This is a genomic window from Bradyrhizobium sp. 930_D9_N1_4, assembly GCF_052076015.1.
GTDB lineage: Bacteria > Pseudomonadota > Alphaproteobacteria > Rhizobiales > Xanthobacteraceae > Bradyrhizobium.
The window spans coordinates 6,694,098-6,749,377 of sequence record NZ_CP197236.1; the positions used below are offsets into that span (position 1 = coordinate 6,694,098).

54 protein-coding genes and 1 pseudogene (1 of these 55 only partly in view) are annotated in these 55,280 nt (G+C 64.1%); 35 read left to right on the forward strand and 20 right to left on the reverse strand.

Going from position 1 to position 55,280, the window contains the following annotated elements; genetic code table 11:
• Positions 1-30: 30 nt before the first annotated feature.
• Complete coding sequence (locus tag AB7532_RS31830) at positions 31-1,191, forward strand: BBP7 family outer membrane beta-barrel protein (RefSeq protein WP_441238615.1); 1,161 nt, start codon at positions 31-33, stop codon at positions 1,189-1,191.
• A gap of 170 nt (positions 1,192-1,361) precedes the next feature.
• Here AB7532_RS31830 and AB7532_RS31835 read toward each other — a convergent pair whose 3' ends face one another.
• The 8 genes and pseudogenes from AB7532_RS31835 to AB7532_RS31870 all read right to left on the reverse strand — a co-directional run bounded on the left by AB7532_RS31835 (position 1,362) and on the right by AB7532_RS31870 (position 12,404).
• Complete coding sequence (locus tag AB7532_RS31835; RefSeq protein WP_441238616.1) at positions 1,362-1,955, reverse strand: GNAT family N-acetyltransferase; 594 nt, start codon at positions 1,953-1,955, stop codon at positions 1,362-1,364.
• Positions 1,956-2,167: 212 nt separating this feature from the next.
• Positions 2,168-3,673: a glycerol kinase GlpK gene (glpK, locus tag AB7532_RS31840; RefSeq protein WP_441238617.1), complete on the reverse strand. Its 1,506-nt coding sequence runs from the start codon at positions 3,671-3,673 to the stop codon at positions 2,168-2,170.
• 267 nt (positions 3,674-3,940) lie between these two features.
• Positions 3,941-4,714 (reverse strand): SDR family NAD(P)-dependent oxidoreductase, encoded by a 774-nt coding sequence (locus tag AB7532_RS31845; RefSeq protein ID WP_441238618.1) that lies wholly within the window; start codon positions 4,712-4,714, stop codon positions 3,941-3,943.
• Positions 4,715-4,862: 148 nt separating this feature from the next.
• Positions 4,863-6,005 carry a pimeloyl-CoA dehydrogenase small subunit gene (gene pimD / locus AB7532_RS31850; RefSeq protein ID WP_441238619.1) on the reverse strand — a complete coding sequence of 381 codons (1,143 nt, stop codon included), beginning with the start codon at positions 6,003-6,005 and terminating at the stop codon, positions 4,863-4,865.
• A 130-nt stretch (positions 6,006-6,135) separates the two neighbouring features.
• Positions 6,136-7,326: a pimeloyl-CoA dehydrogenase large subunit gene (gene pimC / locus AB7532_RS31855; RefSeq protein ID WP_441238620.1), complete on the reverse strand. Its 1,191-nt coding sequence runs from the start codon at positions 7,324-7,326 to the stop codon at positions 6,136-6,138.
• 16 nt (positions 7,327-7,342) lie between these two features.
• Positions 7,343-8,529 (reverse strand): annotated as a pseudogene (locus AB7532_RS31860) (acetyl-CoA C-acyltransferase).
• On the reverse strand, positions 8,526-10,208 hold the full coding sequence (pimA, locus tag AB7532_RS31865; RefSeq protein ID WP_441238621.1) for a dicarboxylate--CoA ligase PimA: 1,683 nt from the start codon (positions 10,206-10,208) through the stop codon (positions 8,526-8,528). The pseudogene AB7532_RS31860 and the gene pimA overlap by 4 nt, the downstream one beginning before the upstream one ends.
• 99 nt (positions 10,209-10,307) lie before the next feature.
• Positions 10,308-12,404 (reverse strand): 3-hydroxyacyl-CoA dehydrogenase NAD-binding domain-containing protein, encoded by a 2,097-nt coding sequence (locus AB7532_RS31870; protein WP_441238622.1) that lies wholly within the window; start codon positions 12,402-12,404, stop codon positions 10,308-10,310.
• A gap of 130 nt (positions 12,405-12,534) precedes the next feature.
• Between AB7532_RS31870 and AB7532_RS31875 the strand changes: the two genes are divergently transcribed.
• The 9 genes from AB7532_RS31875 (at position 12,535) to AB7532_RS31915 (ending at position 22,602) form a co-directional block, all read left to right on the forward strand.
• Positions 12,535-13,401 carry an IclR family transcriptional regulator gene (locus AB7532_RS31875; RefSeq protein ID WP_441239395.1) on the forward strand — a complete coding sequence of 289 codons (867 nt, stop codon included), beginning with the start codon at positions 12,535-12,537 and terminating at the stop codon, positions 13,399-13,401.
• Positions 13,402-13,467: 66 nt separating this feature from the next.
• Complete coding sequence (locus tag AB7532_RS31880) at positions 13,468-14,265, forward strand: ABC transporter ATP-binding protein (RefSeq protein ID WP_441238623.1); 798 nt, start codon at positions 13,468-13,470, stop codon at positions 14,263-14,265.
• Positions 14,262-14,975, forward strand: coding sequence for an ABC transporter ATP-binding protein (locus AB7532_RS31885; RefSeq protein ID WP_441238624.1), 714 nt, complete (start codon positions 14,262-14,264; stop codon positions 14,973-14,975). Before AB7532_RS31880 ends, AB7532_RS31885 begins: the two co-directional genes overlap by 4 nt.
• A 12-nt stretch (positions 14,976-14,987) precedes the next feature.
• Positions 14,988-15,866 (forward strand): branched-chain amino acid ABC transporter permease, encoded by an 879-nt coding sequence (locus AB7532_RS31890; protein ID WP_441238625.1) that lies wholly within the window; start codon positions 14,988-14,990, stop codon positions 15,864-15,866.
• A gap of 2 nt (positions 15,867-15,868) precedes the next feature.
• Positions 15,869-16,888: a branched-chain amino acid ABC transporter permease gene (locus tag AB7532_RS31895; RefSeq protein WP_441238626.1), complete on the forward strand. Its 1,020-nt coding sequence runs from the start codon at positions 15,869-15,871 to the stop codon at positions 16,886-16,888.
• A 39-nt stretch (positions 16,889-16,927) separates the two neighbouring features.
• Positions 16,928-18,157 carry an ABC transporter substrate-binding protein gene (locus tag AB7532_RS31900; RefSeq protein WP_441238627.1) on the forward strand — a complete coding sequence of 410 codons (1,230 nt, stop codon included), beginning with the start codon at positions 16,928-16,930 and terminating at the stop codon, positions 18,155-18,157.
• 130 nt (positions 18,158-18,287) lie between these two features.
• The gene (locus AB7532_RS31905) at positions 18,288-19,514 is read left to right on the forward strand and encodes an ABC transporter substrate-binding protein (RefSeq protein ID WP_441238628.1); all 1,227 of its coding nucleotides are present in this window, start codon (positions 18,288-18,290) and stop codon (positions 19,512-19,514) included.
• Positions 19,515-19,894: 380 nt separating this feature from the next.
• Positions 19,895-21,124 carry an ABC transporter substrate-binding protein gene (locus tag AB7532_RS31910; protein WP_441238629.1) on the forward strand — a complete coding sequence of 410 codons (1,230 nt, stop codon included), beginning with the start codon at positions 19,895-19,897 and terminating at the stop codon, positions 21,122-21,124.
• A 194-nt stretch (positions 21,125-21,318) separates the two neighbouring features.
• On the forward strand, positions 21,319-22,602 hold the full coding sequence (locus AB7532_RS31915; RefSeq protein WP_441238630.1) for a glycerate kinase type-2 family protein: 1,284 nt from the start codon (positions 21,319-21,321) through the stop codon (positions 22,600-22,602).
• A 172-nt stretch (positions 22,603-22,774) separates the two neighbouring features.
• On the opposite strand, the gene AB7532_RS31920 is transcribed toward AB7532_RS31915, so the two are convergent.
• Complete coding sequence (locus AB7532_RS31920) at positions 22,775-23,296, reverse strand: MarR family winged helix-turn-helix transcriptional regulator (RefSeq protein ID WP_441238631.1); 522 nt, start codon at positions 23,294-23,296, stop codon at positions 22,775-22,777.
• 176 nt (positions 23,297-23,472) lie between these two features.
• Between AB7532_RS31920 and AB7532_RS31925 the strand changes: the two genes are divergently transcribed.
• From AB7532_RS31925 to AB7532_RS31935, 3 genes are read left to right on the forward strand one after another with little or no spacing between them, the layout of a single operon-like run.
• Positions 23,473-24,513 (forward strand): branched-chain amino acid ABC transporter permease, encoded by a 1,041-nt coding sequence (locus AB7532_RS31925; RefSeq protein WP_441238632.1) that lies wholly within the window; start codon positions 23,473-23,475, stop codon positions 24,511-24,513.
• 7 nt (positions 24,514-24,520) lie between these two features.
• Positions 24,521-26,290, forward strand: coding sequence for a branched-chain amino acid ABC transporter ATP-binding protein/permease (locus AB7532_RS31930; protein WP_441238633.1), 1,770 nt, complete (start codon positions 24,521-24,523; stop codon positions 26,288-26,290).
• Positions 26,287-27,018 carry an ABC transporter ATP-binding protein gene (locus AB7532_RS31935; protein ID WP_441238634.1) on the forward strand — a complete coding sequence of 244 codons (732 nt, stop codon included), beginning with the start codon at positions 26,287-26,289 and terminating at the stop codon, positions 27,016-27,018. Before AB7532_RS31930 ends, AB7532_RS31935 begins: the two co-directional genes overlap by 4 nt.
• Positions 27,019-27,170: 152 nt before the next feature.
• On the opposite strand, the gene AB7532_RS31940 is transcribed toward AB7532_RS31935, so the two are convergent.
• Positions 27,171-27,797, reverse strand: a complete 627-nt coding sequence (locus AB7532_RS31940; protein ID WP_441238635.1) for a pyridoxamine 5'-phosphate oxidase family protein — start codon at positions 27,795-27,797, stop codon at positions 27,171-27,173.
• 122 nt (positions 27,798-27,919) lie between these two features.
• Between AB7532_RS31940 and AB7532_RS31945 the strand changes: the two genes are divergently transcribed.
• Positions 27,920-28,804, forward strand: a complete 885-nt coding sequence (locus AB7532_RS31945) for a LysR family transcriptional regulator (protein ID WP_441238636.1) — start codon at positions 27,920-27,922, stop codon at positions 28,802-28,804.
• 151 nt (positions 28,805-28,955) lie between these two features.
• Here AB7532_RS31945 and AB7532_RS31950 read toward each other — a convergent pair whose 3' ends face one another.
• Positions 28,956-29,375, reverse strand: a complete 420-nt coding sequence (locus tag AB7532_RS31950) for a PaaI family thioesterase (protein WP_441238637.1) — start codon at positions 29,373-29,375, stop codon at positions 28,956-28,958.
• A gap of 234 nt (positions 29,376-29,609) precedes the next feature.
• The gene (gene pobA, locus AB7532_RS31955; protein ID WP_441238638.1) at positions 29,610-30,779 is read right to left on the reverse strand and encodes a 4-hydroxybenzoate 3-monooxygenase; all 1,170 of its coding nucleotides are present in this window, start codon (positions 30,777-30,779) and stop codon (positions 29,610-29,612) included.
• 268 nt (positions 30,780-31,047) lie between these two features.
• Between pobA and AB7532_RS31960 the strand changes: the two genes are divergently transcribed.
• The 11 genes from AB7532_RS31960 (at position 31,048) to AB7532_RS32010 (ending at position 40,679) form a co-directional block, all read left to right on the forward strand.
• Positions 31,048-32,064 carry a TRAP transporter substrate-binding protein gene (locus AB7532_RS31960; RefSeq protein ID WP_441238639.1) on the forward strand — a complete coding sequence of 339 codons (1,017 nt, stop codon included), beginning with the start codon at positions 31,048-31,050 and terminating at the stop codon, positions 32,062-32,064.
• A gap of 291 nt (positions 32,065-32,355) precedes the next feature.
• The gene (locus AB7532_RS31965) at positions 32,356-32,880 is read left to right on the forward strand and encodes a TRAP transporter small permease (RefSeq protein WP_441238640.1); all 525 of its coding nucleotides are present in this window, start codon (positions 32,356-32,358) and stop codon (positions 32,878-32,880) included.
• Between the two features lie 2 nt (positions 32,881-32,882).
• Complete coding sequence (locus tag AB7532_RS31970) at positions 32,883-34,202, forward strand: TRAP transporter large permease (RefSeq protein WP_441238641.1); 1,320 nt, start codon at positions 32,883-32,885, stop codon at positions 34,200-34,202.
• Positions 34,203-34,213: 11 nt separating this feature from the next.
• Complete coding sequence (locus AB7532_RS31975) at positions 34,214-34,675, forward strand: DUF3237 domain-containing protein (protein ID WP_441238642.1); 462 nt, start codon at positions 34,214-34,216, stop codon at positions 34,673-34,675.
• A gap of 69 nt (positions 34,676-34,744) precedes the next feature.
• The gene (locus AB7532_RS31980; RefSeq protein WP_441238643.1) at positions 34,745-35,041 is read left to right on the forward strand and encodes a type II toxin-antitoxin system RelE/ParE family toxin; all 297 of its coding nucleotides are present in this window, start codon (positions 34,745-34,747) and stop codon (positions 35,039-35,041) included.
• Between the two features lie 3 nt (positions 35,042-35,044).
• Positions 35,045-35,344, forward strand: coding sequence for an addiction module antidote protein (locus AB7532_RS31985; protein ID WP_441238644.1), 300 nt, complete (start codon positions 35,045-35,047; stop codon positions 35,342-35,344).
• Positions 35,345-35,526: 182 nt separating this feature from the next.
• The gene (locus tag AB7532_RS31990; protein ID WP_441238645.1) at positions 35,527-36,336 is read left to right on the forward strand and encodes a crotonase/enoyl-CoA hydratase family protein; all 810 of its coding nucleotides are present in this window, start codon (positions 35,527-35,529) and stop codon (positions 36,334-36,336) included.
• Positions 36,333-38,216, forward strand: a complete 1,884-nt coding sequence (locus tag AB7532_RS31995; protein ID WP_441238646.1) for a feruloyl-CoA synthase — start codon at positions 36,333-36,335, stop codon at positions 38,214-38,216. The genes AB7532_RS31990 and AB7532_RS31995 overlap by 4 nt, the downstream gene beginning before the upstream one ends.
• Positions 38,217-38,241: 25 nt before the next feature.
• On the forward strand, positions 38,242-39,003 hold the full coding sequence (locus tag AB7532_RS32000) for an SDR family NAD(P)-dependent oxidoreductase (protein ID WP_441238647.1): 762 nt from the start codon (positions 38,242-38,244) through the stop codon (positions 39,001-39,003).
• A 13-nt stretch (positions 39,004-39,016) separates the two neighbouring features.
• Complete coding sequence (locus AB7532_RS32005) at positions 39,017-39,448, forward strand: acyl-CoA thioesterase (RefSeq protein ID WP_441238648.1); 432 nt, start codon at positions 39,017-39,019, stop codon at positions 39,446-39,448.
• Between the two features lie 79 nt (positions 39,449-39,527).
• The gene (locus tag AB7532_RS32010) at positions 39,528-40,679 is read left to right on the forward strand and encodes an ABC transporter substrate-binding protein (RefSeq protein ID WP_441238649.1); all 1,152 of its coding nucleotides are present in this window, start codon (positions 39,528-39,530) and stop codon (positions 40,677-40,679) included.
• Between the two features lie 274 nt (positions 40,680-40,953).
• On the opposite strand, the gene AB7532_RS32015 is transcribed toward AB7532_RS32010, so the two are convergent.
• A complete protein-coding gene (locus AB7532_RS32015; RefSeq protein WP_441238650.1) occupies positions 40,954-41,682 on the reverse strand; it encodes a glutathione S-transferase family protein in 729 nt (242 codons plus the stop codon).
• 33 nt (positions 41,683-41,715) lie between these two features.
• Positions 41,716-41,976, reverse strand: coding sequence for a hypothetical protein (locus tag AB7532_RS32020; protein ID WP_441238651.1), 261 nt, complete (start codon positions 41,974-41,976; stop codon positions 41,716-41,718).
• A 112-nt stretch (positions 41,977-42,088) separates the two neighbouring features.
• On the opposite strand from AB7532_RS32020, the gene AB7532_RS32025 reads away from it, so the two are divergent.
• Both AB7532_RS32025 and AB7532_RS32030 read left to right on the forward strand, forming a co-directional pair.
• Positions 42,089-42,787: a helix-turn-helix transcriptional regulator gene (locus AB7532_RS32025; protein WP_441238652.1), complete on the forward strand. Its 699-nt coding sequence runs from the start codon at positions 42,089-42,091 to the stop codon at positions 42,785-42,787.
• Positions 42,788-42,803: 16 nt separating this feature from the next.
• The gene (locus AB7532_RS32030; RefSeq protein ID WP_441238653.1) at positions 42,804-43,127 is read left to right on the forward strand and encodes a YkgJ family cysteine cluster protein; all 324 of its coding nucleotides are present in this window, start codon (positions 42,804-42,806) and stop codon (positions 43,125-43,127) included.
• A 55-nt stretch (positions 43,128-43,182) separates the two neighbouring features.
• Here AB7532_RS32030 and AB7532_RS32035 read toward each other — a convergent pair whose 3' ends face one another.
• Both AB7532_RS32035 and AB7532_RS32040 read right to left on the reverse strand, forming a co-directional pair.
• Positions 43,183-43,581 (reverse strand): hypothetical protein, encoded by a 399-nt coding sequence (locus AB7532_RS32035; protein ID WP_441238654.1) that lies wholly within the window; start codon positions 43,579-43,581, stop codon positions 43,183-43,185.
• A 289-nt stretch (positions 43,582-43,870) separates the two neighbouring features.
• Positions 43,871-44,218 (reverse strand): DUF3307 domain-containing protein, encoded by a 348-nt coding sequence (locus tag AB7532_RS32040; protein ID WP_441239396.1) that lies wholly within the window; start codon positions 44,216-44,218, stop codon positions 43,871-43,873.
• A gap of 429 nt (positions 44,219-44,647) precedes the next feature.
• On the opposite strand from AB7532_RS32040, the gene AB7532_RS32045 reads away from it, so the two are divergent.
• The 4 genes from AB7532_RS32045 to AB7532_RS32060 all read left to right on the forward strand — a co-directional run bounded on the left by AB7532_RS32045 (position 44,648) and on the right by AB7532_RS32060 (position 48,436).
• Positions 44,648-46,096 carry a TAXI family TRAP transporter solute-binding subunit gene (locus tag AB7532_RS32045; RefSeq protein WP_441238655.1) on the forward strand — a complete coding sequence of 483 codons (1,449 nt, stop codon included), beginning with the start codon at positions 44,648-44,650 and terminating at the stop codon, positions 46,094-46,096.
• 118 nt (positions 46,097-46,214) lie between these two features.
• Complete coding sequence (locus tag AB7532_RS32050; RefSeq protein ID WP_441238656.1) at positions 46,215-46,433, forward strand: hypothetical protein; 219 nt, start codon at positions 46,215-46,217, stop codon at positions 46,431-46,433.
• A 95-nt stretch (positions 46,434-46,528) separates the two neighbouring features.
• Positions 46,529-47,638: a cyclic nucleotide-gated ion channel gene (locus AB7532_RS32055; protein ID WP_441238657.1), complete on the forward strand. Its 1,110-nt coding sequence runs from the start codon at positions 46,529-46,531 to the stop codon at positions 47,636-47,638.
• A 12-nt stretch (positions 47,639-47,650) separates the two neighbouring features.
• The gene (locus AB7532_RS32060) at positions 47,651-48,436 is read left to right on the forward strand and encodes an enoyl-CoA hydratase/isomerase family protein (RefSeq protein ID WP_441238658.1); all 786 of its coding nucleotides are present in this window, start codon (positions 47,651-47,653) and stop codon (positions 48,434-48,436) included.
• 184 nt (positions 48,437-48,620) lie between these two features.
• Here AB7532_RS32060 and AB7532_RS32065 read toward each other — a convergent pair whose 3' ends face one another.
• Positions 48,621-49,265, reverse strand: coding sequence for a glutathione S-transferase family protein (locus tag AB7532_RS32065; RefSeq protein WP_441238659.1), 645 nt, complete (start codon positions 49,263-49,265; stop codon positions 48,621-48,623).
• An 84-nt stretch (positions 49,266-49,349) separates the two neighbouring features.
• Here AB7532_RS32065 and AB7532_RS32070 point away from each other — a divergent pair, with 84 nt between their 5' ends.
• Together AB7532_RS32070 and AB7532_RS32075 are read left to right on the forward strand one after the other, a co-directional pair.
• Entirely contained in the window at positions 49,350-50,354 is a 1,005-nt protein-coding gene (locus AB7532_RS32070) for a helix-turn-helix transcriptional regulator (protein WP_441238660.1), read from the forward strand.
• A 137-nt stretch (positions 50,355-50,491) separates the two neighbouring features.
• Entirely contained in the window at positions 50,492-50,734 is a 243-nt protein-coding gene (locus tag AB7532_RS32075; protein WP_441238661.1) for a hypothetical protein, read from the forward strand.
• A 56-nt stretch (positions 50,735-50,790) separates the two neighbouring features.
• Here AB7532_RS32075 and AB7532_RS32080 read toward each other — a convergent pair whose 3' ends face one another.
• The 3 genes from AB7532_RS32080 to AB7532_RS32090 all read right to left on the reverse strand — a co-directional run bounded on the left by AB7532_RS32080 (position 50,791) and on the right by AB7532_RS32090 (position 53,722).
• Positions 50,791-51,738 carry a fatty acid desaturase gene (locus AB7532_RS32080; RefSeq protein WP_441239397.1) on the reverse strand — a complete coding sequence of 316 codons (948 nt, stop codon included), beginning with the start codon at positions 51,736-51,738 and terminating at the stop codon, positions 50,791-50,793.
• Positions 51,739-51,753: 15 nt separating this feature from the next.
• Complete coding sequence (locus tag AB7532_RS32085) at positions 51,754-52,770, reverse strand: alpha/beta fold hydrolase (RefSeq protein ID WP_441238662.1); 1,017 nt, start codon at positions 52,768-52,770, stop codon at positions 51,754-51,756.
• Between the two features lie 148 nt (positions 52,771-52,918).
• Positions 52,919-53,722: an MBL fold metallo-hydrolase gene (locus AB7532_RS32090; RefSeq protein WP_441238663.1), complete on the reverse strand. Its 804-nt coding sequence runs from the start codon at positions 53,720-53,722 to the stop codon at positions 52,919-52,921.
• Between the two features lie 194 nt (positions 53,723-53,916).
• On the opposite strand from AB7532_RS32090, the gene AB7532_RS32095 reads away from it, so the two are divergent.
• The gene (locus AB7532_RS32095) at positions 53,917-55,113 is read left to right on the forward strand and encodes an MFS transporter (protein ID WP_441238664.1); all 1,197 of its coding nucleotides are present in this window, start codon (positions 53,917-53,919) and stop codon (positions 55,111-55,113) included.
• Positions 55,077-55,280 carry the beginning of an AraC family transcriptional regulator gene (locus tag AB7532_RS32100; protein ID WP_441238665.1) on the forward strand. Its footprint extends 969 nt past the window's final position, so the window shows 204 of its 1,173 coding nt (coding positions 1-204); it begins with the start codon at positions 55,077-55,079; its stop codon lies beyond the right edge, outside the window. Before AB7532_RS32095 ends, AB7532_RS32100 begins: the two co-directional genes overlap by 37 nt.

The window sequence follows — 55,280 nt, forward strand, 5'->3', positions numbered from 1 at the left end:
GGTTCATTCTGCGGGACTTGGGGGCGCGGTATGGGTCGATGGAAGCTTGGGAAGGCATCGATCGGCGTGGCACTTGCGGCCATCGTGCTGGCGGGCGGCAACGCATTGGCCGCCGACCTCCCGTTGAAAGCACCGCCGAAGCCGGTCGACTTCAACCCATTCTGGGCCGAAGCGGAGTATCTCGCCTGGAGCGTGACCGGCGACAAGCTGCCGGCGCTGGTGACGACGAGCCCGGTCGGCACGCCGCTGGGCGTGGCCGGCGTGCTCGGGCAACCCACGACGACCGTGCTGTTCGGCAATTCCAGCGTCAACAATGACTGGCGCTCGGGCGGACGCATCACGGTCGGCTACTGGTTTGATTCACAGCGCAGAAGCGGCATCGAGGCCTCGTTCTTCGGGTTGGAGAACGCCTCGACCGGCTTTGCTGCCGACTCTAATGCCCATCCGATCCTGGCGCGGCCCTTCAACAACGCGCTGACGGGATTTCCCGACGCACTGATTGCAGGTTTTCCCGGCCTCGCCACCGGCAGCGTCAACGCGAGCGAGACATCGCGCCTGCTCGGCGCGGGCGCGCTCTATCGCTGGGATCTCGGCGCGTGGAGTGGACAGCGCGTCAGCGCGCTGGTCGGCTATCGCTATCTGCGGTCGTCCGACACGCTGACGATTTCGGATACCGCGACCATTCCTGCCTTTGGCACCTTCAGTCCCACCGACAATTTCAAGACGGCGAGCAACTTCCACGGCCTCGATCTGGGTCTCACCGGCGACTGGCGCAATGGCCCATGGTCGCTGGAATGGCGCGGCAAGGTGGCGCTCGGCGCCAATCTCAACAGCGCCGACATTTCGGGCTCGACGGTTTCGACCGTGGCTGGAGTCACCACGACGGCCCCGGGCGGCTTCCTCGCGCTGTCCAGCAATATCGGTCATTACGACCAGACCCGCTTCGCCGTGGTACCGGAGCTGTCGCTGAAGGCGGGTTATCAGGTTGCGCCCGGCTGGCGCCTGACCGTCGGCTATGACGTGCTGTACTGGACCGGCGTGCAGCGCGCCGGCGGGCTGATCGACACCACCGTCAATCCGAACCTCACGCCGCCGCCGGCCGGCGGCGGGCCGAACCGGCCCGCGCCGGTGTTCAACACGACGAACTTGGTGGCGCAGGGGTTCAGTTTTGGGGTGCGGTATAATTATTGAGTGTGAGGCGAACGCGATCGTCACACTCCGTCATTGCGAGCCACCCGGTCCTGCCTCCGGCGGGCCGGATGACAGGCTCCGCGAAGCAATCCAGAATCTTTCCGCGGAGACAGCCTGGATTGCTTCGTCGCAAGGGCTCCTCGCAATGACGGTGGAGAGGCAGCCGCGCGCTACTCGATAACGGGCACATGCCGCGCCGCATCGCGCGGCGCCGTGCCGTCAAGGCGCGGATCATCCGCCACCTCGATCTGGCGGCGGAAGGGGCGGAATCCCGAGCGCTGGTAGAACGCGACGGCCGAGGGATGATCGAAGGTGCAGGTGTGCAGCCAGACGCGGCGGAGATCGCGTGACCACGCAATCTCCAATGCGCGGTTCATCAGGAAGCGGGCGGCGCCTCGTCCGATCAAGCCAGCGGTGACGCCGAAATAGACCAGCTCGCACTGGCCGGGCTCGCGGAAGTCCAGCTCCAGCAGCCCTTCATCGCGGCCGTCCGAGGCCAGCGCGTAAATTTCGATTTGCGGCCCGTGGATGATTGCGGCGAGCTCGGCGTCGGTCATGCGCGCCCGCGAGAACCACAGCCATTCCTCGCCGACGCGGCGGAAGAGATCGCGGTACCAATGAAGCTCGGGCGTATCGACCTTGCGCAGGGACCAATTGCCGGGAGGATCGTCACGGCGCGCGGGAGGTGCGGTCATCTCCAAATGCGTGACGACGGCCGCGATCTTGCCGGCGGGGACGTCGGAATATCCGTCGGGGAGGATCATTCTTGCTTGCTCGATTTCATCGGGAGAAACGCCAGAACTTTCGCTACACACTCCATTGTCGTCCCGGACAAGCGAAGCGCCGATCCGGGACCCATACCCACAGGGAGTGGTTTGGCGAAGACTCTGAATTCGGTAGTCCTACCGCGACCTCCAGATAAACTCCGCGGTATGGGTCCCTGCTTTCGCAGGGACGACGATGTGGATAGAGGGTACTACCCCTCCCCCTCGTCGCTCGCCAGCACGCCCTTCACGGCGCGTGACCAGCCGGCGAGCTTCCGCTCCCGCGTGGCCTGGCTCATGTTCGGCTTGAAGCGGTGTTCGAGGCGCCAATTGTCGGCGAATTTGGTCGGCTCGGGATAGACGCCGGCCTGGAGACCGGCGAGGTAGGCGGCGCCGAGCGCGGTGGTCTCCTGGATCACGGGGCGGTCGACCGGGGCATCGAGCAGATCGGCGAGGCGCTGCATGGTCCAGTCGGAGGCGGTCATGCCGCCGTCGACGCGGAGCACGACACTGGCGGTTTCCGAGCTTGGCCAGTCCGCACGCATCGCGGCCCAGAGGTCGAACGTCTGGTAGCAGACGCTTTCGAGTGCGGCGTGGGCGAGCTCGGCGGGGCCGGTGTTGCGGGTGAGGCCGAACAGCGCGCCGCGCACGCGCGGATTCCAGTAGGGCGCGCCCATGCCGACAAAGGCCGGCACGAGATAGACGCTCTGCATGGAGTCCGACTGATCGGCAAGAAGCCCGGTCTCGGCAGCATGCTTGATGATGCCGAGGCCGTCGCGCAGCCACTGCACCGCGGAGCCCGCGACGAAGATCGAGCCTTCCAGCGCGTAGGTGCGCTTGCCATTGAGCTGGTAGGCGACGGTGGTGAGCAGCTTGTTCTTCGAGACCACGGGCGTGGTGCCGGTGTTGAGCAGCGCAAAGCAGCCGGTGCCGTAGGTGGACTTCATCATGCCCGGGCGGAAGCAGGCTTGTCCAATGGTCGCGGCCTGCTGGTCGCCGGCGATGCCGGAGATGGCGATGGCGCCACCAAAGAGATCAGGCACGCTCTCGCCGAAGCGCGCCGAAGAATCCTTCACCTCGGGCAGCATCGAGCGCGGCACGCCGATGATCTCCAGCAGTTCGTCGTCCCACTCGCCGGTATGGATGTTGAACAGCAGCGTGCGCGAAGCATTGGTGGCGTCGGTGGCATGCACCTTGCCGCCTGTGAGCCGCCAGAGCAGATAGCAGTCGATGGTGCCGAACATCAATTCGCCGCGCGCGGCGCGCGCGCGCGCGCCGGGGACGTGATCGAGAATCCAGGCGACCTTGGTGCCGGAGAAATAGGGATCGATGATCAGGCCGGTCTTCTGCGAGATCATCGGCTCGCGGCCGTCGGCCTTCAATTTCGCACAGATGTCGGCGGTGCGGCGGTCCTGCCAGACGATGGCGCGGTGCACCGCCTGCCCCGTGGCGCGGTCCCACACCACAGTGGTCTCGCGCTGGTTGGTGATGCCGATCGCGGCGATGTCCTTTGCACTGATGCCGGCCTGCTCGATCGCGTCGCGACAGACCATCACGGTCGAGGTCCAGATGTCCTCCGGCTCGTGCTCGACCCAGCCCGAGGCCGGGAAATGCTGCGGAAATTCAGCTTGCGCCTTCGCCGCGATGGAAATATCGCCGCGAAACACGATCGCGCGCGAAGAGGTGGTGCCCTGGTCGATGGCGAGGACGAAAGACATGGAAGCTACCTTGGCGTTTTCCCCGAGGGGATCATTGTGTCGCGCCAAAGGGAGCGGATTAGGGCGAGGAGGTCAAGGTTGGATGCGGGTGTCGCGACCCGAACTCCGTCGTCGTCCCCGCGAACGCGGGGACCCATAACCACAGGATGCGGTTATGGAGCACGCTGCCTACTCCGGATCTTCGCCAAACATCTCCCTGTGGCTATGGGTCCCGGATCTGCGCTTGCGCTTGTCCGGGACGACCCACTGAGGGAGCGAGGCAGAATCCTACACCGCCGCGGTCGTTACACCGCCGTCGATGACAATCGTCTGCCCCGTCATGAAGCTCGAGGCATCCGAAGCGAGATAAGCCACGGCACCTGCGATTTCATCGGGCTCACCGATGCGGCGGAGCGGCGTGGTGGCGGTGCGGCGTTTCAGGTTCGCTTCGTCTTCCCACAGCGCGCGGGCGAAATCGGTCTTGACGAGGCCGGGCGCGATGCAGTTGACGCGGACGCCCTTGGGGCCCCATTCGCCGGCGAGCGAACGACACAGTGCGAAGTCGGCGGCTTTCGAGATGCCGTAGGCGCCGATGACCGTCGAGCCGCGGAGGCCGCCGATCGAGGAGATGATGACGACCGAGCCATTACCACGCTCGGCCATCTGCGGGATCGCGAGCGCGGAGAGCCAGATGTTGCTCTTGACGTTCGAGCCCATGATCTTGTCGAAGGCCTCGTCGGTGATGTCGAGCAGCGGGCCGTAATACGGGTTCACCGCGGCGTTGCAGACGAGGATGTCGATCTTGCCGTAGTGCTTGATGGTGCCCGCAATCAGCGCCTCGACCTCGGCCTTGCGGGCGATGTTGCAGGGAATGACGGTGGCCTCGCCGCCGGCAGCCTTGATGCCGTCGGCGACCTCCTGGCAGGCGTCGGCCTTGCGGGAGGAGACCACGACTTTCGCGCCGAGCTTGGCGAGGAGTTCAGCGGAGGAGCGGCCGATGCCGCGGCTGGAGCCGGTGACGATGGCGACCTTGCCGGTGAGATCGAACGGGGTGTTTTTCATTGTTGTTGCTCCGTTGATTCCGCTAGTTCGGTGTCATCGCCCGACTTGATCGGGCGATCCAGTATTCCAGAGACGGCGCGGCTGGAATCGAGAGGCCGCGGCGTACTGGATCCCCCGCTTTCGCGGGGGATGACAGTCGTTGCGTGGCTTAGATCAACCCGCCACCATCCGCGACGCGGCGCTGGTGGTAGTCGGTGTCGCCGAACGAGTTCTCGATCATGGTGAGGCGCTTGAAGTAGTGGCCGATCTTCGCCTCCATGGTCATGCCGATGCCGCCGTGGAGCTGGATCGCCTGCTGGCCGACGTATTTCAGCGACTTGCCGATCTGCACCTTGGCGGCTGCGATGGCGTTGGAGCGCTCCTTGGCGTCCTCGAAATCGCCGGCCATGGTCGCGAACATCGACATCGAGCGGGCCTGCTCGGCGGCGACGAACATGTCGGAGGCGCGATGCTGCAGCGACTGGAACGAGCCAATCGCCACGCCGAACTGCTTGCGCGTCTTGATGTACTCGACGGTCGTCTTGAGCGATTCGTCCATCAGGCCGACCGCCTCGGCGCAGAGCGCAACACGGGCCTCGTCCACCACGCGCTCGATCAGCGCGAGGGAGTCGTCAGGATTGCCGATCGCGGCGTCGGCGCCGACCTCGACACCGGTGAAGGTGATGTCGGCGGCATGCAAGCCGTCCTGGGTCGGGTACGACTTTTTCGTCACGCCCTTGGCGCTCGCCGGGACCAGGAACACGCCGATGCCGCTCTTGTCGCGGCGGTCACCCTTGGTGCGGGCGGTGACGATCAGCGTCTCCGCGTTCTCGCCGTTGAGCACGACGAATTTTTCACCGTCGATGACCCAGCCGTCGCCTTTCTTCTTCGCGGTCGTGGCGACGTCGAAGAGATCGTAGCGCGAGTTCTTCTCGAGCTGGGCGAAAGCCAGCGTCTTGCTGCCGTCGATGATCCCGGGCACGTGCGCGGCCTTCTGCGCATCGGAGCCGGCATGACGCAGAAAGCCGCCGCCGATCACGACCGTTGCCAGATACGGCTCCAGCACCAGCGCCTTGCCGAGCGCTTCCATCACGATCATGGTCTCGACACCGCCGCCGCCGAAGCCGCCATCGGCCTCGCTAAAGGGAAGGCCGAGGAGGCCCTGCTCGGCGAGCTTGCCCCAGACGGCCTGGCTCCAGCCGCCCTTTTCCTTCATGTACTTTTTGCGGCTCTCGAAATCGTAGGAATCGGTCAGCAGGCCGTCGATGCTGTCCTTGAGAAGCCGCTGCTCCTCGTTCAGATCAAAATCCATTTCTTTTTCCTCGTACCCGAAATTATTTGGCTTCGTCATCCCGGGGCGCGCATCGCGCGAGCCCGGGATCCATACTCCCGATCGTGGTTATGGATTCCGGGCTCGCGCTACGCGCGCCCCGGAATGACGCCTACAGTCCCAGCACCGCCTTGGCGATGATGTTGCGCTGGATCTCGTTGGAGCCGCCGTAGATCGAGACCTTGCGGTTGTTGAAGTAGCTCGGCGCGATCTGGGCGGTCCAGTCCATGGCTTCGTTCGAGCCGTCGTCGCCATGCACGTCGTAGGGCGCGGCGAACGGGCCGATCACTTCCATCAGGAGCTCGGTGGTGGTCTGCTGGATCTCCGAGCCCTTGATCTTCAGCACCGAGGACGCCGGATTGGGCTTGCCCTTGCCGTGCTTGCCCTCGTCGGCGACGACGCGCAGCTGCGTCAGCTCGAGTGCCTTCAGCTCGATCTCGCAGGCCGCGAGCTTCTCGCGGAAAGCCGCGTCCTGGATGATCGGCTTGCCGCCGGACTCCACCTTGCCCGCGAGATCGCGGATGCGACGCAGGCGCTCCTTGGAGACGCCGACCCGGGCGATGCCGGTGCGCTCATTGCCGAGCAGGAACTTGGCGTAATCCCAGCCCTTGTTCTCCTCGCCGATCAAATTCTCGATGGGCACTTCGACGTCGTCGAAGAACACCTCGTTGACCTCGACGCCGCCGTCGATGGTCTGGATCGGGCGCACGGTGACGCCCTTCGACTTCATCGAGAACACGATGAAGGAGATGCCCATCTGCTTCTTGGCATTGTTGTCGGTGCGGCAAAGGCAGAAGATCATGTCGGCGTGCTGGGCCAGCGTGGTCCAGGTCTTCTGGCCGTTGATGATCCACTTGTCGCCCTTGCGCTCGGCTTTCGTCTTGAGCGAGGCGAGATCGGAGCCGGAGCCGGGCTCGGAGAAGCCCTGGCACCACCAGTCGTCGACATTCGCAATGCGCGGCAGGTACTTCTTCTTCTGCTCCTCGTTGCCGAAGGTGTAGATGACGGGGCCGACCATGCTGACGCCGAAGGCGAGCGGCTGCGGCGCCGGATAGGACTGCAGCTCCTCGTTGAAGATGTAGTGCTGCACGGAGGTCCAGCCGGTGCCGCCATATTGCGTGGGCCAGTGGCTGGTGCCCCAGCCCTTCTTGTTGAGGATGCGCCACCACGTCACCATCTCGTCCTTCGAGAGATGACGGCCCTCGACCAGCTTGCGCCGCGTATCCGGCGGCACGTTGTCGCGGAAGAATGACCGCACTTCCTCGCGAAACGCCTGCTCTTCTTTCGTGAATGCGAGATCCATCGGATCCTCCTGTGAATTACTGCAAAATCTCGAACAGACCGGCGGCGCCCATGCCGCCGCCGACGCACATGGTGACGACCGCGTATTTCGCCTTGCGGCGGCGGCCTTCGATCAAGGCATGGCCGGTGAGGCGCGCGCCCGACATGCCGTAGGGATGGCCGACGGCAATCGCGCCGCCGTCGACGTTGATCTTCTCGGGGTCGATGCCGAGCTTGTCGCGGCAATACAGCACCTGAACCGCGAAGGCTTCATTCAGCTCCCAGAGGCCGATGTCGTCGACCGTGAGGCCGTGACGCTTCAGCAGGCGCGGCACGGCGAAGACCGGACCGATGCCCATCTCGTCCGGCTCGCAGCCGGCGGAGACGAAGCCGCGGAAGATGCCGAGCGGCTTCAGTCCGCGCTTCGAGGCTTCCTTGTCGCTCATGATGACGGAGGCGCTGGCGCCGTCGGAGAGCTGGCTGGCATTGCCGGCGGTGATGGAGAAACCTTCGCCGCGCACGGCCTTCAGGCCGGCGAGGCCTTCGGCGGTGGTCTCGGGGCGCGGGCCCTCGTCCTGCGATAGTGTGACTTCCTTCATCGACACGGCGCCGGTCGCCTTGTCCGTGACGGCCATCTGCGTCGTGATCGGCGCGAGCTCGTCCTTGAACTTGCCGCCCTGCTGCGCGGCCGCGGTGCGGCGCTGGCTCTCCAGGGAGTATTCGTCCTGCTTCTCACGCGAGATGCCGTAGCGCTTGGCAACGATTTCGGCCGTGTCGATCATGGGCATGTAGACCTCGCCCTTGATCTTGAGCAGCGCCGGATCCTGGGCGTGGAAACCGTTCATCTTGTCGTTCTGCACCAGCGAGATCGACTCGCCGCCGCCGCCGACCGCGATCTCGACGCCGTCGAAGATCACCGAGCGCGCGGCCAGCGCGATGGCCTGCAGGCCCGAGGCGCACTGACGGTCGATGGTGGTGCCGGCGACGGTGACGGGCAGGCCGGCGCGGAGCAGCGCCTTGCGCGCGATGTTGCCGCCGGTCGAACCCTGCTGGAGCGCCGCGCCCATCACGACGTCCTCGATCTCCTTCGGATCAACCTTGGCGCGGGCGACGGCCCGCCAATGGCGTGGCCGAGCAGCGTTGCGCCCTCGGTGGCGTTGAGCATGCCGCGATAGGCCTTGCCGATCGGGGTGCGGGCGGTGGAAACGATGACGGCGTCGGTCAAGAGCGACCTCCTGATGCAGTTTGCGTGGATTGTGCTGGTTTCTGCTGCTGGCGCAACTCGTGGCGCGACAGCTTGCCGACCGGCGTGCGCGGCAGATCGTCGACGAACTCGATTTCGGCCGGCAGCTCGTGCTTGCCGACCTTGCCGGCGAGTTGCGCGCGCAGCTCGTCGAGCGTGAACGGCTTGGCGTCGGGCTTGAGCTTGATGAAGGCTTTTGCGGCTTCGCCGCGATATTGGTCGGGAATGCCGAGCACGATCACCTCGTGCACGCCCGGAACGGTGTAGATCGCCTGCTCGATCATCTGCGGATAGACGTTGAAGCCGCCGGAGATGATCATGTCCTTCTTGCGATCGACCAGGAAGAAATAGCCGTCGGTGTCGACATAGCCGATGTCGCCGGTGAGGAAGCGGCCGTCGGAGAAATACTCCGCGACTTCCTTCTGCTTGTTCCAGTAACCCTGGGTGACGTTCGGCCCCTTGATGCGGATCTCGCCGACTTCGCCCGGCGGCAACACCTTGGTCGGGTTTTCGAGCGAGACGACGTCGAGCTCGATGCCGGGCAGCATCAGGCCGATCGAGCCCGGCTTGTCGGGGCCTGTGGGCGGATGGCCGGTGCCGGGCGAGCAGGTCTCGGTCATGCCCCAGCCGCTCTTGAGCTTCTTGCCGACCTTGCGTTCGAAGAAGCTCGCGACCTCGACGGGCAGTGGCGCGCCGCCGGAGCCGATGGCGTTGAGCGAAGAGAAATCGCGCTTGTCCAGATCGGGAAGTGCGGCGATCGCGATCCACATCGTCGGCACGCCCGGGAAGTAAGTCGCGCGCTTGAGTTCGATGTCGCGCATCACCGCTTCGACGTCGAAACGCTGATGCAGCGAGATCAGATTGCCGCGGCTGAGCGCCGACAACAGCACGACGGTCAGCGCATAGATGTGGAACAGCGGCAGCACGCAGATCACGCGCTCGACGACATCGCCGCGCGCGGCACGGCCAGGCTTGCCCCAGACGTCGTAGATCGAGACCGCGGAAGAGAGATTGCCATGCGTGAGCATCGCGCCCTTGGGCAGGCCGGTGGTGCCGCCGGTATATTGCAGCAGCGCGACGTCGTCGGCCGTCACCGACGGCCATTGCGCGGGCGTGGGCGCGCCTTCGACGAAAGCCTTGAAGGTGACGATGCGGGGATCATCGGGGATCGCGGCTTGCGGCGTGCCGACCTTGCCCCAAGTGTCGTCCTCGCAGACGACGAGACGGTCGATCAGGCCCTTCTCCAGGAACTTCAGCGCCGTCGGCAGCAGTGCCGCGAGATTGGAGGTCACGAGCAGGCGCGAGCCGGAATCCGAGACCTTGTGGGTCAGCGCGATCTCGCCGTCGAGCGGCGAGAGATGCGCGACGCGGGCGCCGGCCTTCAGCGCGCCGAAGAAATTGATGGGATGGTCCGGCGTGTTCCCGAGGAACAGCGCGACGGAATTGGTCTTGCCGATGCCTTCACGCAGGAACGCGGCCGCCGCGCGCTCGGCCATGGCGGCAAGCTCGGTGTAGGTGATCGGACGATCGCGGAATTCCAGCGCGGTGCGCGGGCCGTATTCAGCGGCGGCGTTCGACAACAGGTCGGGCAGCGAGCCCTGGACGATGGTGTCGTCCCAACGCACGCCCTCGGGATAAAACTGTTCGCCGGGATGGGTCATTGTTCTTGATTGGTTGAGCGAGCAACTAACAGAGACCGTCATTCCGGGGCGCGACAAAGTCGCGAGCCCGGAATGACGAGGGTTGAGCTGAAGCGGCCATCAAGCCGCCTTCGACGCCGCCGCCAGCGAGGCGAATGTGCCGCCTTCGGCCGCGAGCTTCTTCAGCAGCGGCGCGGGCTCGAGGCTGGGGTCGTTGGTCTCCTTGGCGTAGAAGGCCAGGCGATCGGCGATGTGCTTGAGGCCGACGGTGTCGGCCCAGAACATCGGGCCACCGCGGTAGATCGGCCAGCCATAGCCGTAGAGCCAGACCACGTCGATGTCGGAGGGACGCGCCGCGATGCCCTCTTCGAGGATCTTCGCGCCCTCGTTGATCATCGGGTACATCATGCGCTCGAGGATCTCGTCGTCGCTGACGACACGCTTCTTGCGGCCGAGGCGGAGCAGCGTCTCGTCGATCAGCTTCTCGACCTCGGGATCGGGCAGCGCCGAGCGGCTGCCGGCTTCGTACTTGTAATAGCCCTTGCCGGTCTTCTGGCCGAAGCGGCCGGCTTCGCAGAGCGCGTCCGCGATCTCCGACTTGATGCCGCGGTCCTTGCGCGAGCGCCAGCCGATGTCGAGACCGGCGAGGTCGCCCATCGCGAACGGCCCCATCGGCATGCCGAACTTGGTGACGACGGCGTCGACCTGCTGCGGCAAGGCACCTTCGAACAGCAGCTTTTCCGACTGCTTGCCGCGCTGGGCGAGCATGCGGTTGCCGACGAAGCCGTCGCAGACGCCGACGACGGCCGGCACCTTCGCGATCTTGCGCGCGATGGTCACGGCAGTGACCAGCGCGTCCGGCGCGGTCTTGTCGGCGCGCACGATCTCGCACAGCTTCATGACGTTGGCGGGCGAGAAGAAGTGCATGCCGAGCACGTCCTGCGGACGCTTGGTCGCCTTCGCGATCTCGTCGATGTTGAGATACGAGGTGTTGGAGGCGAGCACGGCACCCGGCTTGACGTACTGATCGAGCTTGCCGAACACTTCCTGCTTCACCGCCATGGTCTCGAACACGGCTTCGATGACGAGATCGGCGTCGCCGACGTTCTCGATGCCGACGACACCGTTGATCAGCGCCATGCGCTTGGCGGGCGCGTCAGCCGGGATGCCGCCGCGTGCCGCGGTCGCTTCCCAGTTCTTCTGCATGATGCCCATGCCGCGCTTGAGCTGCTCCTCGCCGGTCTCGATCAGCGTGACGGGAACGCCGGCATTGGCAAAGGACATCGCGATGCCGCCACCCATGGTGCCGGCGCCGAGAATGGCAACACGGTTAACGGGACGCGGCTTGGTGCCTTCGGGCACACCTGCGATCTTGTTGGCCTCGCGCTCGGCGAAGAAAGCATAGCGCTGAGCCTTCGACTGGTCGCTGGCGACGAGCTTGAGGAAGCCCTCGCGCTCCTTCTTCAGACCTTCGTCGAACGGCAGGTCGATCGCCGCACCAACGGCGTCGGCGGCCGCGAACGGCGCCTCCAGGCCGCGCGACTTCTTGGTCATGGCGGCGACCGCATTGGTGAAGATCGAGCGATCGGCCTTGGCCGCCGCGATCTTGGAATCGTCGTCGCGCAGGCGGCGCAGCGGGCGCTTCTCGGCGAGCAATTTGCGGACGAAGGCTTCGCCGCCGGAGGCCGGGCCTTCGACGATCTCCTCGATCAGGCCGTTCTTCAGCGCTTCGGCAGCGCCGATGGGATCACCGCCGACGATCATCTTGACCGCGAGCTCGGGACCAACCGCGCGCGGCAGGCGCTGGGTGCCGCCGGCGCCCGGCAGCAGGCCGAGCTTCACCTCGGGCAGGCCGAGCTTGGCCTCTTTGACGGCCACGCGGAAATGACAGGCCAGCGCGACCTCGAGGCCGCCACCGAGCGCGGTGCCGTGGATCGCGGCCACGATCGGCTTCGGCGAGCCTTCCATTTCGGCCAGCACTTCGTTGAGGCCGGGCGCCTTCGGGGGCTTGCCGAATTCGGTGATGTCGGCACCGGCGATGAAGGTGCGGCCGGCGCAGGTCAGCACGATGCCCTTGATCGCGGGATCGGCGACCGCAGCCTTGATGCATTCCAGAATACCACCACGAACTGCGGCACTCAGCGCATTGACCGGAGGACTATTGACCGTGACGATCCCGACTTCGTCATGACGCTCAAGCTTGACCACTTCGCTCACGGTGTCCCTCCTTGGTGGGGATTTACTTTTGTTCGATTTCGCGGTGCGGAATTTAATTCCGCATCTTGACGGCAGGGTTATTTTGAAGCACGGACGTTGTCAACGACTCCGCGCAAGAAGCAGATCAGGGATGAAGCGTACAGGAAAGAAGACAGCGACCGATCGGAATTTCGTCGTCGCGCTTTCCCGCGGACTGGACGTATTGCGCGCATTCCACCCCAACGACGGACTGCTTGGCAACCAGGAAATCGCCGCGCGCACCAACCTGCCGAAGCCGACCGTTTCGCGGCTGACCTATACGCTGACGAAGCTCGGTTATCTGGCACCGGTTCCCCGTTTCGAGAAGTATCAGCTCGCGCCGGCCGCGATGGCGCTCGGTTATGCCGCGCTCGCCAATCTCGGCGTTCGGCATTTGTCCGAGCCGTTTCGCGAAGACATGATGCGCGCGACCGGCGGCGCGGTCGCGATCGGCGGCCGCGATCGTCATAGCATGATCTATTTCGGGCAAAGTCGCGGCAGCGAGACGGTCGGTGTTCAACTTGACGTCGGCTCGCGCGTGCCTATTGCAACCAGCGCGATGGGCCGCGCCTATTTCTGGGCGCTCGACGACGAGGGCCGCGCCGAAGTCTCCCGTATCCTGCGCGAACATTACGGCAGCCGCTGGCCGAAGATGCGCGACGGCCTGGAGCGTTCCGGCGAGACCGTTGCGAAATACGGTTTCGCGATGTCGGTCGGCGATTGGCATGACGACATCGGCGCCGCTGCCGTCGCGCTCAAGCTCAACGACGGAACCGGGCCTTACGCAATCAATTGCGGCGCGCCCGCATTCCGCTTCACGGAAGAGCGTTTGATCAACGACATTGGACCGCGTCTGCTTGCGATGGTAAGGAACATCGAAGCGGCACTCGGGGGACTGATGCCGCAATCCAAAAAAGAAGTCAGCAAAAAGCTGAAATCAGGAGGGAAAGTTGCGCGTGTGGCTGAGGGATTCAGATAGCCTTTGTCATCATCAGGAGCGGTTCACATCGCCCCTTCCCCCACTGACTCATGTGGGCGAGACGAGATGACGCAGGCACAGCTCGCGCAGGGGACATCGCCCCTGCTCGCGGTTCGCGACGTCAGCGTCGTGTTCGGGGGCATCGTCGCGCTCAACGGCGTGTCCTTTGACATGCACAAGGGCCAGATCCTCGGATTGATCGGCCCCAACGGCGCCGGCAAGACCACGCTCTTCAACTGCCTCTCGCGGCTGTACCAGCCGTCGGCCGGCGACATCCTGATGGAAGGCGTGAGCATCCTGTCGCGGAAGCCGCACCGGATTGCCGAGATCGGCATCGGCCGCACCTTCCAGAACGTGGCACTGTTTCCGAACCTCACGGTGATGGACAACGTCCGCGTCGGCGCGCATTCGAAGACGTCCAGCGACATCATCAGCGACTCGCTGAAGTTGGCCTGGGTTCGGCGCAGCGAAACCAGCGTCAACAGGAAGGTTCACGAGATCCTCGCTTATCTCAAGCTCGAGGACGTCGCCCACACTGTCGTGTCCGGGCTTCCCTTCGGCACACAGAAGCGTGTCGAGCTCGCGCGTGCGCTCGCGGCCGATCCAAAGATACTGTTGCTCGACGAGCCCGCCGGCGGCCTCAACCACGAGGAAGTCTATGCGCTCGGCGACCTCATCCGCCGCATCCGCGACGAACGCCACATGACCGTGCTGCTGGTCGAGCACCACATGGGCCTCGTGATGTCGATCGCCGACCACGTCGTCGCGCTGAATTTTGGCAAGAAGCTCGCGGAAGGCACGCCCGCCCAGGTGCAGGTCGATCCCGACGTCATCAAGGCCTATCTCGGGAGCAAGGACCAATGACGGCGCTGCTCAACGTCAAGGACCTGCGTGCCTATTACGGCCAGGTCCAGGCACTCCATGGCCTGTCCTTCTCGCTCAACGAGGGCTCGCTGACGACGCTGCTCGGGGCCAACGGCGCCGGCAAGACCACGACGCTGCGCGCGATCTGCAACATGGTGCGCTCCACCGGTGCGGTCGAGTTCGAAGGCAAGTCGCTGAGCAGCCGCTCCACCGAGAACATCGTGCGGTTCGGCATTGCCCACGTCCCGCAGGGCCGCGGCACCTTCACCACCATGACGGTGGAGGAAAACCTCCAGCTCGGTGCCATCACCCGCAAGGACAGCGCCGGCATCGTTTCCGACATCGAGCGCATGTATGCGCATTTCCCGGTGCTGAAGCAGCGCCACACCCAGCAGGCCGGCACGCTCTCGGGCGGCGAGCAACAGATGCTCGCGGTGGCGCGCGCGCTGATGCTGCGGCCGCGGCTGATGCTGCTGGACGAGCCCTCCTTCGGCCTCGCGCCGCTGGTGGTGCGCGACCTGTTCGGCATCCTCGGCAAGATCAATCGCGAGGACAAGGTGTCGATCCTGGTGGTCGAGCAGAACGCGCAGCTCGCGCTCGAGCTCGCCGACCAGGCCTATGTGATCGAGACCGGACGCATCGTGATGTCGGGCAATGCCAAGGACATCGCGAACAACGAAGAAATCCGCAAATCCTATTTGGGTTACTGAGGAGCCGGCACGATGGAGCTTTTTACCAACCAAGTGCTGGCCGGCATCGCCACGGGCGCGATCTATGCCTGCATGGCGCTGGCCGTGGTCATGATCTACCAGGCGATCGACCATCTCAACTTCGCGCAGGGCGAGATGGCGATGTTCTCGACCTTCATCTCCTGGCAGTTGATGCAGTGGGGCATCCCCTATTGGGCCGCCTTTATTCTCACGCTGGCCCTGTCCTTCATCGCCGGCATCGCGATCGAACGGATCCTGTTCAAGCCGCTGGCGAAAGCGCCGGTGCTGACCAACGTCGCCGGCTTCATCGCACTGTTCGCGATCATCAACTCCTCGGCCGGCCTGATCTGGGACTTCACCATCAAGCAGTATCCGACCCCGTTCGGGTCCGCGCCGTTCCTGGGCAGCCAGCTGATCTCGACCCACCAGGCCGGCATGATCGGCGTCACGGTGCTGCTGCTGCTCGGTCTCTACTTCTTCTTCCAGTACACGCGGATCGGTCTTGCGATGCGCGCGGCCGCGTCGGTGCCTGAATCGGCCCGCCTCGTCGGCATCAACACGTCCTGGATGATCGCACTCGGCTGGGGTATGGCGACCGCGATCGGCTCGATCGCCGGCATGCTGATCGCTCCCGTGGTGTTCCTCGAGCCCAACATGATGGGCGGCGTGCTGATCTACGGCTTTGCGGCCGCGGTGCTCGGCGGTCTCACCAGCCCGTTCGGCGCCGTTGTCGGCGGCTTCCTGGTCGGCGTCTTCGAGAACCTCGCCGGGACCTATATCCCCGGCGTCGGCAACGAGCTGAAACTCCCGATCGCGCTCGCGCTGATCATCTCCGTCCTGGTCGTCAAACCCGCTGGCCTGTTCGGCCGGCAAATCGTCAAGCGAGTTTGATCATGAGCGCTGCAGAAGAAGTCGTTGCAGAAGGCCATCAGGCGGTCGAGGCCGTTCCGAAGCGGGCGATGACGCTGGGCATGGGCACCTCGCTGGTGGTGCTCGCCGCGCTGATCATCATGCCGATCTTCGTCAAGAACTTCATCATCTTCCAGATGACGATGCTGCTGATCTATGGATTGGCGGTGCTGGCGCTGAACATCCTGACCGGCGGCTCCGGACAGTTCTCGCTCGGGCAGAGCGCATTCTACGCGGTCGGCGCCTACACGACCGCGGTGCTGATGGAGCATTTCAACGTCAATTATGCGGTGACCCTGCCGATCGCCGGCGTGGTCTGCTTCGGCTTCGGCTTCCTGTTCGGGCAGCCGGCATTGCGACTCTCCGGCGTTTACCTCGCGCTTGCGACGTTCGCATTGGCCACGGCGATGCCGCAGCTCCTCAAGCTGAACTTCCTCGAGCACTGGACCGGCGGCGTGCAGGGCCTCGTCGTCACCAAGCCGGACGCGCCGTTCGGCCTGAAGATGTCGCAGGACATGTGGCTGTATTACTTCACGCTGGTGGTCGTGATCGGGATCTACATTCTTGCCGTGAACCTGCTGCGGTCCCGCTCCGGCCGCGCCTTCATGGCGATCCGCGACAACGAGATCGCGGCGTCAGCCATGGGCGTCGACGTCGCGCTCTACAAGACGCTGGCCTTCGGCGTGTCGGCCGCCATCACCGGCATCGCCGGCTCGCTCGGCGCCATCGCGGTGCAGTTCGTCGCGCCCGACAGCTACACCATCACGCTCGCGATCTCGCTGTTCCTCGGCATGGTCGTCGGGGGCGTGGGCTGGCTGCCCGGCTCGATCGTCGGCGCCGCCTTCATCATCTTCGTGCCGAACATCGCGGAGGGCATCTCCAAGGGCCTCTCCGGCGCCGTGTTCGGCGTGCTGCTGTTCCTCGTCATCTACCTGGTGCCGCACGGCGCAAGGCAAGTCGCGATCCTGGGCCAACAGCTCGCCGGTAAGCTCAGGAAGAACTGAAAACGTCATCAGGACCGTTATTTAACCAAGGAGACCCAATTGCTTTTCGGAAGAACACTGCGAACCACCGCGCTCGTAACGGCGGTCGCGACCCTCACCTCCGGGGCCGCTTTTGCCCAGAAGAAATACGACACCGGCGCGACCGATACCGAGATCAAGATCGGCAACATCATGCCGTACAGCGGTCCCGCGTCGGCCTATGGCATCATCGGCAAGACCGAAGAAGCCTATTTCAAAATGATCAACGACAAGGGCGGCATCAACGGCCGCAAGATCAATTTCGTCACCTATGACGACGCCTATTCGCCGCCGAAGGCCGTCGAGCAGGTTCGCAAGCTGGTCGAGAGCGACGAGGTTCTCGTCGTCTTCAATCCGCTCGGCACCCCCTCGAACACGGCGATCCAGAAGTATCTCAATTCCAAGAAGATCCCGCAGCTGTTCGTCGCCACCGGCGCTACCAAGTGGAACGACCCCAAGAACTTCCCCTGGACCATCGGCTGGCAGCCCTCCTACCAGAGCGAAGCGCAGATCTATGCGAAGTGGCTGCTGAAGGAGAAGCCGGACGCCAAGGTCGCGATCCTCTATCAGAACGACGATTTCGGCAAAGACTACCTCAAGGGCACCAAGGATGGTCTTGGCGCCAAGGCCTCCTCCATGATCATCATGGAAGAGAGTTATGAGGTCTCCGAGCCCTCGATCGACGGCCACATTGTCAAGATCAAAGCGGCCAACCCGGACGTGCTTCTGATCTACACCACGCCGAAGTTCGCGGCCCAGACCATCAAGAAGACGGCGGAACTCAGCTGGAAGCCGCTCCAGATCCTCACCAACGTGTCGATCTCGGTCGGCAGCGTGATGAAGCCGGCCGGCTTTGAAAATGCGCAGAACGTGTTGTCGGCGGCCTACGCCAAGGACTCCACCGATCCGCAGTGGAACAACGATCCCGGCATGAAGAAGTGGAACGAGTTCGTCGACAAGTACATGCCTGGTGCCGACAAATCCGACACCAGCATGGTCTACGGCTATGGCGCAGCGTCGACCTTGGCCAAGGTGCTGGAAATGTGCGGTGACGATCTCACCCGCGCCAACATCATGAAGCAGGCCGCCTCGCTGAAGGATTTTGCACCGGACACGCTGCTGCCCGGCGTCAAGATCAACACCAGCGCCACCGATTTCGCCCCGATCTCGCAGCTCCAGATGCAACGCTTCAAGGGCGAGAAATGGGAACTGTTCGGTGAGATCATCAGCGGCGACGTCGCCTCCGAGTGACGCGCTGACGCAATAGTCCCAAGTCGGGTCAAATCTGACAAAGCCCCCGCGGGAGACCGCGGGGGCTTTTTGTTGACGTCAGGCATCAATCTTGTTCAATGCGGCGCCGATCCATTCCGGGTGGAGAAAGATGACTGTCGTTCGATCTCAGGTTGCGGCCATTTTCGCCGCGCTCGCTTTGTGCACTGCAATGAGCTGCCCGGCACTGGCGCAAAAGAAATACGACAGCGGCGCTTCCGATACCGAGATCAAAATCGGCAACATCATGCCCTATAGCGGGCCGGCCTCCGCCTATGCCGCGATCGGCAAGGCCGAGGAAGCCTATTTCAACAAGGTCAATGCCGAGGGCGGCATCAACGGCCGCAAGATCAAGTTCATCTCCTACGACGACGGCTATTCGCCGCCGAAGACGGTGGAGCAGGCGCGCAAGCTGGTCGAGAGCGACGGCGTGCTGCTGATCTTCGGTTCGCTCGGCACCTCCACCAACGGCGCCATCCGCAAATACATGAACGAGAAGAAAGTGCCGCAATTATTCGTGGCGAGCGGCGCCTCGAAATGGAGCGATCCGAAGCAGTATCCGTGGACCATGGGCTGGCAGCCGAGCTACGCCAGCGAGGCGCGCATCTACGCCAAATACCTCATGAAGGAGAAGCCGGACGCCAAGATCGCCGTGCTCTATCAGAACGACGATTTCGGCAAGGACTATCTGAAGGGGCTGAAGGACGGCCTTGGGCCCAAGGGCTCGATGATCACCATGGAAGACAGCTACGACACCTCGGAGCCCGCGATCGACGAGCACGTCGTGAAATTGAAGGCCTCGGGCGCCGACGTCTTCATCAGCATCACCACCCCGAAATTCGCGGCGCAGGCGATCAAGAAGGCTGCCGAGATCAACTGGCATCCGGTGCACATCATCTCGAACGTCTCGGCCTCGGTCGGCGGCGTGCTCGAACCGGCGGGAATCGAAATCTCGCAAGGCATCCTGTCGGCGAGCTACACCAAGGACGGCTCCGATCCGCAATGGAATGCCGATGACGGCATGAAGAAGTTCTATAACTTCCTCGCGCAATACGATCCCAAGGCCAACAAGCTCGATGCCGGCGTGGTGTTCGGCTATGCCGCCGCCCAGACCATGGTGAAGGTGCTGCAGATGTGCGGCGACGAGCTCACCCACGAGAACGTCATGAAGCAAGCCGCGAGCCTGAAGGATTTCGAGCCGGACACGCTCTTGCCCGGCATCAAGATCAACACGGCGCCGGACAATTTCGCGCCGATCGAGCAGCTCCAGATGATGCGCTTCAAGGGCCGGAAATGGGAGCTGTTCGGCGACATCATCTCGAGCGAGATCGGGCATTGAGAGATCTCAACGCGATATGGTTTGGCGACCGTTCGTAGGGTGGGCAAAGCGAAGCGTGCCCACCGTCTCTATCCAACCCGGACAGATCGTGGGCACGGCGCGAAGAGCGCGCCTTTGCCCACCCTACGAGACCGGCCGTTGAAGGCGATCAACTCAAAATAGCCTGTCTACTATAAAACAACTCAAGACAGCTGCGCCTTCGCAGTCGCACACGAGGCCGCGTGCGTCTCTGACTACTAAAGAAGCAGCCCCTGCGACGCCGTCGCTGGGGCTTTCTGTTGAAGGCACAGGCCAAATCGTATTGAATTGCGGCCGCGTCACCAAAAACAAGCAAGACAAGAAAAGGGGCGCACACACACCAAGAAAATAGGGAGATAGGAATGCCCGCTGTCACCGGCAAGCTTGCGGCCGCGTCACTGGCGCTCGCGCTCATTGCAGCCGCGACCTCCACCGCATCGGCCCAGAAGAAATACGATACCGGCGCGACCGACACCGAGATCAAGATCGGCAACATCATGCCCTACAGCGGACCGGCCTCCGCCTACGGCATCATCGGACGGACCGAAGCCGCCTACTTCAAGAAGATCAACGAAGAAGGCGGCATCAACGGCCGCAAGATCAACTTCGTTTCCTATGACGACGCCTACTCGCCGCCGAAGACGGTGGAGCAGGCGCGCAAGCTGGTCGAGAGCGACGAGGTGCTGTTCATCTTCAACTCGCTCGGCACGCCGCCGAATTCGGCGATCCACAAATACATGAACTCGAAGAAGGTGCCGCAGCTGTTCGTCGCCACCGGCGCCACCAAGTGGAACGATCCGCAGAACTTCCCCTGGACCATGGGCTGGCAGCCCAATTACCAGAGCGAAACGCAGATCTATGCGAAGTGGCTCCTGAAGAACAAGCCGGACGCCAAGATCGCCGTGCTCTTCCAGAACGACGATTACGGCAAGGACTATCTGAAGGGCCTGAAGGACGGCCTCGGCTCGAAAGCCGCCTCGATGATCGTCATCGAAGAGAGCTACGAGACCTCCGAGCCGACCATCGACAACCACATCGTGAAGCTGAAGTCGACCGGCGCCGACGTCTTCATGAACATCACGACGCCGAAATTCGCGGCCCAGGCCATCAAGAAGAACGCCGAGATCGGCTGGAAGCCGCTGCACTTCCTCAACAACGTCTCGGCCTCCGTCGGCAGCGTGATGAAGCCGGCCGGCTTCGAGAACGGCCAGGATATCATCTCGGCCGACTACCTGAAGGACGTGTCGGATACCGAATGGGCCAACGATCCCGGCATGAAGGACTTTCTCGCATTCATGAGCAAATACTTCCCCGACGGCGACAAGCTCGATAAGGGCACCATCGTCGGTTACGCCGTGGCGCAGACCCTCGTTCACGTGCTGAAGCAGTGCGGCGACGATCTCACGCGCGAGAACGTCATGAAGCAGGCCGCCAGCCTGAAGAACTTCCGCACCGAAGCGCTGCTGCCGGGAATCCAGATCAACACGTCTGCGACCGACTTCGCGCCGATCAGCCAGCTCCGCCTCGAGAAATTCAAGGGCGAGCGCTGGGAACTGTTCGGTGACGTGATCAGCGCCGACGTCGGCGGCTAGTCGCCTGACACACGCGAGACGACAAAACCCCCTGCGCTGGTCGCAGGGGGTTTTTGCTTGCGCACCGATTATGATCACGCGATTGCACAATCGAATGACGGTAAAGCCTGCTTACGCTTTCGCAGCCAATGCGGTAGGCATGTGACCTTGCGGCGTTTGCCGCCAGTCTGTTCTGTCCGCTCAAGGCCTTCGTCATGACCGACCGACGTCCCCTGCTCCGCGCGCTCTACGACGCCGCCGTTGCCGCCGCCCATCCCAGTACGATCCTGGCGCCGCATCTGCGGCCCGCGCCGAAAGGGCGCGTGATCTGCCTGGCCGCCGGCAAGGGCGCAGGTGCGATGGCCGCCGCCGCGGAGCGACACTATCTCGACACGTTGAAACTTGCGCCGGAACGCCTGCTCGGCATCGCCACCACGCGCCATGGCTATGGCGTGCCGACGCGCCGCATCCGCGTGGTCGAGGCCGGCCATCCCATGCCTGACGAAGCCGGCCTCAAGGGCGCGGCCGACACGCTTGCGCTCGCAGCCGAGGCCGGGTCCGACGATCTGCTGCTGGTGCTGCTCACCGGCGGCGGCTCGGCCAACTGGATCGCGCCGGTGGACGGCATCAGCTTTGCGCAGAAGCAGGCCGTCAACAAGGCGCTGTTGCGTTCGGGCGCGCCGATCGGCGAGATGAATGTCGTCAGAAAACATTTGTCGCGCATCAAGGGCGGGCGGCTTGCGCGTGCGGGCAGGAATGCCGCGGAGATCGTGACGCTCGCGATCTCCGACGTGCCGCACGACGATCCGTCCGCGATCGCCTCCGGCCCCACCGTGCCCGATCCGACCACGCTGGCGGATGCGCGTGCGATCGTCGCGAAATACAAGCTCGCCATCGACGACGCGGTGAGGCGCGCGCTGGATGATCCCGCGAATGAAAGCGCCAAGCCTGGTGATGCCGCCTTCGCCCGCGCGTCGTTCGAGCTGATCGCGCGCCCCAAGCAATCGCTCGACGCTGCGGTGAAGCTCGCTCACGAGGCCGGCTACGAGACCATCGATCTCGGCGCCGATCTCGAAGGCGAGGCTCGTGAGGTCGCCGCCGCCCATGCCAGGCTGGCGCTGGATGCGCGCGCGCAAGGCAAGCGCCTCGCGATCCTCTCCGGCGGCGAGCTCACGGTCACCGTGCGCGGCCATGGCCGCGGCGGCCCCAACCAGGAATACGCGCTGGCGCTCGCCGCGCTGTTGAAGGACACGCCGAATATTTCGGCGCTCGCCGGCGACACCGACGGCGCCGACGGCGGCGCCGGCCACCCCACCGATCCCGCCGGCGCGCTGATCGATGCGGCGACCTTCACGAAGATGAAGGCGCAGGGCCTTCAGCCGCAGGCGTATCTGGACAACAACGACGCGACCAGTTTCTTCGAGGCGACGGGGGATCTGCTGATGCCCGGACCGACGCTGACGAACGTGAACGATATTCGCGTGATCCTGGTGGATTGAGGCGCCTGCTCCGACCACGGCGTCATTCCCCGCGGAGGCGGGGAATCCAGTACGCCGCAGCCTGTCGATCAATCACAACCGTCTCGGAGTACTGGATCGTCCGGTCAAGCCGGACGATGACAGCGGAGAGCGTGGATCAAGCCTGCCTGCCAAGCGGCCGACAGCCAGAGCCTCAAAACTCGTTCGCGATCTTCGCGAGCATCCCGAGCAGGGCTTCGCGGTTCGCCTGCCCCAGCAGCTCGTTCAGCCGCGACTCGTGCTTGGTGGCGACCAGCTTCTTGGCGCGGGTCAGCACGGCCTTGCCCTTGTCGGTCAAGACCAGGATGTGCGAGCGGCGGTCGTTGGTGGAGCGGATCCGGGCGCAGAGGTCGCGGCTCTCCAGATTGTCGAGCAGGGCCACGAAATTCGGGCGCAGGATGCCGAGGGTCGAGGCGACCTCGGTCTGATTACGGCCCGGATTCTTCTCGACCAGCAGCAGCACGGAGAACTGCGCGGGCGTGAGCTGGAGCGAGGCCATGCAGCGCAGGAAGTTCTCGAACACCTTGAGCTGCGCCCGCTTCAGGACATAACCGAGCTGTTCGGAGAGCTCGCCGAGCTGGAGAGCCTCCGGCTGCGCGTCGGCCGCGTCCTTGCGGCCCTTGGCAGCGTCGCCGGACTTTTCGGAAGACTTTTCAGCGGTTTTGGAAACGGTCATCGCCTCGTGCTCGTAATCCCGCTAAATTCGGGCGGGTCGCTCGCCACCCTTGAAGTTATATTTGATAATTGTTATGGACCATATCAAATATCGTCAGCGTATTTCAATGGCTGTGAGGGACCATCCACCGCAATTGCGGAGAGCGGTCCCTGATCTTTGAGGGGGAGCGTCCGGTCTTGAATACCACCATCATGCTGTTCCTGGTGCAGGACGGCATCACCAATGGCGCGATCTACGCGCTGCTCGGCCTGGCGCTGGTGCTGGTCTTTGCCGTGACCCGCGTGATCCTGATCCCCCAGGGCGAATTCGTCACCTATGGCGCACTGACCTATGCCTCGCTGGCGGCGGGCCAGATGCCGGGCACGGCCAAGCTGGCGCTGGCGCTGGGCATCGGCGCCTTTGGCTTCGACCTTTTCGTGGCGCGCAAGGCGCTGCATGGGCGCCTGATCCTGCGCAGCCTCGTCACGAACGTCGTGCTGCCGGCCGTCGTGCTGGCGCTGACCGTCTATTTCGCTGCCCAGAAGCCGCCGGTGGCGGTCTCGATCGCCCTGTCGCTGGTGATCGTCGCGATGATCGGTCTCTATCTCTACCGGATCGCATTCCAGCCGCTGGCGCACACCTCGGTGCTGGTGCTGCTGATCGCATCGGTCGGCGTGCATCTCGCACTTCAGGGGCTGGGCCTGCTGTTCTTCGGCGCCGAAGGCCAGCGCGGACCTGCCGTGCTGTCAGGGTCCTTCACCGCCGGTGCGCTGCGATTCACCGGCCAGAGCATCACGGTCTATGCCATCACTATCGCCTTCATCGTCGGGCTCTGGCTGTTCTTCGGCCTGACGCTCTACGGCAAGGCGCTGCGCGCGACCGCCGTGAACCGGCTCGGTGCACGGCTGGCCGGCATCCGCACCACACTGTCGGGGCAGATCGCCTTCCTGCTGGCGTCCGTGATCGGCGCGCTGTCGGGCATCATGATCGTACCGATCACGACGCTCTATTACGACTCCGGCTTCCTGATCGGCCTGAAGGGGTTTGTCGCCGCGATCATCGGCGGCCTCGTCAGCTACCCGCTCACTGCGGTTGCGGCGCTGGTCGTCGGCATCGTCGAGGCATTCTCGTCCTTCTACGCCTCCAACTACAAGGAAGTGATCGTCTTCATGCTGCTGATCCCCGTGCTGCTGCTGCGCTCGCTCGCCGCGCCCGCGGTCGAAGAAGAGAAGGACTGAGGCCAAGATGCAGAGCCGGCTTCCCATTCTCGTCTTCGCAGCCGTCATGGCGGCGATCCCGTTCGTTCCGGGCATGCCGCCGTTCTGGATCGTGCTGCTCGACAATATCGGCCTCACAGCCCTCGTCGCCATGGGCCTCGTGCTGCTCACCGGCGTCGGCGGCCTGACCTCGTTCGGCCAGGCAGCCTTCGTCGGCTTCGGCGCCTACACCACGGCCGTGCTGTCGACCGCCTATGGCCTGTCGCCGTGGCTGACATTGCCGCTGTCGCTCCTGGTCAGCGGATTGCTGGCGGTGCTGCTCGGGCTGATCACCGTCCGCCTCTCCGGCCATTATCTGCCGCTCGGCACGCTCGCCTGGGGGCTCGGCCTGTTCTACCTCTTCAGCAAGCTGGAGTTTTTGGGACGCAACGACGGCATCTCGGCGATCCCACCGCTGTCGATCGGCACGTTCAAGATGCTCTCGCCCGGCTCGATCTATTACGCGATCTGGATCGCGGTGATCGTCTCGGCCCTGCTGACGATGAACCTGCTGGACTCCCGCACCGGCCGCGCCATCCGCGCGCTGCGCCGCGGCCATGTCGCAGCGGAAGCGTTCGGCGTGCACACGCCGCGCGCGAAGCTGCTGGTGTTCATCCATGCCGCGGTGCTCGCCGGCCTTTCCGGTTGGCTCTACGCCCATCTCCAGCGCGCGGTGAACCCGACGCCGTTCGGCGCGCATATGGGCATCGAATATCTCTTCATCGCGGTGGTCGGCGGCGCCGGCTATGTCTGGGGCGGCGTACTCGGCGCGGCGATCGTCGTGATCCTGAAAGAGGTGCTGCAGAGCTACCTGCCGCTGATTCTGCCCGGCTCCGGCCAGGTCGAGACCATCGTGTTCGGCATCATGCTGGTGGCGCTGCTGCAGCTTGCCCCCGGCGGCCTCTGGCCCTGGCTGATATCGTTCCTGCCCGAGAGAGCCGGCGGCAAGAAGCCCGACACCTCGCTGAAACTGGAGCAGCGCACGCGATCCTCCGACGAGGCCAGCGTCCTGCTCCAGGTCGAGAAAGCGCGCAAACAATTCGGCGGCGTGATTGCCGTCAACAACGTCTCGTTCGACGTTCAGGCCCGCGAGATCGTTGCATTGATCGGACCGAACGGCGCCGGCAAGAGCACGACCTTCAACCTGATCACCGGCGTGCTGTCGGCGACCTCGGGCTCGGTCTCGGTGCTTGGCAAGAAGGTCGACAACGCGCCGCCGCAGGAGATCGTCAAGCTCGGCATCTCCCGCACGTTCCAGCATGTGAAGCTGGTGCCAGACATGACCGTGCTGGAGAACGTCGCGATCGGCGCGCACCTGCGCGGTCATTCCGGCCCGATTGCCTCGATGCTGCGGCTCGATCGCGCTGACGAGGCGAAACTGCTCGCGGAAGCCGCCCGCCAGATCGAGCGCGTCGGGCTTGCCGACCAGATGCATCAGCTCGCCGGCTCGCTCTCGCTCGGCCAGCAGCGTATCGTCGAGATCGCACGCGCGCTCTGCGTCGATCCGATGCTGCTGCTGCTCGACGAGCCGGCCGCGGGCCTGCGCCACATGGAGAAGCAGCGGCTCGCAACCTTGCTGCGCGAATTGCGCGACGGCGGCATGAGCGTGCTGCTGGTCGAACACGACATGGGCTTCGTCATGAACCTCGCCGACCGCATCGTGGTGCTCGATTTCGGCACCAAGATCGCGGAAGGCACGCCCGCCACGATCAAGACCAATCCCGAAGTGATCAAGGCCTATCTCGGAGTGGCGGCATGAGCGCGCTGTTGTCCGTCACCGACGCCCATGTCGCCTATGGCAAGGTCGAGGCGGTGCGTGCGGTCTCGCTCGAGGTCGGCGCAAACCAGATCGTCACCATCGTCGGCGCCAACGGCGCCGGCAAGACCACGCTTCTGTCGGCGATCATGGGGATTTTTCCGCTGAAGGGCCGCGTCGCCTTTGCCGGCCAGGATCTCGCCCGGCTCGACATCGAGGACCGCGTCGCGATGGGCCTCGGCCTCGTGCCGGAGCACCGCGAATTGTTCGTGACCATGAATGTCGAGGACAATCTCGAGCTCGGCGCCTTTCGGATCGAGCGGAGCAAGGCGAAGGCCTCGATGGAGCGGATCTACGGCCTGTTCCCGCGGCTGAAGGAGCGGCGCAAGCAGCTCGCCGGCACGCTCTCCGGCGGCGAGCAGCAGATGCTCGCGATGGGCCGCGCGCTGATGGGCGAGCCGAAGCTTCTGATGCTGGACGAGCCGAGCCTCGGGCTCGCCCCGATCATCGTCGCCGACATCTTCCGTATCGTCACGGAACTGCGCGCCAGCGGCGTCTCGGTGCTGCTGGTGGAGCAGAACGCGCAGGCCGCCCTGAAGATCGCGGACCAGGCCTATGTGATGGAGCTCGGCGAGTTCGTGCTGAGCGGCAAGGCCAGCGACATCGCCGCGAACGAGCGCGTTGCGGCAAGCTATCTCGGCTTCCAGCACGAAGGCGCGACTGTGATCTGATTTCGAGACCCCTCGGCATATTCACTGTCATCGCCCGCGAAAGCGGGCGATCCAGTATTCCGAGACGATCATGATTGAACCGAGAGGCCGCGGCGTACTGGATGCCCCGCCTGCGCGGGGCATGACAGCGAAGAACGCAGCGAGATCTGCGCCTAAAGCCCCGCCGCCTTCTCCCCCTTCAGCGCTGCGACCTCCGCTTCCAGCTCAACGATCCGCTGATCCCGTGACGCCAGAGCTGCTGCGACGTCGCCCGCGTCGAACTTCTGCGGGATGTGCTGCGGGCAGTTGGTGTCCCACGCCGCGATCTTGAACAGGATCGCCTGTTCCGGCCGGGCGCGATAGCCCTTCGGCATCAGCGACGAGGTCAGCGCGTCATCGTCCTCGACCACGCTCGCTTCGCCCCAGATCTTCACCCTGCGGCGATGGGCGTAATCCATCACGAAGATGTACGCCTTGGGGTTCTCCGACAGGTTTCCCTGCGTGACGTATTGCCGGTTGCCGGCGTAGTCGGTGAAGGCCAGCGTCTGCTTGTCCAGCACCTTCAGGAAGCCCTTCGGACCACCGCGATGCTGGATGTAAGGCTGGCCATCGGCCGAGGCCGTCGCAAAATAGAAGCTGTTGGCGTCAGCCAGGAACGCCGCGAGGTTCTCATCGACCTCGGTGCGCCATCCCTTCTGCTCGGCATGGGCGTAGCCCTCGCGCGATCCCTTTCGGGTCTGGATCGATTTCACCGCCGGCGAGAAGGCGACATCGCTGGCGTAGGTGTGAACTGCGGTCATCGGAATATCTCCTGGAATCCCGGCGCAATGCTGCGTCTTTCGCCAGGTAAGATGGACCTTCCCGCCGCTAAAACAATCTAGCCGCTTGACACTTCATCATTGCAATATATGCAATAATCCCCATGGACCGCCTTGAAGCCATGCATGTCTTCGTCACCGTCGCCGATCTGCGCGGGTTTGCGCCTGCCGCGCGCAAGCTGCGGCTGTCGCCCTCGGCGGTGACGCGGCTGATCGCGGCGCTGGAGGAGCATCTCGGCGCCCGGCTGCTGCAGCGGACCACGCGGCAGGTGAGGCTCACCGACGTCGGCACGCGTTATCTGGAGCGGGCACGCCGCATCCTCGCCGATGTCGAAGAGGCCGACGGCTCGGCGCGCGAGGAGCGCAACCGGCCGAGCGGACGGCTGGTGATTTCGGCGCCGGTCGGCTTCGGCCGGCTGCATGTCGGGCCTGTCATGACGGACTATCTCAAGCGCTATCCCGAGGTGGCCTGCGAACTCAGACTATCCGATAACCTCGTCAACCTCGTCGAGGACGCGGTCGACGCCGCCGTGCGGATCGGCCATCTCGCCGACTCCTCGCTGGTCGCGCGCCAGGTCGGCGAGATGCGGCGGATCGTGGTGGCGACACCTGGATATCTCAAGCGTCATGGCGAGCCGAAGACGCCGGAGGACTTGCTGGAACATCAGACCATCCTGTTCGGCCCTTCGATCGCGTGGCGCTTCCTGCGCGACGGCCAGGAGATCGAGATAACGCCGACGCCGCGTTTCACCAGCAACAGCGCCGATGCAGCGCTGCAATATGCCGAAGCCGGCGGCGGCGTGACGCGGGTGCTGGCCTATCAGGCCGCCGAAGGGCTGAAGCGCGGACGGCTGAAAATCGTGCTGGCGAAATACGAGCAGCCGGCGCTGCCGATCCACATCGTCTACCCGACCTCACGCCTGCTCTCGGCGAAGGTGCGCGCGTTCATCGATCTCGTGGTGGAGACGGCGGCGTGGAAGTTCGGGTAGGTCTCGTGCCCCGGACGCATCGCAGCACGTAGTGATGCGATGCAGAGCCGGGGCCCAGAAAGCCAAGAAGATGGTTCGGATAGATGGGTCCCGGCTCTGCGGAGCGGCACTTCGCGCCGGACCGCGTCCGGGACACGAAAGAGCGAGCACGTCACCCCTTCTTCGGCACCACCCGAAACGTCCCGCTCGCCCGCGCGATTACGGCGTCGTCGGCCCTGATCAGGCACTGCGCGAAGCAGATCGTCTTGCCGGTCCTGATCACGTCGCTCTCGATCGAACACCACTGGCCGATCTCGGCGGAGCCGACGAAATCGACCGAGAGCGAGACCGTCACGAACGACGTGGTCCAGTTCGTCACAAGCGCGCAGCTATAGCCCATGGCGTTGTCGGCGAGCGCCGTGATGAGACCGCCATGAATCAGGCCACGGCCGTTGGTATGGGGCTTGGCCAGCCGCAGGCCGATGATGACGGCCTTGTCGGTGTTCTTCGCATAAAGCGGCTCCCAGGGCTCGGTGAGCGGGCTCTTGCGAAACAGCGGTTCGAAGCCGGCGGGGATATTGGTGTCGGTCATGGGGATCTCGCGTTGCGGGTTGCCGGCATTGAACGCGATGTGGATGACAGTTTCACCGCCTACAAAGTTTTAAACGGGATTTGCGCGGGTGTTTGAAACGGGCGGTGGCGCCGCCTCACCACAACTGTCATCGCCCGCGAAGGCGGGCGATCCAGTATTCCGAGACGGTTGTGGTTCAATCGATGGGCCGCGGCGTACTGGATGCCCCGCCTTCGCGGGGCATGACAGCGAGAATCAAAACGGCAACCCCACGTAATTCTCCGACAGCGACGTCATCGCCGCCTGCGACTGCGTGACGTAATCGAGCTCGGCGACCTGGATCCGGGCGCCGATGCTGCCGTTGTCCGGGAATTTGTGCAGCATCGAGGTCATCCACCAGGAGAACCGCACGGCCTTCCAGACGCGCGCCAGCGCCTTGGCGGAATAGGCGTCGATGCCGGCGTTCGATTTCTCGTCGTAGAATTCGCGCAGCGCGCCCGACAGATAATGCGCGTCGCTGGCGGCGAGGTTCAGGCCCTTGGCACCGGTCGGCGGCACGATATGGGCGGCATCGCCGCACAAGAACATCCTGCCGAAGCGCATCGGTTCGGCAACGAAGCTGCGCAACGGCGCGATGCTCTTCTCGATCGAGGGACCGGTGATCAGGCTGTCGGCGGCTTCCTGGTCGAGCCGGCGCTTCAGCTCGTCCCAGAAGCGGTCGTCCGGCCATTGATCGACATGGTCGTCGAGCGAGCACTGCAAATAATGCCGGCTGCGCTTCATCGAGCGCATCGTGCAGAGCGCAAAGCCGCGGGTGTGGTTGGAATAGATCAGCTCATGGCTGACCGGCGGCGTCTCGGACAAGATGCCGAGCCAGCCGAACGGATAGACCCGCTCGAATTCCTCGATCGACGCAGCCGGGACGCTGGCGCGGCTGATGCCGTGAAAGCCATCGCAGCCGGCGATGAAGTCGCAATCGAGCGTGTGGGTGACGCCGTCCTTGACGTAAGTGGCGCGCGGGTAAGCACCGTCGAAATCGTGCGGCTGCACGTCCCTGGCCTCATAGACGGTGGTGAGGCCGGCCGCCTTGCGGGCATTCATCAGGTCGAGCGTGACCTCGGTCTGGCCGTAGATCATGACCGTCTTGCCGGTCGCAGCCTTCATGTCGATGCGATGACGGCGGCCGGCAAAGGCGAGCTCGATGCCTTCATGCACCAGCCCTTCGGCATGCGCCCGCGCGCCGGCGCCGATCTGGTCGAGCAGTCCGACGGTTCCTTCCTCCAGCAGGCCGGCGCGGATGCGCCCGAGCACGTAATCCGGGCTCTGCCGTTCGAGGATGAGATTGTCGATGCCGTACTGGTGCAGAAGTTGCCCAAGCAACAATCCGGCCGGCCCGGCCCCGATGATTGCGACTTTTGTCCGCAATACTTGCTCCTCCCGATCCTGTAGGCTTTCGTCGCGGCGCGCTTGTCGCGGTCATCCGCGCACGATAATTATATCATATAACGGTTGGGCAAAAGGGGGAGTGCGCGTCGCCGCTCACAGCGACAAATCCTTGCAACATGGCTGACGTAGACGACGCGGCGGCACGCCGCGCCAGTTCCGGCTTGAACCCGCCGGCCAATTAGATAACATGTTAATTAATGAGGCCGGGCCAACGAAGCCCGCCGTCGAAAAGAGGGAGAGACGCGTGATGAGGAAAGCCTGTCTGGCGCTGCTGCTGGCAGCGAGCGTGAGCCCTGCCTTGGCGCAGGACAAGACCTTCGATTTGAAGGTTTCGCATTGGGTGCCGGCGTCGCACCCGCTGCAAAAGTCCCTGGAAGACTGGGTGGCCGCGGTGAACAAGGATTCCGGCGGCACCATCACGGGCAAGGTGTTTCCGGCCCAGCAACTCGGCAAGGCTTTCGACCATTACGACATGGCGCGCGACGGCATCGCCGACGTTACCTATGTCAATCCCGGTTACCAGCCCGGCCGCTTCCCGATCATCGGCGCCGGCGAATTGCCGTTCCTGGTCTCGGACGCCAAGGGCGGATCGATGGGCCTGGATGCCTGGTACCGCAAATATGCCGAGAAGGAGATGAAGGACGTCAAATACTGCCTCGCCTTCGTCCACTCGCCCTCCTCCTTCCATTCCAAGACCAAGAAGATCGTGGTTCCGGAGGACGTGAAGGGTATGAAGATCCGCCCGGCGCACGCCACCATGGCGAACTTCGTCACCTCGCTCGGCGGGACCAATGTGCAGTCCTCCGCGCCCGAAGTGCGCGACATCATCGAGCGCGGCGTCGCCGACGGCGTCACCTTCCCCTGGGGCTCGCTGGTGCTGTTCGGCATCGACAAGGTCACGAAGTACCACATGGAGGCGCCGCTCTACGTCACGACCTTCGTGTTCGTGATGAACAAGGACAAGTACAATGCGATGTCCGACAAGCAGAAGGCCGCGATCGACAAGAACTGCTCGACCGAGATGGCCGGCGTGGTCGGCGAGCACTGGGGCAAGTTCGAGGACGCCGGCGTCGACAAGGTGAAGGCGGAAGCGGGGCACGAGGTCTACAAGCTGACGGCCGAGCAGACCGCCACCTGGAAGAAGGCTGCCGATCCGCTGGTCAAGACCTGGGGCGAAGGCGCCAAGAAGGCCGGCGCCGATCCGGATGCCGCGCTGACGGAGCTCAAGGCGTCGCTGAAGAAGTACAACGCGCTGGCGGAGTAGCGCCGGGACGGAAGGAGCACGGCGGCGAGGAGCATCTCGCCGCCGTTGTTCTGCAAGCGGGTCGGAGATGTAAGGAGCGCACGCCGCCTCTTCTCCCTCTCCCCGCCTGCGGGGAGAGGGTTGGGGTGAGGGGGAGTCTCCGCGGGGACAGTGACAGCTGGACTCGCGGAGAGTCCCCCTCACCCGGAATCCGCGCTTACGCGCGCATTCCGGCCTCTCCCCGCAAGCGGGGAGAGGCGAAGTGGGCAGCGGGGATCAGGATCGATCAATGACATCACGCAGGACACACCCATGAAGCGCTCCTGGATGGACCGCGTCATCGATTCGATCGAATGGATCGCGGCCGGCTTCGTCGGCATCGTCGCGCTCGACATTTTCCTGTCGGTGCTGCTGCGCAACACGTTGAACTATTCGATTCCCGACAGCTTCGACATCGGCCGGATGCTGCTCGGCATCCTCATTTTCTGGGGCATCGCCGCAACCTCCTATCGCGGCACCCACATCACGGTCGACCTCGTCTGGGGCAATGTCGGGCCGCGCCATCAGCGCTGGATCGACGTGTTCGCAACCCTGGTGCTGCTGTTCGTCGTCACCGTGCAGACCTGGACGCTGTTCGACAAGGTGCGCGGCACCTACAACGACAATGTCCTGACCTTCGACATGCATATGCCGACCTGGCCGTTCTTCGCGGTCGCCTGGGTCGGTGACGTCTGCGCCGTGCTGCTGATCGCGATCCGCACCTACCGGCTGATCTTCCATCCCGAAGACATTCACGATTCGAACTTGCACGATCCCAAATTGAAGGCGACGGAGTAATCATGAGCACCGATGCCGTCGCCGTACTCGGCTTCGTTTCCCTCTTCGTCCTGATGCTGTTGCGCGTGCCGGTCGGCATGGCCATGGGCCTCGTCGGCGTCACCGGCTTCGCCTATCTCGTCAACGGGACGGCGGCCCTGAAGCTTGTCGGCCAGACCTCGATGCGCACGGTCACCGACTACACTTTCGGCGTCATCCCGATGTTTTTGCTGATGGGCTCCTTCGTCAGCAATTCCGGCATGAGCCGCGAGCTGTTCCGCGCCGCCAACGGTTTCGTCGGGCATCTGCGCGGCGGGCTCGGCATCGCCACCGTCGGCGCCTGCGGCGGCTTCGCCGCGATCTGCGGCTCGTCGGTTGCGACCGCCGCGACCTTCTCCGCCGTCGCCTATCCCGAGATGCGCCGCTTCGGCTATCCGCAGTCGTTTGCGACAGGCGTGATCGCAGCGGGCGGCACGCTGGGCGCCATGCTGCCGCCCTCCACCGTACTCGCGGTCTACGGCATCATCACCGAGCAGGACATCGGCAAGCTCTTCATCGCCGGCATCATCCCGGGCCTGCTGGCGATGAGCATGTACATGATGACGATCTTCCTGATCGGTTATTTCCGCCCCGACTTCCTGCCCAAGGGCAAGGTGTTGCCGTGGCGTGAGCGCTTCGCCGGACTGAAGGAGATCTGGGCGCCGGTGCTGCTGTTCGTGTTCGTGATCGGCGGCCTCTACGGCCTGCCCTTCCTGCCCCGCTTCACCCCGACGGAAGCCGGCGGGGTCGGCGCCGCGGGCGCCTTCATCATCGGCGTCGTCACCGGCCGGCTCGACCGCGAGAAGATCCTGGCTTCGCTGCTTCAGGCCACCCGCACCGCGGCGGCCGTGTTCACCGTGCTGATCGGCGCGCTGATCTTCGGCTATTTCCTCACGGTGACGCAGACCCCGCAGAAGGTCACGGAATTTTTGACCGGCCTCGGCCTCGGCCCCTACGGCGTGCTGGCGCTGATCATGGTGATGTATCTCGTGCTCGGCTGCCTGATGGACGCCATGGCGATGATCATCCTGACCGTGCCGATCATCTTCCCCGTGATCACGCATCTCGGCTTCGATCCGATCTGGTTCGGCATCATCATCGTGATGACCGTCGAACTCGGCCTGATCCATCCGCCGGTGGGGATGAACGTCTTTGTCATCAAAAGCGTGGTGAAGGACGTGTCCTTCTCCACCATCTTCAGAGGCGTGATCCCGTTCGTCGCGACCGACCTCGTGCGGCTCGTGATCCTGATCGCCTTCCCGCTGCTGGCGACCTGGCTGCCGACACGCATGATGGCGCATTGAGAGGTGAAGCGATGACCACGCCGACGCTGGAGACCAAATACGTCTTCACCATCACCGCTGAAATCGGCGACGTCGTCACCGCCGGCGAGACTGGCATCGGTGTCCGCCGCATCATTCCGATCCTCGGCGGCGAGGTGAAGGGCGCGATCTCAGGCAAGGTGCTGCCGTTTGGCGCAGACTTCCAGACCATCCGCCCCAACGAACTGATCGACCTCGAAGCCAAATACGCCTTCGAGACCGACGACGGCGCGGTTGTCTATGTCGAGAACAAGGGCATGCGCTTCGGCCCGGTCGAGCTCTTGCAAAAGCTCAAGCGCGGCGAGCCGGTCGATCCGAAGCTGATCTATTTCCGCACCGTGCCGAAATTCGAGACCGGGCACGCGAAGTACCGCTGGCTGATGGAGCACATCTTTGTCGGCTCGGCCGCGCGGCATGCGGATCGGGTGGTGATCGACGTGCACCAGGTGGTGTGAGGCGTCGCGAGCCGCCATAAGGCCTGCGGATCCATTGACATTGCGCCCGTTGTAGCGTATACGCTACAAATGCCGACGATCAAGAGAACAGACGAATTCTCTGACTGGCTCAAAGACCTGCGAGACCGGAGAGCGAAGGCAAAAATCCTTGCCCGGATCGATCGCCTTGCGCTCGGCAATCCCGGAGACGTTGCGCCGGTCGGAGGTGGCATCAGCGAAATGAGAGTCCATGAAGGCGCCGGATACCGGATCTACTACGTTCCGCGGGGCGAGGAGATCGTCGTTCTTCTTTGCGGCGGTGACAAAGGCTCTCAGCAAAGGGACATCGCGTTGGCGAGGAAGATCGCGAGTGAATTGGAGGACTGAGCGATGGCAAAGGTGAAATCATTTGATGCTGCGGAGTACCTCGACAGCCCCGAGATGGTTGCGGCCTATCTCACCGAAGCCTTCGAATCCGACGATCCGTCCGCAATAACGATGGCCATCGGCGCGGTAGCCCGCTCCCAGGGCATGGGCGCCATTGCCGAAAAGGCAGGTCTATCCCGTGAGAATTTGTATCGCTCGCTCGGCGGCGACGCCAAACCCGAATTCGGCACCGTAATAAAAGTTCTCCATGCCATGGGCATCAATCTCGTGGCGCAGCCCCAAAGCGGAACGAAGGCAGCGTAGCGGCCGGAGGGCATCGTCGTCCGCAATATCCATCCCAATCTTCCGCATCCGGCATTCGGGTACAGGCTCTGCACCCGGACTGTCCTCCTTTTGCGGGACCATGCATCGGCTTCCCCGCGGTCAAGCCATATTGACTCCCTCAGAATTCGTTATACAACATAACTATTCTGATAAGGACGCAAATGACACAGGGAAACGCCGAGACCGCTGACGCGGGCGCCTCCGGGCTTTTGAGGATCGAGCGGGCGGACCGGGTTCTGACCGTGAGTCTGAACCGGCCGGCCAAGCGCAATGCGCTCAATGACGGCATCATCCTCGAAATCGGCGAATGTTTTGCGTCCCTGCCCGAGGACATCGGCGCGGTCGTGATCCATGGCATCGGCGATCATTTCTCCAGCGGCCTCGACCTGTCCGAGCTCCAGGACCATGACGCCACCGGCGGCCTCTTGCATTCTCAAATGTGGCACCGGGTGTTCGACCGCATCCAGTACAGCCGCGTGCCCGTGATCGCAGCGCTCAAAGGCGCGGTGATCGGTGGCGGGCTGGAGCTTGCCTGCGCCGCGCACATCCGCGTCGCCGAGCCCTCGACCTACTTTGCGCTGCCGGAGGGGCAGCGCGGCATCTTCGTCGGCGGCGGCGGCTCGGTGCGACTGCCGCGGCTGATCGGGGTCGCCCGGATGATGGACATGATGCTGACGGGCCGCGTCTATACCGCGACCGAAGGCGCTTCCTACGGCTTTGCGCAATATCTGACCGAGACCGGCAACGGCCTTGGCAAGGCGCTGGAGCTTGCGACCAAGGTCGCCTCGAACGCACCGCTGACGAACTTCGCCGTGATCCAGGCGCTGCCGATGATTGCGGAGGCCAATCCGCAGACCGGCCTGCTGATGGAATCGCTGATGGCGACGGTCGCGCAGAGCGACAAGGAAGCAAAGCGCAGGATCCGCGAATTTCTCGAGCACAAGACCGCCAAGGTGAAGCCGAAATCATGAGCGCGCAGCCGTCCTCTTCCAGCATGGAGCGCGGCGCGAGCACTTTCCCGCTGCGGCCGATCTCGTTCGGTGATCCCGTCATCGACATCGACCGTCGCGACGACGGCACGATTTACCTGCGGCCGAGACAGCCGCTCGGCGACTTTCCCGTCCGCATCACCGACCGCCTGCATCATTGGGCGGCGACGACGCCCGACCGAATCTTCATGGCGGAGCGCGAAGGCGGCCGCGGCTGGCGCAAGATCACCTATGCCGAGCTGCTCACCGCGAGCCGGCACATTGCCTCAAGCCTGATCAAGCGCGGCCTGTCGGCGGAGCGGCCGGTCGTCATTCTCTCCGGCAATTCGATCGACCACGCTTTGCTCGCGTTCGGCGCGTTCTATGCCGGCATTCCGTTCTGCCCGGTGTCGCCGGCCTATTCGCTGGTGTCGAAGGATTACGGCAAGCTGTCTTACCTGATGAAGCTGCTGACGCCCGGCCTCGTCTTTGCGGAAGACGCCGGCAAGTTCGCGGATGCGCTCGCGGCCAATGTTTCGCTCGGCACCGAGATCGCGGCGTCCTACGGCCAAGTGCCGGGCCGCGATGTCACCCTGCTCGCCGACCTCATGGCGACGCCGATCCACAGCGATCTCGACGCGGTCCACGGCGAGATCGGCCCCGACACGATCGCGAAGTTCCTGCTGACCTCGGGCTCGACCGGCAATCCCAAGGCCGTCATCAACACCCAGCGCATGATCTGCGCCAACCAGGTGATGCTGCGCGAGACGCTCGCCTTCCTCAAGGACGAGCCGCCCGTCATCATCGACTGGCTGCCCTGGAATCACACTTTTGGCGGCAACCACAATATCGGGCTGACGCTCTACAATGGCGGCTCGATGTATCTGGACGCCGGCAAGCCGGTGCCCGGCGGCATCGAGGAGACCGTGCGCAATCTCCAGGAGATTTCGCCGACGGTGTATTTCAACGTGCCGAAGGGCTATGAATCGCTGCTGCCCTATCTGCGCGACGACCAAGGCCTGCGCGCGAAATTCTTCGATAGGCTGCATGCGATGTTCTTCTCGGGTGCGGCGCTGTCGCCGTTCGTCTGGAACAGCCTCGACGAGCTCGCGGTGAAGGAAAAAGGCTACCGCGTGCCGATGCTGACCGGCCTCGGCGCGACCGAGACCGCGCCGTTCTTCATGTCGGTCAATCCGCGCACCAGCCGCTCCGGCCATGTCGGACTTCCCGTGTCCGGCAACGACGCCAAGCTGGTGCCGAACAACGGCAAGATGGAAGTGCGCTGCAAGGGGCCGAACGTGATGCCCGGCTATTGGCGCCAGGACGACATAACCGCGAAATCCTTCGACGAGGAGGGTTTTTACAAGCTCGGCGATGCGCTCAAGCCCGTCGACCCCGATAATTTCAACGCCGGCTTCGACTTCGACGGCCGCGTCAGCGAGGACTTCAAGCTCGGCAGTGGCACCTGGGTCAGCGTCGGGCCGCTGCGCGCCCGCCTCACCGCGGCCTGCGCGCCACTGGTGCGCGACGTCGTCATCGCCGGCATCAATCGTGACGAGGTCTCTGCCCTCGTCGTGCTCGACCTCGACGGCTGCCGCCTGATCAACCCGACGCTGCCGACCGACGATCTCGTCGTCGCCACCCGCGACCGGCTGGTGCGCGAAGCGTTTCGCGAGCGCCTGACCGGTTTCCTCAGCCAGGCGACGGGATCCTCGACGCGGATCACGCGCGCGATCCTGATGGACTCGCCGCTGTCGATCGACAAGGGTGAGGTCACCGACAAGGGCTCGATCAACCAGCGCGCGGTGCTGGAGCATCGCACCGCATTGATCGACGAGCTCTACGCTGCCAATCCATCGGACCGTGTGATATCGGTCGGCTAAGAAATCATCGCACCAGGAGAACGCCATGTTGTTGAAGGATCAGGCAGCCATCGTCACCGGCGGTGCATCGGGACTGGGTGCTGCGACCGCGCGAAAGCTGGCGGCGCAGGGCGCCAGGGTCGCGGTGTTCGACCTCAATGCCAAGCTTGCCGAATCCGTTGCCGCCGAGATCAAGGGCGTGGCCGTGACCTGCGACGTGTCCGATGCCGCCTCCGCTGAAGCCGCGATCGCACAGGCGACCAAGGCTCTTGGCGCGCCGCGCGTGCTGGTGAACTGCGCCGGCATCGGCGTTGCAAAGCGCGTCGTCGGCCGCGACGGTCCGATGGCGCTCGCCGATTTCGACAAGGTGATCAAGGTCAATTTGATCGGCACTTTCAACATGCTGCGCCTTGCCGCGACCGAGATGTCGAAGCTGGAGCCGCAAGCGACCGGCGAGCGCGGCGTCATCATCAACACGGCGTCCGTCGCCGCCTATGACGGTCAGATCGGCCAGTCCGCCTATTCGGCCTCGAAGGGCGGCATCGTCGGCATGACACTGCCGATCGCGCGCGAACTCGCGCAGTTCGGCGTCCGCGTGCTGACCATCGCGCCCGGCCTGTTCCTCACGCCCCTGCTCGCCAACCTGCCGCAGGAAGCGCAGGACTCGCTTGCCGCCGCGATCCCGTTCCCGCGCCGGCTCGGCCACGCCGACGAGTTCGCCGCGCTCGCGCTGCACATGGTCGAGAATTCGTACCTCAACGGCGAAGTGGTGCGCCTCGACGGCTCACTGCGCATGGCGCCGAAGTAGGGACGCACGCCGCATGTTCGTGAACCGGCGCGACGTCCAGATCCAGTGGGGCGACTGCGACCCCGCCAACATCGTTTATTACCCGCGCTATTTCGCGATGTTCGACGATTCGACCTCGACGCTGTTCGAGGTCGCCGGCTTCTCCAAGCAGGATCTGGTCCGCAAATACGGCCTGGTGGGCATTCCCATGGTCGACACGCGGTCCAAATTCTACATCCCCTCGACCTATGGCGACTGGATCACCATCGAGACGAAGATCGAGAGCATCAAGCGCTCGAGCTTCGAGGTGAAGCACAACGTCTACAAGGGCGAGGCGCTGGCGATCGAAGGTTTCGAGACCCGCGTCCTGGTCGGCCGCGATCCCGTTAACCCCGACAAACTGAAATCGGCACCATTCCCGGCGGAAATGATAGCCAAATTCACGGGAAGCGAGATCCGGAGCTAAATCGCCGCATCACCAAAAGAGGGGGCTGAATTACCCCCCGATTTCTGCTTTCAAAGAAACACGTCAAGGGAGGAATTAAATGAAACGCTTTTACCTGACCGCCGCCATCACGGCGGCGACGCTTGCCCTGCCGGCCCTGCCCGCACTGGCCCAGACCGCCGAAGTCACCATCGGCATCACCACCACCACGACCGGCCCGGGTGCCGCGCTCGGCATTCCCGAGCGCAACGCGCTGGAGTTCGTGCCCAAGGAAATCGGCGGCGTGCCGCTGAAGGTGATCGTGCTCGACGACGGCGGCGATCCCACCACGGCGACCACCAACGCCCGCCGCTTCGTCACCGAATCCAAGGCCGACATCATCATGGGCTCGGCGCTGACGCCGCCGACGATCGCGGTCTCCAACGTCGCCAATGAAGCCGGCATCCCGCATTTCGGCCTGGCGCCGTTCCCGATCACCCCGGAGCGCATGAAGTGGTCGGTGGCGATGCCGCAGCCGATCCCGATCGTGGGCAAGGTGCTGTACGACCACATGAAGTCGAAGGGCGTGAAGACGATCGGCTATATCGGCTATTCGGATTCCTACGGCGACCTCTGGTTCAACGATCTGAAGGCCCAGACCGGACCGATGGGCATGACCATCGCCGACGAGGAGCGCTTCGCGCGCCCCGATACGTCGGTGACCGGACAGGTGCTCAAGCTCGTCGCCGCCAATCCCGACGCGATCCTGGTCGGCGCCTCCGGCACCGCAGCCGCGCTGCCGCAGACCGAGCTGCGCGAACGCGGCTATCAGGGCCTGATCTACCAGACCCACGGCGCTGCCAGCATGGACTTCATCCGCATCGCCGGTAAGGCGGCGGAAGGCGTGCTGATGGCTTCGGGCCCGGTGATGGACCCCGAGGACCAGCCGGACGAAGCCGCGACCAAGAAGCCCGGCCTCGCGCTCAACGCGGCCTATGAAGCCAAGTACGGCCCGAACAGCCGCAGCCAGTTCGCAGGTCACTCCTACGACGCCTTCGAGCTCCTCAAGCGCGTCATCCCGACGGCGCTGAAGACTGCAAAACCCGGCACGCCGGAATTCCGCGAAGCCATCCGCCAGGCGCTGCTGTCGGAGAAGGAAATGGCGGCGAGCCAGGGCGTCTACAATTTCACCGAAAAGGATCGCTACGGCCTCGACGAGCGCTCGCGCATCCTGCTCACGGTGAAGAACGGCAAGTATTCGCTGGTGAAGTAGAAGCGGCGACAGGTTTGAGACGACGAGAGCCGGCCCTTGGGGCCGGCTCTTTTGTTTGTGCGGTTGATCGCAAGCTGCCCCCCGTGGGGTCCTGCGCCCCCTCTCCCGGCTTGCGGGAGAGGGATGGGGAGAGGGTGTCTCCGCGTAGGGATCATTCGAGGTTTGCGGAAAAATTCCCCCAGAGGAGAGAACCCTCACCCGCCACGCTCTGCGAGCGTGTCGACCTCTCCCGCAAGCGGGAGAGGTGCACCGAGCCCGGGGGCTACACCAAGCGCTAAGCCGCCTGCCGCTGCGGCATCCAGGCGAACTCCGGATAATACGCGTCCATCATGCGATCGACGTAAGCCGTGAGATTCGCAAATCCCTCGGCGCGCTGGCGCAGGCCGGATTCGAAGAACGGCGTCAGGATCCCGGCGAGCGCGCCGAAGGCGGTGGCATCGACACCGCAGGGCCTGTTGCCCATCAGATAGGCCTTGTCGCCGAGCTGCACCGAGAGCGCAAACAGCGACCGCACGGCGAGATCGACATCGTCATCCGGCCCGTGGCGGCCGAGGCCGGAGAGCAGATAATTCTCGGCGACGCGGAACTGCGCATCCTCGCGCAGCTTCTCGCGGGTGTGCTCCGGCGCGCCGTCGAAGAAATGCGCGGGCCCCTTGGCGAAATTGACCGGATCGACCCAGCGCGCCCCGACCAGCGCAAAATAGACGTGATGCTCGATCATGCGCTCGAACGCCCAGGCCTGCGCGCGCTCGGCCAGCGACAGGCCGGCGTCGAAATCAAAGCCGTAACGGCGCTCGATATGGGCGCGGATGAAGGTGGAATCGGCCACCGCCTCGCCGCCATCGTCGATGAACGGCAGTTGCCCCTTGGGCGAAGCGGGCGGCATCGCACGCTCCTTCCGATAGGGCAGTCCCGCCATCTTGAGCTGCACCTCGGTCTTGGTGACGAAGGGGCTGATTTCCGGCAGGCCGAAGCCGGCGCCAAAGCCGTAAAGCGTGATCATGCGAACTCTCCTGAACCTGCGAAGTTGGGGAAACTAGTGACCGGCTGCTGCCACCATGGTGGCAGCAGCCGTGATATCTTCTGCGAAACGGGCCCCTCGCCAGGCGCGGGCCATGACACTGCGGGCCAGCGCGTCCGCCCCCTGGGACAGCGAGCGTGCCACCACGCTTGCGAGGGCAAACCGGAGGTCGACGGCCATGAGATCGAGTGAGACGAGGCGGCCGAACGCCGACGCGGACCACGCCTGTGCCCGCAACATCGGAATGGCCGGGCCAAAATGGGTTGGAATGATCATGGACAAATCCTCTTCAGTCGATGTGTTGTCCCGGTATAGAACCCCCCTGCTGCCAACATCCTGTCAGCAGTCGCGCGCCGCTTTCTGATCCGCCCCCGATAAGAGAATTGTCATGAGACGCGCCGACCGGCTGTTTCAAATCATCCAGGTGCTGAGACGCACGCGTAAGCCGCTGACCGCGGACGCGATCGCAGCCGAGCTCGAGACCTCGAAACGCACCATCTATCGCGACATCGCGACACTGATGGGCCAGCGCGTGCCGATCCGCGGCGAAGCCGGCATGGGCTACATTCTCGAGAAGGGTTTCGACCTGCCGCCCTTGATGCTGACACCCGACGAGATCGAGGCGGCGGTGCTGGGCGCGCAATGGGTCGCCGGCCATGCCGATTCCGCGCTGGCGCGCGCGGCCGAAGATCTGATGGCCAAGATCGCCGACACCGTGCCCGAGCGCCTGCGCCCCTTCGTGCTGGAGCCGGCCAGCCGCGCGCGGCCGAGCTGGAACAGGGAACCTGACCGGCTCGACATGGTGCGCACGCGCACCCAGATCCACGAAGGCAAGAAGATCATGCTGCGCTATCGCGACGAGCAGGGCCGCCCCAGCGAGCGCATGATCTGGCCGATCTCGGTCGGCTATCTCGAAGCGGTGCGCCTGCTCGCGGCCTGGTGCGAGCTGCGCGGCGACTTCCGCAGCTTCCGCACCGACCGCGTGGTGGATGCGAACTATCTCGACGACAGATACCCGGAGCGGCGCGACGTGCTGCGCGCAAGATGGCGGCAGAGCCTGGTCTGGGGCCCGCCCAAGGACACGTGAAGGATACCTGAGCGCGATGGAAGAGACCTCCCCCATCGATCTGTCGAGCGTCTGCCAGGGTTGCGGCGCGTGCTGCGGCTATTCGGAGAACTGGCCGCGTTTCTCGATCGAGAGCGACGAGGAGCTGGCGCTGATTCCGGAAGCGCTGGTCAACACACGCCAATCCGGCATGCGCTGCGAGGGCGATCGATGCTCGGCGTTGCGTGGAGAGATCGGGAAGGAAACCGCCTGCGGCATCTATCAGGTGCGGCCTGACGTGTGCCGCACATGCATGCCGGGCGACGCCGAATGCGCGATGGCGCGGCGGAAATTCGGACTGCCTGCGATCGTTAGCGCATGATCCGGAAAAGTGTGCAGCGGTTTTCCGGCAAGATCATGCGCCGACAAGAAGTCGCTTAAGCCGGCACGGCTTCGCCGATCTCGTCGTCGATCTCGTCGTCAATCGGTGCGAGCACCGAGAGCGGCTTGGTCGACAGCGTGATCGGCTTGCGGCCACCCGACAGCGACGGCGACGATTTGGCCGAGCTTTCGCGCGACAGCGCGTAGAGCGTCGAGCCGACACGGCCACCATTCTCGATCAGATCGCGCTCGTTGCAGCTGCCTGCGATCGCGACGGCCAGCGAATGCAGATGGCTGCGGCGATAGCAGAACAGCGCCAGCATGGCGCGGACGTCCGGAGTAACAGTCTCAACCAGCCTCGGCAGACCGCTTTCATTGGCGCGATACATCTCGCCAAGGAGTTCGTCGCGGACCGGGCAGAAATCGCTTTCAAAGGCGTCGCGGCTTGAAAACATTGCAGTTCTCCCTCGACACGGAAGATGCAGCGCAATTCTCTAATGAAAGGTTAACCACCCTGGGCGGTAGTCACCCGGGGTCCTTGCGCGTGGGCCGCGAATCGGAGGCGGTGCGGTGGGTCGTAGGCGGGTTGGCGACGTGCTTGTGGCCATCCTTCGAGACGCCCGCCCTTGGCGGGCTCCTCAGGATGAGGACTGCCTCTGCTGAAAGACTCTATCCCCTCATGGTGAGGAGGCGCGAAGCGCCGTCTCGAACCATGCAGGCCCAACAGCCAGCCGAGAGCCAGCCTCAGTTCGCCGCCATGAAAATGGAGAGACCAAACCCGGTCAGATGGTGCAGCGCCTGGTCGACGCCGATCAGGGTCCAGAACCAGGGATGCTGGAGGTCGACACCGAAATTGGCGGAGACCAGCCCCTTGGCGCGATCGATGGTGATGTGGATCACGAAATCGATGAACGCCACGAACCAGAATTTGGGCGCCACGATCAGGATCAAGGGCAGCGCAACCGCAAGGTGAATCAGGCAATGCACCAGGAGCGGCAACGCCCAGCCGTGCTTCTGGTCCTTGCCTTGTGCCATCCAGGCGGTCTGGAGAACGAAATCGGCGATGATGTGCTTGAAGGTTAGCAGCAGCATCCAGCCAATGAGCGCTTCAACCGGAATCGCCGATGACATGGGTGGAAACGACAAAGCTGACGCCCTCATTGACGTGACATGAAAAATCGGAGCGTTCAGCGCAACTTCTTCTTGGACCGGTCAAATCGCCGGGACGTGTGATTTATGACATCTCCCGCGGCGGAATGCAGCCGGGGGGAACCGGAAAATCGCCAACTGTGGCTAACTGGTGATAGGATGACCAATCGCCGCGCCGGAATGAGGTAAGGTTACCTCCGGCTCGAATTTTGCATTCCGGTGTCGGCGCGCTATCATTGTCGGCAGAGAATATCGTTCTTTTTTCAGACGTTTAGGAATTGCAGGGCGCCTGCCGCGATCACCTTCGCGAGCCGCCCGTCACCCAGGACCTTGGGCCAGGGTGCTGCCATGAGTACTGACACGGGTACTGACATGAGTACTGAAGGCCCCACATCATCACCATCAGAGCCGCCGCCACGGCGCCCCAAGGTGATCAAGACCAATCAGCAGCAGGTCTTTCTCTACGTCGTGCTGACCCTGCTGCTGTCGCTCGCCACCGTCTGGGGCGGTCGTGCCCTGGTGCACAATTCGGAGACGCTCACCTTCGCGGTCGGCGCCCCCAACAGCGATGAGGCGCTGTTCGCGGCCAAGCTCGCCGCCGTGCTGAAGAACAACGCCTCGCGCTTCCGCATCAAGGTCGTCAACAACCCCGATAACGCCAAGGCGCTCGCGCAGTTCGACCGCAAGCAGGCCGATCTCGCCGTCCTGCGCACCGACGCCAAGGTGCCGCTCCGCGCGCGCACGCTCGCAATCCTCGAGCACGATCTCGTGCTGCTGCTCGGTCCCGGCAACAAGAAGATCAAATCGCTGGCCGAGCTGAAGAAGAAGAAGGTCGCGGTCGTTGCCGCAAACGACTCTTCGCTCGCCTTCGTGCGCAGCATTCTCGACATCCCCGACGGTCCGGATGCCGCGAAGATGATCCAGATGGCGCCGCAAGGCATGACACTCGACAAGCTGTTTGCGCCGGCGAACGGTTTTGGCGCGGTGATCGCCGTCGTCCACGCCTCGAAGGCGGTACGGGACAAGGGCTATGAGCAGGTCGCCAAGCGCGGCGGCTTCACATTGAATGCGATCGACGAGGCCAAGGCGCTGGCGCGCAGGATTCCCGGCATTTCCAGCGAGACGCTGACGGCAGGCATGCTGTCGGCCTCGCCGGAAATTCCCGACGACGACCTCGACACCATCGGGCTCGAATGGCTGCTGGTGACGCAGTCGAAGATGTCGGCGGCCACGGCGGGCGAGCTCGCGCGCACCGTCTACGAGAACAAGTCCGCGCTCGGCCTCGACAATGGTTTTGCCTCGAGGATCGAGCCGGCCACCGTCGAGAAGGACGCCTATGTGATGGCGCATCAGGGCGCCGCCGACTACATCAACGACGACACCAAGTCGTTCATGGATAAGTACAGCGACCTGATGTATCTGGGCGCCGCCGCGCTCAGTGTCATCGGCTCGATCTTCGCCGCGATCTACGCCAAGATCACCCGCATCGCGCCGGAGAAGGCCGGCGAGCTTTCGACCGCCGTCCTCGACATCGGTGAACGCATCGAGCACGCCCATTCGCTCGATCAGCTCGAATGTCTCCAGGACGAATTGGAGGGCATTCTGCGCGGCGCCGTCATCGGCCTCAGGGACGGCACGATCAGTACCGACGGGCTCGACACCTTCAAGCTCGGCTACGAGTTCGTCCGCGACGAGGTCGGCATGCGCCGTGACTATCTCAAGCGCCATTGCGGCGAGGTCGAGAAGCCCGTCCAGGATACGGCTCCGCCACAGCACGACGAGAGCAAGATCGTCGTGGTGAAGACGGCTCAGAGTGCCTGACCTTTCGATTCCCCGTCGTTTAGCGGCACCTTCCCGATATTTCCCGCGAATCAGTACGTGAATTCGGAACCTTCCCGCATGCAACCGTTTGTTCCCCGATACAACCGGAGAACGCACCATGCGTACACTCCTCATCATACTGCTTCTGGGAATGCTGGTTGCGGCTGGTTATTTCGCTTATTCGGCAATGTCGATTGAAGGCGAGCCTCTCCCCGCGGAAGGCTATTTGGCGCTGGCCCTGGGTGCCGGGTTCGCCGTCGTCGTGGGTATCGGCCTGATGATGCTGCTGTTTTTCAGCAGCCGCCGCGGCTACGACGAGCCCCCGCATTTCAGGTAGCCGGCTGCGCCTCGTTGACGACCCATGCCCGGGCGGGCACTTTGGGAACAAGGCCCCTCCCGGGCCACGAAACCAGATCGAGCCCGCCTTCCCGCATGTCCAAGCCGCTGATTCCCGCTCTGGCCCAGTTCGTGGCCGCTACGGCCGGCCGCAACATGACCAAGGCGGCTTACGTGGCTGTGACCGTTGGCGTGCTCAGCATGGTGCTGCTGACGGTCAATCCGGCCTATGAGACGGCGCATCGCTGGGTCGATGCCCTGCTGGGAGCCTGCCTCGTCTATTTCGTGTTCGAATGGGTGGTCAGGCTACGCCACATGGCGGGAACGGGGCGCCTGCCGCTCTACATGTCCTCCTCCGCCGGCATCGTCGATGCGGCCGGCGCGCTGGCCGTGCCGATCGCGCTGCTGCTCGGCGTCGAGCCGAAAACGGCCTGGCTGCTCAGCGTGCTCTGGGTGTTGAAGGTGGTGCCGGGCATTCCGGGCCTGCGGCAGCTGCGCCGTGTGCTGGTGCTGGAATCGGGACCGCTGGTCAGCGTGCTCGTGATCTTCCTGATGGTGGTCTTCCTCGCCTCCGTGGCCGAATATTTTCTCGAACGGGACGTGCAGCCTCAGACCTTCGGCAGCGTGCCGGCCGCGCTGTGGTGGGCGGTCGCGACCTTGACGACGACGGGCTATGGCGATGTCGTGCCGGTGACGCCGCTCGGGCGCATGGTCGCGGCGATGGTGATGATCTCGGGCCTCGGCGTGTTCGGGCTCTGGACCGGTATCCTGGCGACCGGATTCGCGGCCGAGACAAGGCGCGACAATTTCCTCAAGACCTGGGAAGCCGTCAGCAAGGTGCCGTTCTTCGCAGCGCTCGGGCCCGCCGCCATCGCCGACGTCACCCACATGCTGCGAACCATGGAGCTGCCGGCGCGCACCATGATCATCCGCAAGGGTGCGCAGGGCGACTGCATGTATTTCATCGCCGCCGGCGAGGTCGAGGTCGACCTGCCCGGCAAGAAGGTACAGCTCGGCGAAGGCGCCTTCTTCGGCGAGATGGCACTGCTCGGCAACAATCTGCGCGGCGCCAATGTCTCGACCACGAAAGTGTCGCGGCTGCTGGTGCTCGACCTCGTCGACTTCCGCGTGCTGATGGCGCGGCATCCGGATCTCGCCGAGACCATCGATGCGGAAGCCAAACGCCGCACGCTCGAAAACAAGTAAATGGAGACAAGAATGTCGGACATCACCGACGCGGCATCCAGCCCCGTGCTCGAAATCACCGGCGCCCGCGCCACCATCCGCCTCAACCGGCCGAAGCATCTCAACAGGCTTCAGGCAGAGGATCTCGGCGAACTCGTCAAACTGTTCGATCGGATCGAAGCCGACCCGGCGATTCGCGTGCTGGTGCTGACGGGCACCGGGCGCGCCTTCTCGGCAGGCTACGACCTCAATTCGGTGGCCGAGCGGGCAGTGAGCGCCAACGAGCAGCAGAGCGCGGGCTCCGCGTTCGAGGTGGTCGTCAATCGGCTGGAGGATCTGGGCGTACCGACGATCTGCCGGCTCAATGGCGGTGTCTATGGCGGTTCGACCGATCTCGCGCTTGCCTGCGATTTCCGCATCGGCGTCGAAACCGCCGAGATGTTCATGCCCGCGGCGCGGCTCGGGCTGCATTATTACCGGAGCGGCATCAAACGCTACGTGACGCGGCTCGGCGTCGACAACGCAAAGAAGCTGTTCCTGACCGCACAGAAGATCAGCGCGCCCGAGATGCTGCGGATCGGCTATCTCACTGCGATGGTGCCGGTGGAGCTGCTGGACGAAGAGGTCGACAAGCTCGCAGGCATCCTCGCCGGCAACGCGCCGCAGGCGATGGCCGGTATGAAGCGCGCCATCAACGAATTCGCCCGCGGCGAGCTCGATGAGCTGGCTGCCGACCAGCGCCACCGCGACAGCATGCGCGGTGACGAGATCAAGGAAGGCATCAAGGCGTTCGGGGAGAAGAGAGCGCCACGGTTTTGAGGGTGCCTCACACTCCGCTGTCGTCCCGGACAAGCGAAGCGCAGATCCGGGACCCATAACCACAGGCGAACTTGTTGCGCAGAAGCGTCACTCCGAATTCCCGTAACCACATCTTCCTGTGGTTATGGGTCCCGGGTTCGCGCTTTGCGCGCCCCGGGACGACAGCGGAGATTGAGGCGGCAACTCAGCTGCCAATAGCCGCCGCATGCTGCGCGGCCATCTCATCATCCGCCGCATTGATGCGCTGGAACGCTGGCCGCGAGGTCATGCGTTCGGCATAGCGCACAAAAACATCCTTCTTCGGCACGATACCGAACATCATCGTCCAGCTGAACGCAACACCCCACAAGATATCCGCCGCCGTCATGCGCTCGCCGAGCAGATACGGCCCCTTCGACAATTGCGTCTCGAGCGCGCCCAGCATGGTGTCGTAATCGGCATAGGGCGATTGCGTGATCGGCGCCGGCTCGCGCTGCATGAACTTGTCGATCAGGGCCGGTTCGAACGACGAGCCGTAATAGGCGATCCAGCGCAGATAAGGACCGCGCAACGGATCGTTCAGCGCGGGTGTCAGCCCCGCCTGCGGAAACAGGTCGGCAAGATAGATGGTGATGGCGACCTGCTCGGTCACGAGCTCTCCGCGCTGGTGGATCGCCGGCACCTTGCCGAGCGGATTGATGGCGAGAAAAGCGTCCTGGCGCTGCTCGCCGGCCTTCATGTTGAGGACATGGAGATCATAGGGCGCGCCGAGCTCCTCCAGCAGCACCCGCGTGCCGGTGGCGCGCGTCTGGGGCGAATAATACAGGGTGATGCGGTTCGGGTCGGTCATGGCTTGTCTCCATCTGGCCTGCTGGCGATGGTGGTTGTAGCGGACCATACCTGACATCCTGTGTCAGGTATGGTTTAAGAGATCATGCGCGCGAGCCGGATGATGTCGATCCTCACCACCCTCCAGGCCAGGGGGCAGGTCACCGCGCCTGAATTGGCCGAGGCCTGCGAGGTCTCGGTGCGCACGATCTATCGCGACATCGACGCGCTCGCGGCCTCCGGCGTTCCTGTTTACGCCGATCGCGGCGCGGAGGGCGGCTATCGCCTGCTCGACGGCTATCGCGTGCGGTTGAACGGACTGTCGCAGAGCGAAGCAGGCGCACTGTTTCTGGCCGGACTGCCGGGCCCCGCCGCGGCGCTCGGCCTCGATGCGGCAATGATCGCCGCGCAGAACAAGCTGATGGCCGCGCTGCCTGCGAACTTGCGCGAAGAGGCCGGACGGATGCAGGAACGCTTTCACTTGGATGCACCGGGCTGGTTCGGCGAGGCGGAGGAGCCAAAGCATCTGCGCACCATCGCCGGCGCGGCGCTGCGCGGGACGCTGATCAAGATCCGCTATCAGAGCTGGCGCGCGGAAAAGCAGCGCCGCGTCGCTCCGCTCGGCCTCGTGCTGAAGGGCGGCAGCTGGTACCTCGCAGGCCAGGTCGACGGCAGCGTGCGCACCTATCGCATCGCGCGCGTGCTCGACTGCACCACGCTCGAGCATCGCTTCGACCGTCCCGCCGCGTTCGATCTCGCCGCCTACTGGCAGGCCGCGACGCTGCGCCTCGAAGCCGAGATGCATCCCAATGTCGCGGTCGTCCGGCTGTCGCCGTTCGGCGTCAAACTGCTGGATGCGTTGAGCCAGCCTTACGTCAGGGCGCGCACGCTGCTTGAGGACACCGTCGATGCGGATGGATGGCGCATCGCGAGGGTGCCGACCGGGAAGACCTCATGGCATGCCGCGTCCGAATTGCTGCGGCTCGGGTCCGAGGCCGAAGTGCTGGAGCCCGCTGACTTGCGCGAGAAGATGGCGGAGATGACTGAGGCGATCGCTGCGCGTTATCGCGCACCGTTGCAGGCCGCAAAGCGGGTGGCGCAGAAAGCCTGAACTCGGGCACTACGCCGCAGCCCACGAAACAGTCCTGAAACACGATTCTCCTGATCCCCTGTGAACGCGTTCGCATCTCAGCCCGACCGAAGATGCAGGGACACAACAACGGCTTCCCGCCACACTGGAGAATGAAAATGTTTCGTAAGCTTGCTCTTGGTCTGATCGCTGCCGGCTCGCTCGGCGTCGCCGCTCTCGCGCCCACCGCGGCGTCGGCCGGCGGCTTCTATCCTCATCATCACTGGAATCACGGCTGGGGCTACGGCGGCGGCATCTACCTCAACACCGGCGTCAGCAACTGCTACCAGGAACGTCTCGTCCGGACCCGTCACGGCATGCGTGTTCGCGTCGTGAATGTCTGCGCCTACGGGATCTACTGATACCAGGCGTCCTCGACAAAGCTCCGGCCGCGCTGCGGCCGGAGTTTTGCGTTGAGTTAACCAATCTGCCGATGCCGGCGAAACCAGGCCCAGGTCTCGCGCGTCGTCCTGATGTAGCCACGGCCGCGATAGACGATCTCGCCGTCGACGATCTCGTTCAGCTTCGGCAGCGCGTGAAACGGGATCGAGGGATAGGCGTGGTGCTCGACATGGTAGGGCATGTTCCACGCGAACCATTTGACCACCGCACCGGTATAGGTGGTGCGGGTGTTCTGGAACGCGCTGCGGGTCTGCTCGCAGCCGGTATGCTCGGCATAAAGATAGGGTCGCAGGAAGAACTGCCCGATGATCAAGGGCACGATCCAGACCCAGAGCAGCAGCGCCGAGGCGAACCACAGCGACAGCGCGAGCAACAGCGCATAGACCGCGACATAGGTGCGCGCCTCGGTGACGATGGTGGCGCGCTTGGTCTCGGGAATCCAGGGCACGACGACCTTGCCGGTGACGGCATGGCCGAGCATCAGCCGGAGTCGTCCGGCGACCTGGAGCAGCCCGCTATAGGCGATCGCGAGTTGCGTATCGGTTACAGGCTTCACACCGACGATCAACTCCGGGTCCTTGTCGGGATCCTGGGTGTAGCGGTGATGATCCCAGTGAAACAGGCAATAATATTCGTACGGCAATCCGATGATGAAGCCCGAGAGATAGCCGACTGCGAGGTTGAGGCCCCGGCTTTTGAAAGCCGTCTTGTGCGCGGTCTCGTGCACCGCCATGAACAGGAAGGCGACGAGATAGCCCTGCGCCGCCATCAGCGGCAGCGCCCAGAGCACGCCATGGCGGGACGTCACTATCCCAATCAGCGCGCCAACCAATACGATCATGCCGTAATGGCCGAAACTTTGCGCCGCGCCCCTGAGGTTCGAGCGCACCGACAATTCGCGCAGCATGGCGGGGCTCAGTGGCTTCAGGCGGTGGCCGGACTCTGAAACGGTCGCGTCAGTCATCATGGAATGCCTGCCTTACTTGCTGAGAAGCGCCGCCACTTCGGCCTTGAGGAAGGCCGCGTCGCGCGGATTGTTGACGGGATTGCCGGCGCGATGGCCATGCAGCGACGGGATCGGATGCAGCACGGCCGATGTCGCGTTGACCAGCCGGGGAAGTTCGTCCTCGTTGTCGCGGACGTCGAAATAACGGTCGGTGGCGCCGGGCATCAGCAGCATATGCGCCTTGATGGCGCCGAGCGCGCGGTCGAGATCGCCGCCGAAAGCATCGCAGCGGCTGATGTCGCCGCGCTGCCATATACCGGCCTGCGCCAGCAGATCGTTGGCATCACGACGCGCAAACGTCGTGTCCCAGACGCCGACGAGATAATCCTCCAGCGAGCTGAAGCCCGCTTCGCGCCAGAGTTCGTCGCGATAGAAGCCGTGCGACATCGCCCAGCCGGCATAGACGCGGCCCATGGCGCGATAACCGGCAACGGGCTTTTCGACGAAGCGGCCGTCGCGGAAGGCCGGATCGCCTGTGAGAGCTGCCTTCACGCTTTCGAGGAAGACATGGTTGTAAGGCGCGCATCGCGCGCTGCCGCAGACCACGGCGGCCCGCGCGACCATATCGGGATGCAGCGCCGCCCAGTGATAGGTCTGCATGCCGCCCATCGACCAGCCATAGACCAGCGCGAGCTTTGTGATGCCGAAGCGTTCGGTGAGCAACCGGTGCTGAACCGCAACGGCATCGTGATAGCTGACTTGCGGGAATGGCACGCCGGAGTTGGACGGCGAGGACGACAGGCCATTGCCGAACAGGTTCGGAATGACGATGAAGTAACGTGTGGGATCGAGCACGCCATCAGGCCCGATCAGCCATTCGGTGTCGAAGTGCTGCGCGCTGAAGGAGGTCGGATAGAGGATGACGTTGTCTTTGGCCGGGCTCAGCGTGCCGTAGGTCTGGTAGGCCAGCTTCATCGCCGGGAAGACGGCACCCGACTGAAGCGTGACGTCGCCAGCCTCGAAGATCTCGTAGTCGCGCTGCCCCGTCATCCGTCCAACTCCGCTCGCGGCCACAGAACGCGCCCGCCGCAGCAACGATGCATCGTTCGTGCCGGACCAGCAAACGCATCGTTGCGCCGCGCCTAATAACTGTACATATAGTACATTTAATAATTCAAGGCAACGGGAATTCTGCCTGTCAGGCGATGGCCGCGATGTATCGCTCGACCGACGCCGCGAACGCAGCCTTGGCGCCGGTGGCGATGTTGCGGCCCCACCAGGCGCCGTAGATGCGATCGAAGGCGAGCGGCTGCACGGCAGCCGCGATCCGCCGCACCGCGGCTGCATTGAGCGGCATGTAGTTCGGATAGGAATACATGAAGCTGAGGAAGCGGCGATCCATCGTCACCTGCGCGATGTCGCCCGTGAGCAGCGCGCCCTTGCCATCCGCACCGCGCGCATGATGCAGCATGGTGGCGCCTGCGAAATGGCCACCGGTGCGCAACAACGTCACATCGTCCGAGATGCGCTGCTGATCGCCGCTCCAGTGCACGATCGAGGCGTGCGGCCGCGTCACCCACTGGCGATCGTCGGCATGCAGAAAGACCGGCACGTCGCCGAACGCCTCGCTCCAGTCGGCGAGCGCGCCATAGTAATGCGGGTGCGAGATCGCGATCGCCTTCAATCCGCCGAGCGAGCGCACATGCGCGATCGCCTCCGGCGTCGCCAACGGAATGCAGTCCCACATCACGCATCCCCCGCCATCGGGGACCAGCAACGCACGCTGGCCGATGGCGAAGCCTGGCTCAAGCGCGATGCCGGCGAGGCCGAGATCGTCGCGCCAGACAAGGCGATGGCGCTCCGCCAGCACCTCGCGCGTGAGGAACGTCTGCCCCTTCCAGTTCACATATTGTCGCTCGTCCTCGCAGATCGGGCACGCGGCGGGCGGATTTGCGCCGTCCGGAAATTGCGCACCGCAGGTTTCGCAGGTCCAGAGAGGCATGGTCGTGATCCTGAAGGCAGAACGGGGACACCATGACGGCATCGCGGTCCTCCAATCGCAAGTCCGGAGGAACCATCATGATGAGCGCATGTTACTTTCCGGTCCGCTCCGGCGCCAGTTGGCCGGTCATGTCAGCCCGTCTTGTCAGCCCTGCTCGCACGAGACCAATCAGCCGGCCGTCGTTCAGCGTCTCGATGACATCGCGCTCCCCGTCCCGCATCTGGCCCCTTTACGCCGTCAACTTCTTCATGGCCGACATGCAGTCGGGCATCGGGCCGTTCGTCGGCGTGTTCCTTCAGGAGCGCGGCTGGGCAACCGGACTGATCGGCACGGCGCTGACGATCGGCAATGTCGCCGGCATGCTGGTGACGACGCCGATCGGCGGCTTCATCGATTCCAGCCGTAACAAGCGGCTCTGGGTCGTCATTCCCGGCATCTGCGTCGTGCTTGCGTCTGCGATCATCCTGATCTCGCAGAATTTCTGGGCGGTGACGTTCTCGCAGGTCGCGCAATCGCTGGCGAGCGCCGCGATCGTGCCGGCGGTCACGGGCATCACCCTCGGTATCGCCAAGCAAAAGGGCTTCAATGCGCTGAACGGGCGCAACCAGGCCTTCAACCACGCGGGCAACATGGTCGGCGCGGCGCTGTCGGGCTACCTCGGCTACAAATACGGCTATGTCTCCGTGTTCATCCTGGCGGCCGTGTTCGGCGCCATCGCGATCGCCTGCGTGCTGATGATCCCCGCCAACTCTATCGACGATCGCCAGGCCCGCGGCGGCAAGGAGGACGAGAGCAAGAACCCGCCGGAAGGCATGTCCGTCCTGCTCAAGCACAAGCCGCTGCTGGTGCTGGCGCTCGCGCTCGCCCTCTTCCATCTCGGCAATGCCGCGATCGTCCCGCTCTATGGCCTTGCGGCGGTGGCCGAGGGACAGGCCAATGGCCCGAGCTTCGTTGCGACCACCGTCGTCATTGCGCAGGGCGTGATGGTCGTGACGTCGCTGGTCGCCATGCAGGTCGCGGGCAAGCGCAACTACTGGCCGGTGATCCTGGTGTCCTTCATGTTTCTGCCGATCCGCGGCGTGCTCGCGTTCTTCGTCACGGGATGGTGGGGTGTGATTCCGATGCAGGTGCTCGATGGTATCGGCACCGGCATTCAAACGGTCGCCGTGCCGGGCATGATCGCGCGCTCGCTCGACGGCACCGGCCGCATCAATCTCGGCCAGGGCGCCGTCATCACCGTGCAGGGCATCGGCGCCAGCCTGAGCCCCGCGCTCGGCGGCTGGATCACCCAGTGGATCGGCTACGGCCCGACCTTCCTGCTGCTCGGCGGCTTCGGACTCGCATCGATAGCGCTATGGCTGGCCTTCGGCGCGGTCGTGAAGAAGTATTGAGGCAGGCAACCGCTCGGACGGCGCCGCACGAACTGCCCCTGATATCCGGCTGCGGCACCTGGTCACGGTCTCTGTGCGCCGTCGCGAGTGGTTTATCACGCAATTCCGCGCTTTTGCCGTTGCGGGGCATCGGCCTCGCGATACAACCTGCCGGAAATCGCCAACAC

What these genes read in the sequence shown, in the direction of transcription:
- AB7532_RS32035 (WP_441238654.1), bottom strand. Translation starts at nt 43,581, where the DNA reads ATGTTTTCAAGCCGCGACGCCTTTGAAAGCGATTTCTGCCCGGTCCGC.
- AB7532_RS32020 (WP_441238651.1), bottom strand. Translation starts at nt 41,976, where the DNA reads ATGATCATTCCAACCCATTTTGGCCCGGCCATTCCGATGTTGCGGGCA.
- AB7532_RS32030 (WP_441238653.1), top strand. Translation starts at nt 42,804, where the DNA reads ATGGAAGAGACCTCCCCCATCGATCTGTCGAGCGTCTGCCAGGGTTGC.
- AB7532_RS32065 (WP_441238659.1), bottom strand. Translation starts at nt 49,265, where the DNA reads ATGACCGACCCGAACCGCATCACCCTGTATTATTCGCCCCAGACGCGC.
- AB7532_RS31885 (WP_441238624.1), top strand. Translation starts at nt 14,262, where the DNA reads ATGACGGCGCTGCTCAACGTCAAGGACCTGCGTGCCTATTACGGCCAG.
- AB7532_RS32025 (WP_441238652.1), top strand. Translation starts at nt 42,089, where the DNA reads ATGAGACGCGCCGACCGGCTGTTTCAAATCATCCAGGTGCTGAGACGC.
- AB7532_RS31990 (WP_441238645.1), top strand. Translation starts at nt 35,527, where the DNA reads ATGACACAGGGAAACGCCGAGACCGCTGACGCGGGCGCCTCCGGGCTT.
- AB7532_RS31935 (WP_441238634.1), top strand. Translation starts at nt 26,287, where the DNA reads ATGAGCGCGCTGTTGTCCGTCACCGACGCCCATGTCGCCTATGGCAAG.
- AB7532_RS31970 (WP_441238641.1), top strand. Translation starts at nt 32,883, where the DNA reads ATGAGCACCGATGCCGTCGCCGTACTCGGCTTCGTTTCCCTCTTCGTC.
- AB7532_RS31975 (WP_441238642.1), top strand. Translation starts at nt 34,214, where the DNA reads ATGACCACGCCGACGCTGGAGACCAAATACGTCTTCACCATCACCGCT.
- AB7532_RS32005 (WP_441238648.1), top strand. Translation starts at nt 39,017, where the DNA reads ATGTTCGTGAACCGGCGCGACGTCCAGATCCAGTGGGGCGACTGCGAC.
- AB7532_RS31910 (WP_441238629.1), top strand. Translation starts at nt 19,895, where the DNA reads ATGCCCGCTGTCACCGGCAAGCTTGCGGCCGCGTCACTGGCGCTCGCG.
- AB7532_RS31950 (WP_441238637.1), bottom strand. Translation starts at nt 29,375, where the DNA reads ATGACCGACACCAATATCCCCGCCGGCTTCGAACCGCTGTTTCGCAAG.
- AB7532_RS32070 (WP_441238660.1), top strand. Translation starts at nt 49,350, where the DNA reads ATGCGCGCGAGCCGGATGATGTCGATCCTCACCACCCTCCAGGCCAGG.
- AB7532_RS31915 (WP_441238630.1), top strand. Translation starts at nt 21,319, where the DNA reads ATGACCGACCGACGTCCCCTGCTCCGCGCGCTCTACGACGCCGCCGTT.
- AB7532_RS32080 (WP_441239397.1), bottom strand. Translation starts at nt 51,738, where the DNA reads ATGACTGACGCGACCGTTTCAGAGTCCGGCCACCGCCTGAAGCCACTG.
- AB7532_RS31965 (WP_441238640.1), top strand. Translation starts at nt 32,356, where the DNA reads ATGAAGCGCTCCTGGATGGACCGCGTCATCGATTCGATCGAATGGATC.
- AB7532_RS31845 (WP_441238618.1), bottom strand. Translation starts at nt 4,714, where the DNA reads ATGAAAAACACCCCGTTCGATCTCACCGGCAAGGTCGCCATCGTCACC.
- AB7532_RS32055 (WP_441238657.1), top strand. Translation starts at nt 46,529, where the DNA reads ATGTCCAAGCCGCTGATTCCCGCTCTGGCCCAGTTCGTGGCCGCTACG.
- AB7532_RS31995 (WP_441238646.1), top strand. Translation starts at nt 36,333, where the DNA reads ATGAGCGCGCAGCCGTCCTCTTCCAGCATGGAGCGCGGCGCGAGCACT.
- AB7532_RS31960 (WP_441238639.1), top strand. Translation starts at nt 31,048, where the DNA reads ATGAGGAAAGCCTGTCTGGCGCTGCTGCTGGCAGCGAGCGTGAGCCCT.
- pimC (WP_441238620.1), bottom strand. Translation starts at nt 7,326, where the DNA reads ATGGATCTCGCATTCACGAAAGAAGAGCAGGCGTTTCGCGAGGAAGTG.
- AB7532_RS31835 (WP_441238616.1), bottom strand. Translation starts at nt 1,955, where the DNA reads ATGATCCTCCCCGACGGATATTCCGACGTCCCCGCCGGCAAGATCGCG.
- AB7532_RS31980 (WP_441238643.1), top strand. Translation starts at nt 34,745, where the DNA reads ATGCCGACGATCAAGAGAACAGACGAATTCTCTGACTGGCTCAAAGAC.
- glpK (WP_441238617.1), bottom strand. Translation starts at nt 3,673, where the DNA reads ATGTCTTTCGTCCTCGCCATCGACCAGGGCACCACCTCTTCGCGCGCG.
- AB7532_RS31920 (WP_441238631.1), bottom strand. Translation starts at nt 23,296, where the DNA reads ATGACCGTTTCCAAAACCGCTGAAAAGTCTTCCGAAAAGTCCGGCGAC.
- AB7532_RS31905 (WP_441238628.1), top strand. Translation starts at nt 18,288, where the DNA reads ATGACTGTCGTTCGATCTCAGGTTGCGGCCATTTTCGCCGCGCTCGCT.
- AB7532_RS31830 (WP_441238615.1), top strand. Translation starts at nt 31, where the DNA reads ATGGGTCGATGGAAGCTTGGGAAGGCATCGATCGGCGTGGCACTTGCG.
- AB7532_RS31890 (WP_441238625.1), top strand. Translation starts at nt 14,988, where the DNA reads ATGGAGCTTTTTACCAACCAAGTGCTGGCCGGCATCGCCACGGGCGCG.
- AB7532_RS32050 (WP_441238656.1), top strand. Translation starts at nt 46,215, where the DNA reads ATGCGTACACTCCTCATCATACTGCTTCTGGGAATGCTGGTTGCGGCT.
- pimD (WP_441238619.1), bottom strand. Translation starts at nt 6,005, where the DNA reads ATGGATTTTGATCTGAACGAGGAGCAGCGGCTTCTCAAGGACAGCATC.
- AB7532_RS31985 (WP_441238644.1), top strand. Translation starts at nt 35,045, where the DNA reads ATGGCAAAGGTGAAATCATTTGATGCTGCGGAGTACCTCGACAGCCCC.
- AB7532_RS31930 (WP_441238633.1), top strand. Translation starts at nt 24,521, where the DNA reads ATGCAGAGCCGGCTTCCCATTCTCGTCTTCGCAGCCGTCATGGCGGCG.
- pimA (WP_441238621.1), bottom strand. Translation starts at nt 10,208, where the DNA reads ATGACCCATCCCGGCGAACAGTTTTATCCCGAGGGCGTGCGTTGGGAC.
- AB7532_RS31940 (WP_441238635.1), bottom strand. Translation starts at nt 27,797, where the DNA reads ATGACCGCAGTTCACACCTACGCCAGCGATGTCGCCTTCTCGCCGGCG.
- AB7532_RS31875 (WP_441239395.1), top strand. Translation starts at nt 12,535, where the DNA reads ATGAAGCGTACAGGAAAGAAGACAGCGACCGATCGGAATTTCGTCGTC.
- AB7532_RS32075 (WP_441238661.1), top strand. Translation starts at nt 50,492, where the DNA reads ATGTTTCGTAAGCTTGCTCTTGGTCTGATCGCTGCCGGCTCGCTCGGC.
- AB7532_RS31895 (WP_441238626.1), top strand. Translation starts at nt 15,869, where the DNA reads ATGAGCGCTGCAGAAGAAGTCGTTGCAGAAGGCCATCAGGCGGTCGAG.
- AB7532_RS31945 (WP_441238636.1), top strand. Translation starts at nt 27,920, where the DNA reads ATGGACCGCCTTGAAGCCATGCATGTCTTCGTCACCGTCGCCGATCTG.
- AB7532_RS32040 (WP_441239396.1), bottom strand. Translation starts at nt 44,218, where the DNA reads ATGCTGCTGCTAACCTTCAAGCACATCATCGCCGATTTCGTTCTCCAG.
- AB7532_RS32085 (WP_441238662.1), bottom strand. Translation starts at nt 52,770, where the DNA reads ATGACGGGGCAGCGCGACTACGAGATCTTCGAGGCTGGCGACGTCACG.
- AB7532_RS32010 (WP_441238649.1), top strand. Translation starts at nt 39,528, where the DNA reads ATGAAACGCTTTTACCTGACCGCCGCCATCACGGCGGCGACGCTTGCC.
- AB7532_RS32045 (WP_441238655.1), top strand. Translation starts at nt 44,648, where the DNA reads ATGAGTACTGAAGGCCCCACATCATCACCATCAGAGCCGCCGCCACGG.
- AB7532_RS32000 (WP_441238647.1), top strand. Translation starts at nt 38,242, where the DNA reads ATGTTGTTGAAGGATCAGGCAGCCATCGTCACCGGCGGTGCATCGGGA.
- AB7532_RS32015 (WP_441238650.1), bottom strand. Translation starts at nt 41,682, where the DNA reads ATGATCACGCTTTACGGCTTTGGCGCCGGCTTCGGCCTGCCGGAAATC.
- AB7532_RS32060 (WP_441238658.1), top strand. Translation starts at nt 47,651, where the DNA reads ATGTCGGACATCACCGACGCGGCATCCAGCCCCGTGCTCGAAATCACC.
- AB7532_RS32090 (WP_441238663.1), bottom strand. Translation starts at nt 53,722, where the DNA reads ATGCCTCTCTGGACCTGCGAAACCTGCGGTGCGCAATTTCCGGACGGC.
- AB7532_RS32095 (WP_441238664.1), top strand. Translation starts at nt 53,917, where the DNA reads ATGACATCGCGCTCCCCGTCCCGCATCTGGCCCCTTTACGCCGTCAAC.
- AB7532_RS31880 (WP_441238623.1), top strand. Translation starts at nt 13,468, where the DNA reads ATGACGCAGGCACAGCTCGCGCAGGGGACATCGCCCCTGCTCGCGGTT.